The organism is Streptomyces sp. NPDC058691 (genome assembly GCF_042714775.1).
Classification (GTDB): Bacteria; Actinomycetota; Actinomycetes; order Streptomycetales; family Streptomycetaceae; genus Actinacidiphila.
In genome coordinates, this window is the sequence record NZ_JBHXSO010000057.1 from 1 (window position 1) to 48,639 (window position 48,639).

Below are 48,639 nucleotides of genomic sequence, written 5' to 3' on the forward strand. Positions count from 1 at the left end.
CCCTGCCCCGGTTGGGGGCCCGGGGGCGCGCGCGCCCCGGGCTATGGTGGCGGGGGGGCGCGGGCCTCGGCCGGTACGGTTCAGCCCAGGTAGAAGTCCCTGCGGGCGGCCACGAACGCCTCGATCGACTGGGCGGGGGCGCCCGTGACGCGCTCGACGCCGTCGGCCGTGCGGTTGTAACGGTTGTCCCGGTGCAGCCGGGCCATGGTGGCGACGTGCTGTTCGAGGTGCGGCGGCATTCCCGTCTTGGGGAGCTGGGCCTCCCACCTCTCAGGGGGCACGTCCACGTAGGACACCGGACGGCCCAGGGCCTGGGAGAAGGCCTTGGCCAGTTCGTGCATGTCGACCGCGCGCGGCCCGGTCAGCTCGTAGACCTGCCCGATGTGCGGAGCCGGGTCACGGAGCACGGTGGCGATGACCCGGGCGACGTCGTCCACGGCGACCGGTGAGGTGCGCCCGGTGCCGAAGGGCAGCACGATCGTGCCGCTCTCCTGGATCGACCGCGCCGCCATCATGGTGAACATCGGGGTGTCCAGGAACGCCGTCGGCCGGATGTGCACCACGGGCAGCCCGGACCAGTCGAAGACCTGCTCCGCCAGCCAGTGCAGCCGCTGCTGGTGCGACTCCTCGGTGCTGGTGGCGGTCATCTGCGACACCGTCATCTGCGACAGGTCGACCAGGGCCTCCAACTTCCCGTACTGCTTGGCGACGGAGGCCACCACGGTCGCCGCCAGCAGGTGGTCGGGCGACACACGCATCCCGAAGTACATCCGTGTCACGCCCTCCAGCGCGGCCGCCACCGTCTCGGGCCGGGTCAGGTCGCCGAGGACGACCTCCGCGCCGAGCGCACGCAGTTCAGCCGCACGCTCGTCCTCGCGGCGGACCATGAAGCGCACCGGCACGTCCTGAGCGCGCAGTTGCTCGAAGACCGTACGGCCCACGCCGCCGGCACCGGGGATGAGAACAAGGTTGTCGGTAACCATCAGTCGGGCTCCTTGGGAGTGATGAAATTCCGGGTCGAGGTGTGATCAGAGCGTCTGCGCGGCTGCCGGCTTGCCCGGCAGGTAGGCCAGTACGACGACGGCGCCGAGGAGGGCGACGGCCGCGGACCCCATCGCGGTGATGTGCATGGCGTGGAGGAAGGCGTCGTGTGCGGGCTGTACCAGTGCCCTGCCGGCGGGTCCGAGTTTCCCGGCGACGGTCAGGGTCGCCTGGACGGATTCGGCCGCGGCGTGCCGCTGGGAGGCGGGCAGTGCGTTCAGGTGGCTGTCGATGCCGTTGCGGTAGGTGGTGGACAGGATCGACCCCAGTACGGCGACTCCCATGGCGCCGCCGACCTGCCGGAAGGTGTTGTTGACCGCGGATCCGGAGCCGGCCTTCTCCCGCGGCAGCGACGACATGATCATGACGGTGGCGGGCGGCATCACATGGGCCATCCCGGTGCCCATCAGGAAGAACAGCACCTCGAGTACCCAGATGGGGGTGTCCTGGCCGAGCAGCAGGAAGCCGGCGAAGGCCACGGCGGTCAGGATCAGGCCGCCGGCGCACACGGCCCGGGCGCCGAAGCGGTTGACGACCAGCCGGGCCCGCGGGGCGAAGAACATCTGGGAGGCGGCCAGCGGCAGCACGAGCAGACCGGACTGGAGCACGCTGTAGCCGCGCACGCTCTGGTTGTAGAAGACGCTGAAGAACGTGACGCCCATGAGGGCGAAGAAGACCAGGCCGATGGCGGCGACGGAGGCGGAGAACCGGCGGTTGCGGAAGTAGGTGACATCGAGGGCCGGATGGTCGCTGCGGGACTCGTAGACCACGAAACCGGCGAGCACCGCCAGGCCGCCCAGAATCGTCGCCCAGGCCTCGGGACGGGTGAAGTCGCCCAGCTGGCCGCCCTTGATGATGCCGTAGATCAGCACTGCCAGACCGACGATCGACAGCAGCACGCCGACCGGGTCGAGCCTGCCGGGCCGGGGGTCCTTGGAGTCGGGGACGATCGCCACCATCGCGATCATCGCGGCGACCACGATCGGCACGTTGACCAGGAAGACCGAACCCCACCAGAAGTGCTGCAGCAGGACGCCGCCGGCTATGGGGCCGGCGGCGATGGCGAAGCCGACGACACCGGTCCAGATGCCGATGGCCTTGGGCTGCTCCGCGGGCTCGAAGACGTTCATGATGATCGCGAGGGTGGCGGGCAGGATGAAGGCGCCGCCGAAGCCCATCACGGCGCGGAAGGCGATGAGCTGCCCGGAGGAGTCCGACACCGCGGACAGCACGGATCCCACGCCGAAGATCAGCATGCCGAAGAGCAGCACCCTCTTGCGGCCGAGCCGGTCACCGAGCAGGCCCGCGGTGAAGAGCAGTCCGGCGAAGACCAGCGTGTAGGAGTTGACCGCCCACTCCAACTGGCTCTGGGTGGAGCCGAGTCCGGTGGGGGCGGGCTGGGCGATGGTCTTCATCGCCACGTTGAGGATCGAGTTGTCGAGCATCACCACCAGGAGGCTGCACGCGAGCACGGTGAGGATGGCCCAGCGCCGCCGGTGGACCGCATCGGAAACGCGTCGGTGCGCGTGCGGCGCGGTCGGTGTCGAGGACTCGGTGGGGGTGGGTGGCGATGCCACAGGGGGTCTCCAGTGCTGTCGGTGGTTCTGCGATTGCGGGGCGGAGGCCGTCGGCCTCGGACGGAGGACGCGGCAGTGCCGGGCCCGGTCTGACCTGCCGGGTGATCCCGTCGACCCAAAATAGATGTCGCAATCAGACTAAACACGGGATAGGATAGATGACAAGCGACAGTTATTTGGGGAGAGTGATTCCGTGGGCCGCGTGTCCAAGGCGCAAGCGCAGGAGAACCGGCAGCACGTCGTGGCCACCGCCTCGCGGATGTTCCGTGAGAAGGGCACCGCGGTGAGCATCGCCGACCTGATGAAGGCTGTCGGGCTCACCCATGGCGCGTTCTACAAGCAGTTCGCCTCCAAGGAGGACCTGGTCGACAAGGCCATCGCCCACGCCTTCGAGGATCCGTCGGCACACTCGCCGGTGGGTCTCGAGGAGCCCGGCGGGGACCACGAGGCCGCCCGCCGGACGCTGATCGAGCAATATCTCTCGGTCTGGCACCGCGATCACGCCGGGGACGGCTGTCCCGTCTCCGGATTCGCCGCCGACCTGGGGCGCGAGCCCGACCAGGCCGCCCGCTCCCAGCCCGTCTACATCAACGGGGTGCGGAACCGCGCCGCCCGGCTGGCAACCGGCGACGACGACGGCATGGCCCAGCTCTGCACCATGGTCGGGGCCCTGGTCCTCGCCCGTGCCACCCGCGGCAACCCGATCTCCGATGAACTGCTGCAGGCCGCGCGCACGGCTCTCACCGGGATCGACTCCGGGCGGGGTGAATCGCAGCGGCACGCGGACTGACCCGGACCGGGCAGTGCGGCAGGTCGGCTCCGTGCCGTGCCTGTGGATCCTCGACCCACCCTCGAAATAAATCGGTTGCGCGTTGTGCGGTGCTCGCTAGGATCTTGCCGATCCTGAGGTGCCGGGCGCTGACAGCGGCCCGGTCGTGACGAGAGGGGAGGTGCGTTTTCGTGGTTGCCGCCGTGATGCGGTGCGCCCGCGTGTGCGCGCCAGACGCCCTTTCTCGTTACCTTCCCACCGGCTGACGACGCGCGTTCGCCGACGCGCCTTCCGGTGGGTCCTTCCACAGGAGATCACCACAGTGCGTGAGCGCTTTGCCGACGGCGAGTCATTCGCCCGTATCCGCCCCAAGGGCAAGAACCGACGCAATGACCGCGACGAGGAAGAGGCCTTCGAGGGGGCCTTCTACGACTACGCGGCCGGCCAGGACACCTTCGCCGAAGGCGATGAGGACACCTACGAGAACGGCTTCACCACGGCGCCCGGCCACTTGCCCGACGGGCCTCCCCAGGGCGACCGCTGGTCCACCTGGGATCGATCGACCCCGACCGAGAAGGGCCCCGAGCCGCGCCCCGCGTGGGTGGTGACGGACCTGGCCGCCGTCGACACCGAGCTCGGCATCGTCAAGACGGGCAAGGAGGCCGACGTCTTCCTGATCGAACGGGCCGTGCCCGGAACGGACCGCCGCACCCTGATGGCCGCCAAACGGTACCGCGACGGGCAGCACCGCATGTTCCACCGCGACTCCGGATACCTGGAGGGGCGCTCCCACAAGGAGTCCCGCGTCAGCCGGGCCATGGCCAAGCGCACGGCTTTCGGCAAGGAGGCCATCGCCGGCCAGTGGGCCGGCGCCGAGTTCGCGGCGCTGTCCCGGCTGTGGTCGGCAGGGGTGGCCGTGCCCTATCCCGTGCAGATCCTGGGGACCGAGATCCTGATGGAGTTCATCGGGGACCCGTCGGGGACGGCCGCACCACGCCTGGCCCAGCTCCGCTCGCAGGAGGCCGATCTGGACGACCTGTGGGAGCAGCTCGGCCGCAGCCTGTCGCTGCTCGCGCGCGACGGCTACGCGCACGGCGACCTGTCCGCCTACAACATCCTCGTCCACGAGGGCCGTCTGGTCGTCATCGACGTGCCCCAGATCGTCGACGTCATCGCCAACCCGCGGGGCCGCTCCTTCCTCGAACGCGACGTCCGCAACGTAGGTGCCTGGTTCGTCTCCAGAGGCCTGGCGGAACGACGTGTCGAGGAATTGGCGCAGTCGTTGGCCTTTGACGCACGGCTCGGCTGAACGCCATTGCCACGTCGGCGTGTTCGCGGCTGCCGAGCACGCCGGCGCGGGCCCGGACCCGGGAGCGACTCCCGGGTCCGCGCGGGCCGCGGCCCGCTTCAGGCCTGGTACTGGGTGAGATCGATGGCGTGGACGCGCAAGGGGAAGCCGTACTCGGGGTGTGTGGTGTCGCGCTCCGGCGCCATGCCGAGCTTGCGCAGCACGTTCTCCGAGGCGTCGTCCCCGATCCGGGCGATGCCGACCAGGCGCTCCAGGCCGCGGTCCTGGAGCGCGAACTCCATCGCGGCGTGGGCGGCCTCCGAGGCGTAGCCCTGGCCCCAGAACTGCTGGCCCAGCCGCCAGCAGACCGACACGTCGGGCATCAGCTCCGGCAGGAACTCCGGCAGGGACAGGCCGGTGAATCCGGCCAGTTCGCCCGAGGCCAGCAACTCGACGGCGAAGAGGCCGAAGCCCTCCTCGTCCCACTCCTCCTCCCACCGCTCGATGGCCTCCGCGGTGTGTTCCAGGTCGCGCACGGAGCCGTCGCCGACCCAGCGCATCACCCGGGGGTCGCCGTTGATCTCGGCCATGGGGACCAGGTCGTCGTCCTGCCAGCGGCGCAGGAGCAGGCGGGGGGTCTGGATCTCGGTCATGGGCTCATCCTGTCGAAGGCGAAGCCGCAACGGTAATCGGCGCGGCGGCCGACGCCGCCCGCCCGCGCGGCCGACCGGGCCTCGGGACGCCCAACTGCCGGGCGACGGGCAGATGTCGAGGACCGTGGGGTGGCGGCGGCCGACCGTCGCATCGACCCCGCAGCGGCGCCGAAGCGGCGTCGGTACGGCACCCCATGACGCCCCTCCCACGTGGCGGTGTGGGAGGGGCAGGTGGGGGTAGCCGCTCAGAGTGCGGCGCTGCCGTGGGTCCGCCGCGGTGGTGATTCCCCATGCGCCGCACGGGCGCAGCCCCGTCCGCTGTGGAAGTGGGCGGAGCTGCGGTCGCCTTCCCCTCCTCCGGTCGCCGGTGCAGCCACTCTTGAGCCCTTGTGTGCCGGGCGGCGCGCCTACTCGACGCGGTGCGGCCCGCGGCGGGCGACATGCAGGCGTGTGCGGGTGGGGAGGTGTTCCCAGCCGGCGGACCGGCGGGCTCGTTCCACAGGTCCGTCGTGCAGGTCGTCCAGCACCTGGGCGGGGGCGCTGTCGGGGGCGAGGGTGAGATCGATGCGGCCCTCGGGGTGCGGGGCGCTGCCTGCCATCCGCGCCCTGGCCTTGCGGACGCCTGGCAGGCGCCCGGCGTCGGTGGCGAGTGCGTCGCTCAGTGCCCGGTGCCGCATTCGGACGCCTTCGGCGGGGGACGCTCCACCGACGGCGATGGGGCCGGGGCGGTGGCGGCGCACTTGTGCGATCAGCCACCACAGGGCGAGCAGAGCTGCGACGGCCAGCGCGGCGATGACGGCGGGCCACCACCACCATCCCTGCCCCGACCAGGCGATCCGGTCGGCGCGGGCGAGCAGGACCTGATGCGGGGAGGTCAGGGGCCAGCCGCCGGGGGGTGCCAGATCCCATCTGCGGTACGCGTCGAATCCGGCGGCGAGGACCAGCAGGCCCCCGCCCAGCAGAACGATTCCGGCCGTCCCGAGCAGGGTCCGGTTGACCTTGGCTTGTGCGTCCATCGTCCGTCCTCCATGTCACGTGGTGCCGCGCTGTACGGCCGGTCACGTCGTGCGGCGTGCGCGGACCGACAGTTTCGGGGGGTGGGCCAGAGCGAGCCCGTTGCGCTGCTCGTCCCTGACGGCGGCGACGATCTCGCTTCTGACCTCGCGCGGGTCGCGGAAGCGCACGTCCGCCCGCACCCTGGTGCGGTGCCGGCGCACCCGGACCCTTGCCCCGCTGACTCCGGGGACCCGCAGGGCGGTGTCACGCAGCAACTGGGCCGCGCTGTCGCGGTCCAGCGTGGCGCGTGTCCGGCCGCGGCCGGCGGGCACCTGGAGCGGCAGCCGGCGGCGTAGGCCGGGAGTGAGCGCGAGCACGATCAGCCACACGCCGAGGGCGGCCGCGGCGGCCGCTCCGGCGAGCATCCACACGTCGTCGAGGGGACGGCTCGCCAGCTCGTCGAAGAGCCCATTGCGCCAGGCGGCAGCCGGTTGTCCGGCGCGTACCCGCACGACATCGAACAACAGCATCACGGCGCAGAAAAGCACCACCAGGGCGGCGAACGCGGCAGGTATCCGGCGTGCGGACCACAGCCGCCGCGAGGGCTTCCGGCTCGGAACGGTCGCCGGGGGGCCGTGGCCGGGCGGGAGCCCGTCACGCCCGAGCCTGGAGGCTGTTGCGCGCCGCTTCGCCGAGGTGGCCGCGCGGGACTGCGGCGGACGCGGTTCGGGAACGGGGACGGCGGATTCCTGTCGGGGGCTCATGGCGCTCCTTGCATCGTTCCTTGCATGACGAGGGTGGCCCGCCGGATCATCGGACGCTTCCGTTCTCCGGGCTCTCGACGGGGACGAGCCGGCGCACGGTCAAGGTGACCTCGCGGACGTTCATCCCGGTCAAGTGGGCGACCCGTTCGGCGATGTCATCCCGCATCTGCGAGGTGGCGAGGGCGATGTCGAGGGGGTAGGGCAGGTCCAGGGAGATGGCCAGCCGTGCCGATCCGTGGTGCACCGCGGCCGAGGCGCTGGGGGAACCGAGTGCGGGGCGGTCAGAGGGCGGACCGGTCCGCCGGGTCGTGGCCTCGCGGGCGGCTCCCTCGGCGATCCTTTCCACCACCTTGGCGGGGATCTCGGTCGCGCCGCGCTCGGCGGGCGGTGGCAGGGAGCATGTCTCCGTGCCCCGGCGCCGGGCGGCGCCTTGGGCGGCGAGAGTCGGCTGCGCGGTCATAGGACCCGGCTCCGGGGCGGCGCCGAGTCATTCCTGGGACGCCTGAATGTCTGGTGGGCGGGGTTGCCGTGCGGGCGGGGGAGGTCGCCGTCGTGCCTGCGGCTTCCCTCGTCATGCCCTCCGTCGCGGCGGTGGACGAAGTCGCCGAGGACGAGGTCGCCTTGCGCGAAGCAGCCGATGACCAGACCCAGTGCTCCCAGGACGGCCACGACCAGAAACGCCCCGAACCCGCCGAAGTAGCCGGCGAAGCCGAGTGCCATGCCTGTTACCAGGCCCAGTGTCGCTGTGCTCATCTCTCACTCACCCATTTCATGGAGGTTGCTTCCTCGCTCGGCCCGCGCTCCGCCGCGACGCATGTCCCGGCCGGGCCCGAGGCGACGGGCAGTTCACGACACGCGGCCTTCGCTCTGCGGCTCGTCGTCGTCTTCGTCGGGGAGGTGGACGTCGTCGACGGTGATGTTCACCTCGACGACCTCGAGTCCGGTCATGCGCTCCACGGACGTGATCACATCGGTACGGACCTCCGCGGCCACGTCCACGATGGATATGCCGTATTCGACGACGACGTCGAGGTCGATGGCGGCCTCGCGTTCGCCGACCTCGACGGTCACGCCGCGCCCGACACCGGGGCGTCCGCCGGGGACCCGGTCCCGTACGGCTCCGATGGCCCGGGCCATCCCGGTGCCGAGGTTGTGGACGCCCGGTACCTCCCTGGTGGCCATCGCCGCGATCTTCTCCACCACGCTGTCCGTGATGGTGGTCTGTCCGCGGCTGTCGGCCGGGACATCGGCGCCGCGGCCGCCACCCTGCAGGATCGATCCGGTATTGCCCGCCTGGTCCTTGTTGAGTGCCGGGCGGCTGGTCATGTCCGTCATCATGAGGACTCCTCGATTGCTGCGGGCGCTCGCACAGTGCCCGTCAAAGGATTGGACCCGGTCCAGCCGCAATCGTCACGAAATCAGGGCAATTCAAGTCATATAGACTGAATGTTGCGGTGCTGTCGAAGGTTCGCAGCTCGCGTTACGGCGCTGACCGTGCCGACCGCAGTACGCGCCCCTCGGGGACAGCCGCAGGACGACCCCAAGCACCCAGGGGAGCGGCCGTGCAGCAACAGGAGAAATCCCCGCCACCCCGGCGGGCAGCCGACGGTGCGCAGGGCGGACCTGACTGGCTGCTGACCGTACGGGCCGGTGAAGGCGACGACGACGCCTTCGCCATCCTGGTCCGCCGGCACAGCGGCCCGATGCTCGCGCTGGCCCACCACCTGCTCGGTAATTCCGCGGACGCCGAGGACGCCGTGCAGGAGGCCTTTCTCAGCGCCTGGCGCAGACTGCCGGAGTTCCGGGGCGACGCCGCGTTCCGTACCTGGATGTATCGCATTGTCACCAACCGCTGCCTGAACACTCTGCGCCGTCGCACCACCGCCGTGCCCCTGGACACCGTCCCGGAGCCCACCACCGGCACCGCGGGCTCCGGCCCGGCCGGCGTCGCCGAGAGCGGCGCCGCCACCGCTGCCCTGGCCCGTGCGCTCGCCCGGCTGAACCCCGAGCAGCGCGCCTGCTGGGTGCTGAGGGAACTGCACGGCCTGCACTACGAGGAAATCGCACAGATCGTGGGCGTCAGCGAACAGACCGTACGAGGCAGGCTCTTTCGAGCCAGGCGCTCCCTGATGAAGGAGATGGCCCCATGGCGCTAGGCGACCCGTATACGCGGCCCTCCGCGGCCGAGCCGCCGCGGGCAGGCACCGAGACGTTCGGCCCGTCTCCCGGCGACGACGCCTCCCTGCTCACCGGAGACCAGCTGCTGCCCTGCGGGCGTCCCCTCAGCCGCGCCTGGGAGCTCGCACGCGATGCCACCTCCACCACCGACCCGCACACCGCCGTCTGCCCCCACTGCAGGCAGGCCATCGAGGGCCTCGCGGCCTTGGACGACGCCATCGGCGCGCTTCGCGCCCAGCAGAGGCCCAGCGCCCAGACCATCGCCGACCGGGTGATACGCGCAGTCCGCGCGGAAATCCGCCTCGGCCGGATGCTGCCCCTTGACGACCCCGCCGGAGACCTGCGGATCGCCGAGACCGTGGCGGCGAAAGTCCTGCGCCGGGCCGCCGACACCGTCACCGGCGCGCAGGTCGCCAGTCTGCGCATGACCCCCACCGGGGACGGCCAGGCCGTGCACATCGCCTGCACGCTGGCCGCGGCGCCCTATGGACCGCTGCCCGAATACGCCGACCAGGTACGCCAGGCCGTCCTGCACGCCGCGCACCTGACGCTCGGGCTGGCCGTCAGCGGCATCGACATCACGATCATGGACCTGCTGGACCCGGACGCGCCGACGGCCCGCGGCGAAGCCGGTCTCCCGGAAGGCGAATTCCGATGACCCTCGTCGAAGCGATGAACCTCAACCAGACGGCAGCCCACGCCGCCCTCGCCGTCCCCGGCGTGGCCGGACTGCAGCCCGGCCTCGGTCACCGGCTCGCCAATGCCGCCGCCCTCGCCCAGCAGCACATCGGCATCGCAGCCCAGCCCCCGGAAGCGGGCATCCGAGCCGAACGCACCTTCCAGCCCTTGGGCTGGCACGTGGAAGTGCGCTGCATCCTGAACCAAGAGCGCCGCGCACTGGACACCGCGCGTGACGTCCGCCGGCAGGTACGTTCCGCGGTCACCGCCCACCTGGCACGCAACGGCACACCGGAACCGGTCACCATCCTGGTGACCGTCACCGGTTCGACGCCGTGACCGGTGTCGGCGTTCGTGTCCGGGAGGGCGACCCTTCGGCCTCCGCTGACAACCGATGTTGTCCGGCGGTGCTGATGTCGCCTACTGTGTGCTGATGCCTGGCATTCACTTCTCGCTGCGGATGAGTGAGGAGGAGATCGCCGCTCTCGCCACGGGTGCGGTCGACGACCTCGTCCGTGAACTGGTCCGTCGTGCTTTTCAGCCGCTTCCCGGCCGGGGCGAGGAGCCACCGGCCCAGGCCGAAGCCCTTGCACACCTGCACATGCTCATTCACCTGCGGCAAGCCGTCGAACGTCTGGAAGAGACCGCCGCCCATGAAGCGGCCGACGCGGGTGCCGGCTATCCGCAGATCGGCAGGGCGTCCAACATGACCCGGCAGGGCGCCCGCCGCCGGTGGCCGGGCCTGAACACTTCCTCCCACCCGGCTCCACCCAAGTCCCGGAGTTCCCGATGATGATCGCCCCCGCTCGCCCCTATGACGTGCTGCTGGTCGAGGACGACCTCGCCGACGCGATGCTCATCGAGGACGCCCTCACCGCGCGCGGCACGCGCAATCTGGGCAAGGCCCAGGACGGCGCTGCGGCTCTGGAGTACCTGCGCGACCCGGCCAACCCGCGACCGGACCTGATCGTGCTGGACCTGAACATGCCCCGTATGAACGGCCGCGAGCTCCTGGCCATCATCAAGAGCGACGAACTGCTGCAGACCATCCCGGTGGTGGTCCTCACCACCTCTTCGGCGCCTGACGACGTCGCCGGTGCCTACCGGCAGCACGCGAACGCCTACGTCACCAAGCCCGTCAACCTTGACGACTTCGAACGGGCCGTGCAGAGCATCGACGCCTTCTACCTCGACACCGTCACCAAACTGCCGCGGCCGTAGGGCGAAAGAGCGCCGACCGGCTCTGTCCACGCCCGGAGTCGTGATCACGTGACGGGGAAAACAGCTGGAGCGATGATGATCGGGCTGGTAGCTTTCAGCCGTCCGTGACAACGCCCGAGGAGGTGAGACCCATGACCGCTGTATCGACGTGGGTGCTCCCCCTTTCCGTCACGGCCGGCGATTGACGTAGGGACGTCGCCGGGAGCGCCTCGACAACAAGGCACTCCCGAAAGGCAACACCTGTGCATTTTCTGCGGTTCACCGCTGAGTCGTCGTCAAACGGCGTGGTCGAACGCGACTTCATCCTGGACGGGATCCCCGGCGTCCTCTGGTCGCCGGCCTCAGGCGCCGATCGCGCGCCCCTGGTGCTGATGGGGCACGGCGGCGGTACGCACAAGAAGGCACCGGCCATGGCGGGCCGTGCGCACCTGCTCGTGACCGGCTGCGGTTTCCATGTGGCCGTCATCGACGCGCCCGGTCACGGCGACCGGCCGCGAACGGCGCACGACGAGCAGGAGATCGCGGCGCTGTACCGGGCGAGGGCGGCGGGCGAGCCGGAAGGCCCGATCGTCGTCCGCTACAACGATCATCTGGCGGAGCTCGCCGTGCCCGAATACCGGGCGACCCTGGACGCCCTCCAGGAACTCCCGGAGATCGGCGCCGACGGGCCGGTCGGCTACTGGGGCATCAACATGGGAACCGCGATCGGAGTGCCGTTCGTGGCGACCGAACCCAGGATCACGGCCGCGGTCTTCGGTCAGCACTGGCCCGACGCCCTGGCCGAGAAGGCGAAGCGGATCACCATCCCGATCGAGTTCGACATGCAGTGGGACGACGAACACATCCCGCGTGAGGGCGCTCTCGCGCTGTTCGACGCCTTCGCTTCGAAGGAGAAGACATTGCACGCCAACGCGGGCAAGCACAAGGAACTGCCCAGGTTCGAGGCGGACAGCGCGGTCCGCTTCTTCGCCCGGCAGTTCGGCCGAGCGGTCACCGTTCCGGCCTGACGTGGGGTGCGGTCGCGGCGTCCGGCTCACCGGCCGGGCGGCGCGACCGCGGTCCCGCCGCGTTCGCGCCGGTCAGGTCGGACCCGGTGCCCGGCCGGTGAGCCCGGCAGGTGTGCCGAGCGGCCTGTCAGGGCCGGGGCGCGAGCAGATCCTGACTGCCTGTCAGTTCCAGGACGCGGGCGACCCTGGCGCTCATCGTCCGTATGGTCAGGCGGTGGCCCGCCGGGTTGTCGGCCGTCCGGGCTTTGAGCAGGACATTGAGGCCCGCGCAGTCGAAGAAGGAGACCTCGGACAGGTCCAGTTCCAGGCCCCCGGGATAGGTGTGCAGTGCCGCGGTGATGCAGCGTTCGAGGTCCGCCGAGCACTCGGCGTCCACTTCTCCGATGATCACGGCAATCGCCCTGCCGGGCTCGCAGGGCATGAGACGGAGCATCGCCCGGGCGCCGAAGCGGCCCTTCCCTCCCAGGGGCGTATACGCGGGCAACCGCGTCATCGTGTACTCCCGATGCTGCGACAGAGGGGTCTCCTGCCAACTGTGATGATGCCCCCGCGGTACGACACACGTCAAATAAATCAGGAAATCTTTTTCATGGGTTGATGGTCCGGAAACCCGGAGCGCATGATGGAGGCATGGACGGAGGCGCACAGAACCGGGATCAGTCGAAGTGGACGTTCCTCACCAGCCACGCACGGGTCCTCATCATCATCGCCAAAGACCCCGGCGTCAGGCTGCGTGACGTCGCCGAGGCCAGCGGCCTCACCGAACGGGCGGTGCAGGGGATCGTCTCCGACCTGGAGGACGGCGGTTACCTGACCCGCTCCCGTGAGGGGCGGCGCAACCGCTACGAGATCGTCCCCGGCGCCATGTTCCGCCACCCCGCCGAGGCAGATCACGAGATCGCCGGCCTCCTGGCCCTGATCAGTACGCGATGACGCGGACTCCTTCGCGTTGGCGCGCCCGCCGCGCCGCCTAATCGGAACCGCTGTCCTGATCCTGGCCGCCGTCGATCCATGGGGCGGGCGGTTGTGACGGGATGGGGGCGTCCAGTCTCAACAGACCACGCGCGCACAGTTCGTCGAGGACCTGCAGCAGCAGGGGCCGGGCGTCCCTGCCGGGCTCACGCGCGGGCGCCGGTGCGACGCCGGGAAACGGGCCGCGGGGCCTCGGCAGACCCTGCGGCTCGGGCTCCTCGGGGCCGTGAATGCACAGTCGGACCATCGGCACCGGGGCGGCCCGCGTGGATAGGCCGTATGGGCGAATCCGCCGCTGGAGTGCCTGGCGCACTCGGCGCAGGTGCCATGGGGCCGGTGTCACCCGGAGAGTGCATCGGTCCTTGCGAAGGTGCATCCTGGAGATGCGGCCCCGCTGGCGCTTGCCGGGTCTCCATGCCCTATGCGGCGGGGTCGCCCGGCGGGTTGAAGCGTCCGTTCGGTTCAGCCGGCCGGCAGGTCGGCCACGGCGGCGACGCCCACCGCGATCGCGCCCTCGCTCACGTTGCCGAACCCGAGCACCAGCCGGGCCCCGCCGGTGCCGCCCGGCGCCGAGCGGTTGGCCGCCATCCCGTACAGGCCGACCTGCCGAGCGCGGGCCGCCGCCACGACCCGCTCCTCGTCGCAGCCCGCACCGAGCTGGGCCACGGCGTGGAAGCCCGCGGCGAGGCCGGTTACGCGTACGCCGGGCGCGGTGTTGAGTGTCGCCGGCGACGAGAATCCCGTCGAGGAATACATCTCGGCCGATCCGTCCTGGAGGGACGGAAAAAGGGAGACCGGCCTGTTCGGCGGCATCGACCGCTGCGGTGCTCAGGCGGAGTGGTCGTCGTAGAGGGCGCGGTTCTGGGCGACGAAGGTTTCGACGTCGAGCGGGTCGTCGCCGCCGATCCTCTTGACCACGTCGTTCATGCCGGCGAAGACGCCGTTGCGGTAGTCGATGGCAACGGCGCGCAGATGCTGGATCAAGTGCTGCGAGGCACCGCGCTTCTCCAGGATGGCGGTGAATTCGTCGAGCTCGATGGGCACATAGGTGACCTTGCGGCCCAAGGCTCGCGTCATCGCTTCGGCGATCCCGTAGTGGTCCAGCTCGACGGCACCATAGAGCGGGTAGATCTTGCCGGCGTGCGGTGCGGGGTCTTCGAGGATGGACGCGATCACCTTCGCCTGGTCACGGGCGGCGATCGGGGCATGCCGCCCGTCGGCGAAGGGGAAGCGCAGTTCGCCCGTGCCGTTCCACATGGTGGTCAGCCATTCGGCGAAGAACGTGGGTCGCAGGTGGGTGACCGCGACGGGGGAGCGGTCCAGCAGGCGTTCGGCGACCCAGTGCTGCCGTGCGGCGTTGCTGGCGGCCTCGCGGCGGGCGGAGATCTGAGACATGTTCACGATCGCCCGCACACCGTTCTCCTCCGCGGCCTGGGCCAGGTTCGCCGTGGCGTCCATGAGGCCGGGAGCGATCGGGTAGGTGAAGTAGGCGGCGTCGATCCCCTCGGCGGCTTGCGCCAGGGAGTCGAGGTCGTGGACGTCGCCGACCACGACCTCCGCGCCGCGCTCGGCGAGCCCCTCGGAGCGCTCGTCGACTCGGCGGACGAGTGCGCGTACGCGGTGGCCGCGCTGGAGCAGCAGTTCGGTGGTGTACCTGCCGGTCTTGCCGGTCGCTCCGATCACCAGAAGGTTGCGGGTCATGATGACGTCTTCCTTGCCTTGACGTGCTCCGCTCCCCGGGTGCAGGGGCGGAAGACGGTGTGTGACGCGATGCGCCGTGCCGTGCGGATACTCATGGAGAAGTCGCGTGCCGGCCGCCGGACAGGCTGAACAACTCGAAGAACCGCCGCGCGGTGTCAGGGGCGCCCTCCACGACGAGCTCTCCTGAAGCCATCGCGTCATCGACGGCGACCTCGCCTTTGGCGAGGGCGTAGAAGGTGGCCTTCCCGCAGGTCAACCGCAGGCCCGGTTTCACAGGTGCGGGCCCGACCTCCGTCCTCACCCGCTCACCGTCGCCCTGCAGCCACAGTGTTTCCTCACCCACGACCAACTCCGTGAGGGTGTCGAAGCCCGCCGCCTCCCCAGGAGCCGTGAGGCGCATGGCCACCAAGCTCCACGCGGCACGGTCGGCGTAGCCGGGCGGCGGGGCCTGAAGCCCTCCACCCCAGTCGGCCAGGGACGCCAGGAGCGGGAGCAGTGCCTCACCTCGCGCACCGAGTTCGTAGGCCGCGGCGCGCCCCGGGCCGGGCAGTGTCGTACGACGCACCACGTCGTACTCGCCCAGATGCTTGAGTCGCGTGGCGAGGAGGCTGGTGCCCATCGCCGGCAGGACGTCCAGCAGATCGCTGTAGCGGCGGGGGCCCAAGGTGAGCTCGCGGACGATGAGCAGTGTCCACCTCTCCCCGAGTACGTCGAGCGCACGGGCAATGCGGCAGACCTGTTCGTAAGAGCGACTCATCACGCCTCCTCCGCGAGGGGAACCGCCGGGCCGGCGGCGACCGCCGCCCTCTTGTGTGACCAAGGGGCGGCTCACGGGCCTGCCTCGTTACTTCTAAAACATATAGTCGATGCTACGTGTTTTAGAACCACAGGGCAGCCGCAAACCTTCCCGGTCGGGCTGCCCGTCGCGGGGTCGCGGACGATCCGCCGGATCCGCCGGCTACAGGCGGACGGTCATCCCGCCGTCGATGGCGAGCGCGGCGCCGGTGATGAAGGAGGCTTCATCACTGAGCAGGAAGGCCGCGAAAGCGGCGATCTCGTCCGGCCGGGCCATCCGCCCGAGTGGGTGCATCGCCTCGGCCGCGTGCCAGGCTTCCTCCGTTGTCAGGCCGGGCGCAGCCTGCGCCAGCGATCGTGACAAGGGGGTGTCGACGCCGCCGATGACCAGGGCGTTGACCCTGATGCCGGTCGCGGCCATGTCCAGCGCCGCCGACCGGGTGAGCCCGATCACGCCGTGCTTGGCGGCGTTGTAGCCGGCCATGTTCGGGTACGCGGCGACGCCGCAGACCGAGGCGCTGTTCAGGATCGCGCCGCCGCCACTTGCCTGGAGCGCGGGAATCTCGTGCTTGAGGCCGTAGAAGACACTGCTGAGGTTCAACTCCAGCTCCGCGTGCCACGCCTCGCCGTCGAGTTCGGTGACCGGGCCGGTGGCGATGGGGGCGCCCACGTTGTTGAACGCGCCGTCGAGCCTGCCGTACCGGCTCAGCGCCTGCCGGACCAGCTCCGCCACCTCGGCCTCCACGGTCACGTCGGTGGACACGAAGGCCGCCTCGCCGCCTCTGGTGCGGATTGCGGCCACCAACGCGTCGCCGGCCTCCCGGCCGCGGGCCGCCAGGACGGCCGTCGCGCCCTCGCCCGCGATCCGCTCCGCGGTCGCACGGCCCACGCCGGTGGTGGCACCGGTGATCAGGATGACCTTCTCTGCGAAGCGTGCGGACATGATCACTCCCACGATCGGTCAGGCCGGAAGGCGAGCACCGGTCCGGCGGTTGACGCGTTCACGACCTGCCGGGAGCCGATGCGTCAGCGGTGTCACCGGGTGTGCTCACCGTCCGCTGCCGCCAGTCGCTGCTCCAGCCACACCCGGGCTGTTCTCCAAGCATGTCCGTCCGGGTCCATGACGTCGAAGTGGCCGGCACCGGGCGACACGACGAAGGTGACGTCCACGCCCTCCGCGGCCGCGGCCTCGGCATACGTCCGGCCGTACTCGGGCGGGATGATGTCATCGGCCGTGCCATGGATCACGAGCACCGGGACGCCCCCGTTCCTCAGCAGCACGGGGGATGCCGCCGCGTACCGCTCGCCGTACTCGGCGACTCTTCCACCGAGCAGAAGCGGTGTGATGCCCTCGCTCATCTTCGACGCGACACCGGCCCACAGCTCCGGGTGGGACGGCAGCGGTTCATCGGCCGTCGGTTCGGCGTCGAGGTCCGCGGGAAGCGGCCCGAGGCCGGCGTCGTCGGCCGCCACCAGGTCGAGCACGCCGGCGAGGGTCACGGCGCCCAGCGGCTTCACCCGCGGACGGGCACCGGGGACACCGTCGGGCAGGGCGGACCGATGCGCGGTCCACGCGGCGAGCTGGCCCCCGGCCGAGTGCCCCACGACCAGCACCCTGCTGCCGTCGACGCAGGGATCCAGGTGCGGTACGACGTCCACGGCGGCCGCCATGTCGTCGAAGGTGCCCGGCCAGCCACCGCCGGGTTCGCCGATGCGCCGGTACTCGATGTTCCACACCGCGAAACCCCGTGACACCAGGTCCGCCACGACGGGAAGCGACTGCCTGCGGTCGTACAGCGCGGTCCACCAACCACCGTGGACCATGACGACCACGGGGAACGGGCCGTCCCCCTCCGGCAGGTACAGCTCTCCGACCTGCGACGGCTCGGGACCGTAAGCGATGGTTCGCACGTCACGGCGGCCGTCCTCCGCATCGTCGTAGCGCACGCCGCTGTCGGCGCTCACCAGCCGGTCGATCGTGGCGAAGAAGGCGGCGATCCCGGGGAGATTGCCGCCCTTGGCGCGCGATTCGTCGTACGCCTGGGCGTCCGCCCACTCGACGATGTCCAGCCACGTGGTGTCCGCCACGCGCACCAGCTTCGCCCCCATGAACCCTCGCCGGTCCTTGCGGAAGGCGGCGAGCATCTCGCCCCGGGCCTCCAGCATCTCCGACGTTCGCTCCGGCGCGACGGTGAACCTGGTCAACTCGACCACAGACATGTGGGAACTCCCGGTGATGCGGCATCGCAGCGACGGCGGGCGCAGTAGTAAAGATCGCTGACTGTCAAGGTTTCTTACCAATCAGCCTAAGGAGTCGCCCGTACGGCCGCAACCCATCCCCGAGTCGCGCGCGGAGGCGAGGTTTGCGCCTCCCGGAAAGCCGCTGCTCAAGCGGACGGCATGTGGGGCCCGCTCGTCCCCGAGGGCTACGCCACCTATGTCGCCCTCGGCGCTTCCGGCATGGCCGGAGAAGTGTACGGAGTCGGCCAGATCTCGACCGCATACGCCAAACAGCCGTGAACCGCCCGGTCCCCTGACCGGGCGGTTCACACCTCGTCCATGCGTCAAGACACGATCACGCGGGCTGCCACAGCTCGATCCGATTGCCCTCGGGATCGGTGACCCAGCCGAATCGGCCCACACCGTCCATGTCCTGTGTCTCGGCGGCCACGTCCGCACCCTTGGCGCGCAGTTGCGCGAGCATCGCGTCCAGGTCGCGGACCCGGAAGTTGAGCATGGTCTGCTGGGTGGGGGACCCGAAGTAGTCGGTCCCGGACTCGAAGGTGGCGAACACCGTCGGCCCGGCTTCCTGGTGCCACAGGCCGTTCTCCTCGGCGTTCAGGCCCAGGCACTCGCGGTACCAGGCACTGAGAGCCGCGGGGTCGGCGGCCCGCATGAAGTGTCCACCGATTCCAAGCACATGTTCCATGGCGCCATCCTGCCAGCTCGGCGAGGGGGCGGGCCGACACCACACCGTCGCCGGCTTCCCGTGTCAATCGTCGGCGAGGCTCGTCGCGTTGAGGCGCTGCTGCTCCACCACGTCCATGAAGAGCCGCTTGAACTCGGCGTAGGCGTTCACCCCGAGGCGCTGTGCATGGCGGGTCTGCATCTCCGCCATGATCTTGTCCGCGGCAGCCATCTGGGCGCGGCCGCGCTTGGTGGGGCAGACGAGTTTGGCCCGCCGGTCCGCGGGGTCACTTTGCCGCTCGACGTAGTCCAGCGCGGTGAGTTCGTCGATCAGCGTCCCGATGACCTGCTTGTGCTGGCCGGACACCCGGGCCAGCTCGGTCGCCCGGATGCCCTGTGGCTGAAGGTAGGCGAGGACGGCGCCGTGGCGAGGCTTGAGGTCGTCGAAACCGAGGTGATGGAGACGGGAGAACAGCTCGGCTTGGACGGCGAACAGCAGGCGCCCGGCCAGCACGCCGAGATCGGGGTCGTCAACGTTGCGCACCGCGCGGCTCACACCCCTTCTCCACTGCCTCACTCCTGACGGGACGTCTCACGTCCCGATCCGGTGATTCTAACGGCGCGTCAACCGGCCGCCGCGGCGGCATGGCGAAGCGTCGTCCCTCGTCATGCCGTTCCGGCGACCCGCCGATACCCGGTCAGTCGGTGCTCCAGCGGCGGAGTTGCAGGGCGATCTCTCTGGGGGGCACGGTCCCGGCGACGACCCCGCGGACGAGGGTGGCGGCGTCCTTCGGCTGGTAGGTCAGGGGACGGCCGTTGACCTGGAGGAAGGCGACCGCGGCGAGCCAGCCGAACTGGGCGTTGGAGTGCTCGAGGGACGGGAGCCTGACCAAGGTGTGGAGCAGGGCGGCCGCCTTGAGCCAGATCGAACCGTAGACCTCCCGGCCCATGGCCTGCGCGCGGTGACGGGCGACCGCGGCGTCCAGCGGCCCGAGGTCATCGGGCTGCGGGTCGCCGGTGATGTGTTCGGCGACCTGCAGGAGCCATGGCACTTCGGCGTGGATCAGCTCTTCGGGTCCGGGGCCGGGTCCGGTCACGCGGCGCTCCCGCGCGTCCGGCCGTCGCTGTCGAGGTCGGCCAGGCGGCGGCCGGCCTCGGCGTCCGCGGCGCGGTACGCCGGGTCCGGGCGGCCGTCCTCCGGCAGGATCTCGGCGAACGCGTCCTTCACGTACTCGTGGGCCTCCATCGCGGCCTCCAGGAACGCGGTGGGGACGGCGTTGGCCTGGCTGAGCGCGGCGCGGCGGATGTACTCGCGGGTGCTGAGGTTGGCGGCCGCCGCCGCGCGCCGGACCTGGTCCAGCTCGTCGTCGTCCTTGAAGGGGACGTTCATGCCCTTTGTCGCTGCCATGTACTGACGGTACCGTCAGTACAACCCGAGGGCCAGCGGTTCGGCGGATGCGACGGCTGCGACGAGCCGGGGGTGCCGGGTGCAGGTCTCCTCCCGCCGCCCGGGTCTACTCGGGGAGCGGGCGCAGGACCTGTTCCGCCCACACCGACTTGCCCTCGGGGGAGTACCGGATTCCCCAGCGCTGGGTGAGCCGGGAGACGATCAGCAGCCCGCGGCCGCCTTCATCGCTCGTGCGGGCGTGGCGAAGCCGGGGTGCGGCGCCGCCGCCGTCCGTCACTTCGCATATCAGGCAGTGGTCCCGTACCAGACGCAGCTGGATGGGGTTCGCGCCGTAGCGGACGGCGTTGGTGACCAGTTCGCTGACCACGAGTTCGGTGGTGGGAACGAGGTCGGACAGTCCCCAGGCCTCCAGTTGCGCGGTGGCCCCGGCGCGGGCGGCCGCGACGGCTGCCGGGTCCGACGGCAGATGCAGGGTGGCGACGTCCTGCCCGGACAGGGTGCGGGTGCGGGCCAGGAGGAGGACGACGTCCTCTTTGGGACGGCCGGGAAGCAGAGCGTAGAGGGCCGCGTCGCAGATGTCCTGGAGCGGCCGCTCGGGGTCGGCCAGGATCTGCCGCAGCCGGTGCATCGCCGCCTCCGCACCCTCCGGGAGGGACGTCAGGAGACCATCGGTGTACAGGGCCAGCACGCTCCCCTCGGCGAGGACGGCTTCCGCCGCGTCGAACGGCAGGTTTCCCCGGCCGAGCGGGGGCCCGGCGGCGGCGTCCCACGTGCGTGCGGTTCCGTCCGCGTCGACGATCACCGGCGCCGCGTGCCCGGCGCGTGCCATCGTGCACCGGCGGGAGACGGGGTCGTAGACGACGTAGGCACACGTCGCGGCCACCGGCTGGGCGTCCGCGCACTCCTCGGAGGCGCCGGGCTCGTCGACGGCCAGACGCGAGACCAGGTCGTCCAGGCGTGCCAGCACCTCGTCGGGCGGCAGGTCCAATGCGGAGAGTGCCTGGACCGCCATCCGCAGGCGGCCCATCGTCGCCGCCGCCTGTACCCCGTGCCCCAGCACGTCCCCCGCCACCAGGGCGACTTGGGTGCCGGAGAGGGCGATCACATCGAACCAGGCGGTGTCGCTCCTTCCGGGCGCGTAGCAATGCGACGTCTCCACGGCCGTGACGACCGGCAGGTGCGCGGGCAGAAGCCGGCGCTGCAGGATCTGGGCGGCGGTGCGCTCGCGGGTGTACAGGCGTGCGTTGTCCATCGCGACGGCGGTCCGGTCGGCGAGTGCGGAGGCGAATCGCAGATCGTCCTCGTCGAAGGGATCGGGGTCCGAGGTGCGGTAGAAGCACGCGAATCCCAGCACCGCACCATGGTGGCTCAGGGGAAGGACCATGAGGGAGTGCGCGCCGTCCGCCAGGATCTCGCTGTCTCCGGTGGCGGGGACGGTCACCCAGACCGCGTCTTCCCGCAGATGACGGATCAGCCGCGGCCGATGGTCGGACAGGCTCTGTGTGTACGGGCTGGGGAAGGGGAAGCTGCGCGCCTCGGTCGAGGTGCGAAGGGGCCCTGGGGACGGCGACGCGCCGGCGTCGGCGTCGGCGGGCACCGCGAGTGCGGCGACGCGCCGGAGGAGGACGTCGTCCTGCACCGGTCCGGGCGGCGGCGCCTCGCCCCGCAGCACGCAGTCCAGCACGTCGACCGTGACGACGTCGGCGCTGCGCGGAAGGGCGATCGACGCGAACTCGTGCGCGGTCCGGGAGACGTCCAGGGTCGTGCCGATGCGCAGGTCGGCCTGATGGAGGAGTTCACAGCGGGCCTGCGCCCGGGCGCGCGAGGTGACGTCATGGACGGTGGCGATGACTCCTATGCAGGCCGACGCTTCGTCGCGCACGGGCAGGGCGGAGATGGAGACGACCCGATCGCGACGCGGATTGGAGACGTCACGTCCGCGCTCCTCCCGGTCGATGACCGGCGTTCCTGTGCTCACGACCTCCCGCAGCATGCGTTCGAGCACCGCGGCGTCGAAGCCCGGCATGATCTCGCCGATTCGCCGGCCTGCCGTCGTCCCGAGGGCACCGGGGTGCGTGCCGGTATTGGAACGCAGAAGCCGCAGGTCGGAGTCGAAGATGTAGACACCACCAAGGGAGTCGCGCAGCAACGTGTCGAGCGCCGCCGTGCGGACATCGTGGTAGCGACGATCGCGGCCCTTCATCGTGTCTGTCACGGCGCCAGCTCCGTTCTTCCGCTGCCGGCATTCCGTCAACCGGCGGCTCGGGCGGCCAACGAGTGTGGTCACGGGAGGAGTTGAGGCCGGCGGAGTACCGGGAATCTCCGGGGACCGATGTGAGGATACGGATGTCCCTATGCCGGATGACCCGTCCAGCGTTGCTCCCCGCCCATGGGATGTCGATGTGGCCGTCGACAGCGATGGACGGGCGCCGCGGTGGCCGCGGACACGGCGGCCACGTCGCGGGGGGCTCCGTCCGGCCGGTGAGAGCCGGCCTTCCGGGCGGAATTGGTTCAAGGCCACCAAAATCTGCCGAAAGGTGGTGTTCCGGGTCCAATGGTTCCCCTGTGATCTACCTCTAGTGTCGGAATTGTGGCGGAATCACCGACACGATCCGGTCTTCCGGAACGGAAGGAGCGGTAGATGAACGCGATAGGGCAGGGCACGCTGTCGCCCATCGACCTCACCACCGTGGGCCCCGGGAACGGGCACCCGGTCGTCCAGCCCCCTGTGCTGGGCGGATCCGAGCACACGGACTACTACCTGCTGGGCGACCTCCTCACCGATGAGCAGAACGCGCTCCGCCAGCGGGTCCGGGACTTCATGGACCAAGAGGTCACCCCGGTCATCAACCCCTACTGGGAACGGGCGGAGTTCCCCTTCCCGCTGGTCCCCAAGCTCGCCGAACTCGGCGTCGCCGGTTTCCAGATCTCCGGCTACGGCTGTCCGGGAATGAGCAATGTGACGGCAGGCATGGTGATCCTCGAACTTGCCCGGGGTGATCTGAGCATCTCCACGTTCGCCGGGGTGCACTCGGCGCTGGCGATGATGTCGATCTCGCTGCTCGGCTCGGAGGAGCAGAAGCAGCGTTTCCTGCCGCCGATGGCGCGACTGGAGAAGATCGGCGCGTTCGGGCTGACCGAGCCCGCCCACGGCACGGACGTGGTCAAGCTGGAGACGACCGCCCGGCGGGACGGCGACGGTTACGTTCTCAACGGTCACAAGCGGTGGATCGGCAATGCGAGTTTCGCCGACTACGTGATCATCTGGGCGCGTGGTGACGACGGGCACGTGGGCGGTTACGTGGTGGAGAAGGGGACCCCGGGTTTCGACGCCCAGGTCATCACGGGCAAGACGGCGCTTCGGTGTGTGCAGAACGCGCAGATCTCCCTCACCGACGTCCGGGTTCCGGCCGAGAACCGGCTGGCGAACGTCGACACCTTCCGTGACACCGAGAAGGTGCTGCTGGCCTCGCGCTTCTGCGTGGCCTGGGAGGCGATCGGCGCCGCCGTCGCCGGCTACGAGACCGCTCTGGCGTACGCCAAGCAGCGCAAGCAGTTCGGTGTCCCCCTGGCGGCTTTCCAGCTCGTCCAGTACCGGCTGGCGCGCATGCTGGCGGACATCACCGACATGATGTGCATGCAGTTCCGGCTCAGCCAGCTGATGGACGAGGGCAAGTTCTCGATGCCGCGCGTGGCGCTCGCCAAGATGCACTACACCGAGCGCGCCCGGGCCATCCTCGCCGACGCCCGCGACATGCTCGGCGGCAACGGCATCCTCCTCGACTACCACGTGGCCCGGCACCTGTGCGACATCGAGGCCATCGACACCTACGAGGGCACCGACACCGTGCAGGCCCTCATCGTCGGCCGGGACATCACGGGATACAACGCCTTCGTGCCCGGGCTCCCGCCCCACTGACCGACCCGGACACGGCACGCCTGCCGCACAGCTCCTGCCTCGCCGCACGATCGGTGGTCGACGATGACCGAGAAATCCACTGTCCGAAGCGTCACCTACGATCTGCTGCGGACCCTCCGGCTCACGACGGTTTTCGGCAATCCCGGCTCCACCGAGGAGACGTTCCTCCAGGACTTCCCCCCGGACTTCACCTACGTCCTGGCGTTGCAGGAGGGGTCCGTCGTCGCGATGGCGGATGCCTTCGCCCAGGTGACGCAGCGCCCAGCGCTGGTCAACGTGCATTCCTCGGCCGGACTCGGCAATGCCATGGGGAACCTGGTGGCGGCATATCACGGGAACACCCCCCTGATCGTCACCTCGGGCCAGCAGCACCGGGAACTGGTGATCGGCGACCCCTATCTGGGCAACCGTGAGGCCGTCACGATGCCGAAGCCGTGGGTGAAATGGTCGTACGAGCCCGCGCGCGCCGAGGACGTACCCGAGGCGTTCATGCGGGCCTACGCGACGGCGCTGCAGCCGCCGGCGGGGCCGGTGTACGTCTCGGTCCCCATGGACGACTGGGGGCAGCCGCTGTCCGGCTTCGCCCGCGTGCGGACGGTGAGCGACCGGGTCGCTCCCGACGGGGCCCGTCTGCGGAGCTTCGCCGACCGGATCTCCGCCTGCCGCCGTCCCGCGCTGGTCTTCGGACCGGAGGTGGACCGCGGCGGCGGATGGGACGCGGCGGTCGCCCTGGCGGAGCGGCTGCGTGCGGCCGTGTACGGGGCGCCACTGCAGGACCGGGCCTCCTTCCCGGAGGACCATCCCCTCTTCCGCGGCCCGCTCGGGATGTCGGTGAAGAACGTCAGCGACCGGCTGGCCGGGCACGACCTGGTCGTCGTGTTCGGCGCGGAGGTCTTCCGCTACTACCCCTACGTCCCGGGTGACTACCTTCCGGCGGGCACGGAACTGCTGCAGATCACCGCCAACCCCGCGGTCGCGGCGGCGGCACGGGTGGGCGACAGCCTGCTGGGCGACCCCGCGACGGCGATCGCGCAGCTGCGGGACCTGGTCGCGGAGGGGTCCGCGCGAACCGCACCGGAACCCATGGCGCGGCCCTACAGCCTTCCGCAGTCGCCGAACAGCCCCCTCACCCCGCCGGAGGTCTATGCGGCTCTCGGCCGTGTCAGGCCGGACGACGCGGTTATCGTCAACGAATCCACATCGACCATGGCCCAGCAGATCGAGTGGCTCCCCACCGTCAGGACCGGATCGTTCTTCGCCACGGCCAGCGGGGGCATCGGCTGGGGCACCCCCGCAGCGGTGGGGGTCGCGCTGGGCGACCGGGACAGGGGGGTGCGGCGGCCGGTCGTCGGCCTGATCGGGGACGGCTCGTTCCAGTACTGCGTGCAGGCCGTCTGGACGGCGGCGCAGCACGAGCTGCCGATCGTCTATGTGGTCATGCGCAACGAGGAGTACTCCATCCTGAAGTCGTTCGCGGTGCTGGAGGACACACCCGGCGTTCCCGGCCTCGACCTGCCCGGACTCGACATCGCCTCCCTGGCCCGCGGATTCGGTTGCCGCGCGGTCGACGTGGAGACCACCGACGAGCTGGAGGGGGAGTTCAAGGCGGCTCTGTCCGCCGGCACGACCACGGTCATCGTGGTTCCCACACAGCCTCAGAAAGCCATGTTGTAGGCACCCCGGCGTTGTAGGCACCCCGGCCCGGGCGGCGGCCCGCGGGTCACGGGGATGTCAGGGAATGTCGGGGTGGAGGAGCGCGGAGCCGAGGTACTGGACGGCAAGCAGGGCGACTTCGAGATCGGTGTGGCCCTTTTGGACGGGGTGTCCGAGTGCTTCCTCGATTTTCCGGATGCGGTACTGGACGGTGTTCTTGTGGAGGATCTGGGCGCCGGCGGTCGCGGTGTAACTGCCGCCGGTGTCGAGGAAGATCTGAACGGTCTCGCGCAGCCGTGCGGAGTTCTCGTCGTCGGTGGCGAGTGGGCCCAGAACGGCTTGCACCCAGGCGCGCAGGTCCTGGATGTTCGTGGACATGAGGGCGATCGGCGCGACGCGGGAGTAGTCGGTGAAACGGGGTGGCGGGACCGCCACAGCCGCGAGTTCCTGGGCGCGCAGCGCCTGTCGGAGAGTGAAGCGGAAGCCCTCGACACCACGTCCCACGGCGCCCAGGCACACGCGTATGGAAGGGTCGCAGCGCTCGATCGCCTGGGGCAGCCGGTCGAGCGGAACGTCGGCGCACGGGCCCAACGGCAGCCAGGCCCAGGCCAGGCTCTCGTCGCGAGGGACGAACAACGGCCTGGCGGAGCAGTGGAGTTCTCTGGCGATCAGGTGGGTCATCCGGTCGAGGCGGGCCAGTCCGGCACCGTCACCTGTCGACGGCGGCAACCAGGCCACCATGCCCAGGTGGTGCTGGCGGAGCCGGTAACCGAGGGTTGATTCGACCCGGTCGGGGTCGACCTGGCGCTCGGCGAGAATGTCCCGAACACGGTTGGCGCGTACGGCGGTCCGGCTGAGCAGCCAATGATCCCGCTCGAACTGGTAGACCTCGATGACATGCTCGGTGATCCGGTCGATGTAGCCGAAGCTCACCCGGAGCATGCGCCGATGAGTGGCTGCGTGCAGATCCTTGTCGGCGTCCTGCCGGTCGAGTTCGTCGAGGCACCACTGGAGAAAGCGCCAGTGGCCGATGCGGTAGGCCCGGACCAGCGCGCTGACGGACACATCTCTTTGGGCGAGCCGTCTGGCGTACTCCGTGGCGGCCACGGGGCCCTCGACGTTGTCCAGAGGAATGTCGTTCTCGAATATGTGCAGCAGGGTGGAGACATTGTCCGCGACACTCGCCTGCAGGATTTTCACGACGGTGTCGTCGCCCCTGAGTTCGGGGATCTCCGCGATCAGGTTCTCACCTATGTCGCAGCTCACTTCGGACAGGTGTGACCCTACGTTTTCCGCGACGACGGAGAGTCTTTTTACGGCGCCGGGATATTCCGCAGCCATGCACGTAATTGTACAGCGGGTGATCGCACGACGTCCCCCTGTTCGCGGGGCAGCGTATCAGGGCTCTTCCGCACCGCCGTCCCTCACATGCGCCGGATGACCAGCACGGCCAGGTCGTCGGCGTGGTCCACCGCGGCCGCGGCGTCGAGGACGCGGTCGGCGGTCTCCTCGGCGGTCAGCCCGTCGTGGAGGGCCGCGCCGGCCAGTGTTCCGGCACGTTCCAGCCCTGCTTCCAGCGTCAGGCCCGGTCCTTCGACCACGCCGTCGGTGACCATGACCAGCGCGCTGTCCCGGTCCAGGGTGAAGGTCTCCTCGCGGTACTCGGTGTCGAGTACGACTCCGAGGACCGGCCCGCCCGGCAGTTCGTGGATGCGGTGGCTGCCGTCCTTGCGCGCGCACAGCACCGGCACGTGGCCGGCGCTGGCACCGGTGACCTGTCCGTCGCGCGGGTCGACGTGCAACATCGTGCAACTGGCGAACCGCGCCGGATCCATCGTGACGAGCAATTCGTTGGTGCACCTCAGCACGGTTGCCGGATCCGGTTCCTGACCCGCGATCGCCCGGAGGGACATGCGCACCTGGCCCATGAAGGCGGCCGCGTCCACGTCGTGGCCCTGGACGTCGCCGATCTCCAGGGCGACCGCGCCGTCGGGCAGCACGAAGGCGTCGTACCAGTCCCCGCCGATGTCCAGCCCGTCGCGGCTCGGCCGGTAGCGGGCGGCGACCTCCAGGCCCGGTAGGTGCTCGGGCAGCGTGGGGAGCATCGTCTGCTGCAGCGCCGCGGCCAAGTCGACGCGTGCCTGCTGCAACCGGATGCGCCTCAGTGCCTGGCCTGCCAGGTCGGCCAGCGTACCCATGAGGGTCTGCTCGTCAGGGGCCGGCCGGTACCCGGTGCCCGAGAACACCATCCACGCCCCGAGCGGCTGAGTGCCGGCCTCGCCGAGCGGGGTGATCGAGACGGCGTAGTCGGAGCCGAGATGGGCAAGCCGTGGAAAAGCGGCCGAACTCGGCCAACGGCGGATGTAGTCGTCCCGGTCGGGGATGAACTGCGGTTTGCCGCAGCGGATCGCCTCGGACACCGGGCCCGGACCGTCCAGCGGCATGTCGTGCAGCGCCGTGACCTCCCCCATGTCTATGCCGGCATCGGTGGAGACGTGCAGGCGGTCTTCGTCGACGAGTCCGAGCAGGGCTCCGGTTCCGTAGAAGGTCGCGGCGAGCCGGGTCAGGACGACCTGTTGCAGCTCCTGCTCCGTGGCCGCGGTGATCAAGGCGGAGGAGAAGTCGGCGATGTCTTTGGCACGCTGCCGCTCGGCGATCAGTGCGGCCTGTGCCTTCGCCTTGCTCTTCTCCTGCTTGGTGTCGTCGCGGACCACCCCGAAGATCTGCTCCGGTCCGTCACAGCCCAGTTGGATCTGACGGGTCTGAATGGCCAGTCGATGCCAGCCGTCGTGCTCGGTGAGGAGGCGCAGCCTGTGCCAGGAGGACTGGCCGGAAGCCGAGCGCAGGAGCTGCCGGAAGGTCTCACGGTCGTCAGGGTGCACTGCCGACATGACTCTGGAGAGGGACGCGGTGGGATCCAGGAAGTTCGCGGCCAGGGCGGGAGCGCCACCGAGCCACTCCAATTGGCGCTCCTGCGGTGAATACATCCACAGGCCGAGGTTGGTGGCCTTGGCGGCCATCCGGAAAGGGATCAGCAGGCTGGTCAGGTCGTTCCGCGAATCCAGAGCGTGCACCCAGACCATCTGCTTGCCGCCGGCGGAATCCGTGACCGGCCGTGCTTCGATCAGACACGCGACGGATGCTCCGCATGGCCCGGGAAACTCCAGCACTCGCATCGCGACTGCCTTTGTCCTGGCGGCCTGGATCGCGAGACTCTCGGCAGACATCTGCTGGTTCGGGGGCCACAGTTCACTGAAGTCGCGTCCGAGGCACTGCTCCGCCGGCCTGTCCAGCGCGGTCGCCATCGCCGGGTTGAGGCCGCTGATGACACCGTCCAGCGTCAGAAGCGCCGCAGGGTCGTCCCTTCGGAGGAGTTCGTCCGAGGCGTCCATCTGCGGCTCCCTGGCTGATGCGAAAACAGCCCCTTCACCCTTTTGGGTTGATATTACCGCAATCGCAGGTGGCCGATGGCTCGTCCGGGCTCTTGTGCCGCAGCCGAGGGTGGCGGCTTCTTGGATGGCGCTCCGCCGGGCGGCCCGGGGCATCGCGCCCGAGGTCACGCGGCGCTCAGCGCTCGGCGTCGGCGATCCTGTTCATGATCGCGGCCGCTTGTCGCAGCACCTGCTGCTCGCCTGGCCGCAGCAGGTGCCGCAGGGTGCCGGTCAGCCATGCTTCCCGCGCCGCCGGGATCGTCGCTGTCAGCGCGCGCCCCTCGGGGGTGGCGCTGATCAGCATCTTGCGTCCGTCGCCCGGGTCTTGTTCGGACGTGATCAAGCCGTGGGCGCGCAGGGCGGAGAGCGTCTCGGCCATCGACTGCCGGCGCACGTGCTCGGCCTGCGCGAGGGCGCTGGTCGTGGTCGGCCCCAGTTCGACGACGCGGCTGAGGGTGGTCAGCTGCGACCACGTCCACGGCATCTCGTCGGGCGCGCTCTCGCTGCGCAGGCGTGCCCGCAGTCGGGTCATCGCCTTCGTCAGCTCGGCCGCGGTCTCGTTCACCCGGTTTTCTTCGGCGCCCATGGACCGACGTTAGCAGGTAGGCAGGCAGCCTGCTATGTTGATTGTCAGGCAACCTGCCTATCCGGGCGCCGCCCCCGCATGGGAGTCCGGGTCCGGCGCGCGGGCTCGCCGCACCGACTCACTGGAGCATGAGAGGAGTTTCGCCATGCCTTCGACCAGCCGCGCCGGTCGTCGTACCGGCGGGCAGACGCCGGACACACCGGACACGCCGGACACGGAGCCGTGGCGTCGGCGACCCTTCGGTCCGCGATTCGTCGCACCGCTGCTCTTGGGCTCGACGCTCAACCCCGTCAACAGCTCGGTCATCGCCACCGCCTTGGTCGCCATCGCCGCCTCCGTGGGCGTGAGCGTCGGCCAGACCGCGATCCTGATCTCCTGCCTGTACCTGACCAGCGCGATCGCACAGCCCACCGCGGGACGCCTGTCCGAGGAGTTCGGCCCGCGCCGCGTGTTCCTCGTCGGGATCGTCGTGGTCTTCCTCGGCGGCCTGCTCGGCGGAATCGCGACCGCAATGCCCATGCTGGTCGTCGCGCGCGTCCTGATCGGACTGGGCACCTCGGCGGGCTACCCGGCCGCGATGCTGCTGATCCGCCGGCGCGCCACCGCGACCGGGCTCGACACGCCTCCCGGCAAGGTGCTCGGCAGCCTGGCCATCGCGGGTGCCGTCACCGTGGCGGTCGGCCCCGCGGTCGGCGGCCTGCTCGTCGGCTGGTTCGGATGGCGCGCCGCATTCCTGGTCAACGTGCCCTTCACGATCGTCACGTTCGCGACGGCGACGGCCTGGATCGCCAAGGACCCCGACGTCATCAGGGGCCGCGCGCCGCGTGAGATCCTCGCGCGCATCGACGCCCTCGGCATCGTGGGCTTCGGCGCCGCGATGACGTCGCTGCTCGTCTTCCTGCTGTCGCTGCCCGAGCCGCGGTGGGTGGCGCTCGGCCTGACCGTCGCGTTCGCCGCCGCACTCGTCGGCTGGGAGTTGCGCGCGTCCAATCCGTTCCTCGACGTGCGGCTGCTCGCCTCGAACGGCGCGCTCACCCGTACCTACCTGCGCAACGGGCTGAGCCTGCTGGGCGTCTACACGATGCTCTACGGGCTCACCCAGTGGCTCGAGGCCGCACACGGCCTGTCCGCCTACGCCGCCGGGCTGGCACTGCTCCCGATGGGCCTGCTCTCGGCGATCGCTGCCCGGTTCGTCGCGAACCGGGTCGACGTCCGCGGGCCGCTGATCGTCGCGGCGGTGCTGCTCGTGCTCGGCTCGGTGGCGGCGCTCTTCCTGACCAGCACCACGCCGGTGGTCGCCGTCATCGGCGTCACCGCGCTGTTCGGCATCATGTCGGGTGTCTCCAACCTGGCCAACCAGACCGCCCTGTACCGCGAATCGCCACCCGAGAAGCTCGGCACCGCCTCCGGTCTGCTGCGCACCTTCGGCTACGTCGGCTCGATCGCCTCGGCGACGATCACCGGCATCGCGTTCCGCCCCCACGTGAGCGACTCGGGTCTGCACCACGTCTCGCTCATCCTCATCGCCATCGGCGCCGTCGTGCTGCTGATGACCGTGTTCGACCGGCGTCTGAAGCCGTCGTCGGACGAGATCACCCCGCCCCGCAAGGAGAACAGCCCCATGTCCGTGTCCAGTACCGCCACGACCGTCGTTCCGTCCCGGACCGCCCTTTTGCTGATGGACTATCAGGCAGCCGTCCTGGCCGCCATCCCCGACGCCGAGCCGGTACTCGGCCACGCACGGCAGGCGCTGGACTGGGCGCGGGACAACGGGGTCCGGGTCGTGTACGTCCGGGTCGCCTTCACCCCGGAGGACTTCGCCCGGATCCCCGCGCACAACAAGGCCTTCGCGGCGGTCGCCGAGAACGGGTTCCTGCTCGACGGCAGCCCGGAGACCCAGCTGCACGACTCGCTCGAAGTGCGCGACGGCGACATCGTCGTGCGCAAGACCCGGTTCGGCGCCTTCAGCAGCACCGACCTCTACGGGGACCTGCGCGCCCAGGGCGTCGACACGCTCGTCGTCGCCGGCATATCGACCTCGGGCGTCGTCCTGTCCACTCTGCGCGACGCGGCCGACCAGGACTACCGCCTGTTCGTCCTCGCCGACGCCACCGCCGACCCGGACCCCGAGGTCCACCGCGTGCTCATCGACAAGGTCTTCCCGCACCAGGCCGACATCCTCGAAACCGGCGACCTCAAGGCGCTCAGCGCCGCCTGAGGCCGCGCGGGCGCGTCTGCGTCCCTTCCCCGCGGTCTGCCCCAGTGGCAGCCCCCGGGGAGGGGACAGAGGATGGAAAACGGGGCTGGAATCGACCGAATGACAATGTTCTGGGTGGTTCTCATGCCGATGCACACACCTTCGGTTCTGCTCGATCCGCTGGTCAACCGTGGTACGGCCTTCACGGCGGAGGAGCGGGACCGCCTCGGCCTGGTCGGCCGGCTGCCCGACGCCGAGCTCTCGCTCGACCAGCAGGCGATGCGTGCCTGGGAACAGGTGCAGCAGGAGCCGACGGCGCTGGCGAAGTTCCTCAACCTGGAGCAGCTGCACGACCGCAACGAGGTGGTGTACTACCGTCTCCTGCTGGATCACCTGGCCGAGTTGCTGCCGGTGGTCTACGACCCGACCGTGGGCGACGCGATCAAGCACTACAGCCACGACTACCGGAATGCGCGCGGTGTCTTCCTGTCCATCGACCGGCCGGACGATGTGCAGCGCTCCTTCGAGGCGCTGCAACTCCACCGCGACGAGATCGACTTGATCGTGGTCACCGACGCCGAGGAGATCCTGGGCATCGGTGACTGGGGCGTGCAGGGCGTGCAGATCTCGGTCGGCAAGCTCGCCGTCTACACCGCCGCGGCCGGCCTGCATCCCGACCGCTGCCTGCCCGTGGTCCTGGATGTCGGAACCGACAACGAGAATCTCCTCAACGACCCCCTCTACCTGGGCGCACGCCACAGCAGGGTGCGCGGTGAGCGCTACGACGCGTTCGTCGAGAGCTATCTGAAGACCGTCTCCGAGCTGTTCCCGAAGGCACTGCTGCACTTCGAGGACTTCGGGCCGGGCAACGCCCGCCGCATCCTGGAGACTTACGGCCGGCGGTACCGGATGTTCAACGACGACATGCAGGGCACCGGTGCCATCACCCTGGCCGCCGCGGTGTCGGCCCTGAAGGTCACCGGCGTGCCGTTCCGTGAGCAGCGCATGATCGTCTTCGGCGCGGGCACCGCGGGGGTGGGCATCGCCGACCAGTTGCGCGATGCCATGGTCCGCGACGGCCTGGACCCCAAGGAGGCCACCCGGCGGGTGTGGCTGGTCGACAAGCAGGGACTGCTCGTGGCGGGAATGCCGGACCTGCGCGACTACCAGGCGCCCTACGCCCGGCCCGCCGAGGAGGTCAAGGACTGGGCGGACGGGGAGATCGACCTGCTCACCGCCGTCCGGCAGGTCCACCCCACCATTCTCGTCGGCACCTCCACCTCCCCGGGCACCTTCGACGAGGCCGTGGTCACCGCGATGGCGGCGCACGTCGAGCGGCCGATCATCTTCCCGCTGTCCAACCCGACCGAGAAGATCGAGGCCATGCCCGCCGACCTGCTCGCCTGGACCGACGGCAAGGTCCTCACGGCGACCGGCATCCCGGTCGACCCCGTCGACCACGGAGGCGTACGGCACATCATCGGCCAGGCCAACAACGCGCTCCTCTACCCCGGCCTCGGCCTGGGCATCGTCGTCGCCGGCGCGGAACGCGTCACCGCCGGGATGCTGCTCGCCGCGGCGGAGGCGGTCGCCGGGCAGGTCGACGCCCGAGCCCCCGGCGCGCCCCTGCTGCCGCCGGTGGCGAACCTGCGCGCCTCCTCGGCCACCGTGGCCGTGGCGGTGGTGCGCGCGGCCGTGGAGGACGAGGTCGCCACCCGTAAGCCGGACAACCTCGTCCAGGCCGTACAGGACGCCATGTGGCAGCCGGTCTACGGACCGCTCTCGGAGAAGGCGCCGGCATGACCACCCGGCACCGGCAGACCGACGAGCAGCAGCCGAAGCCACGGGACGTGCCGATCGGCATCGACGCCACCGGCCACCGCCGGGAAACCGACTCGATGGGCGCCATCGAGGTGCCCGCCGACCGCTATTGGGGCGCCCAGACCCAGCGGTCCCTGATCCACTTCTCCATCGGGGACGACCGCATGCCCAAGGCCGTCTACCACGCCTACGGCTACGTCAAGAAGGCCGCCGCACTCGTCAACGGACGTCATGACCGTCTGCCCGGCTGGAAGGCCGACCTGATCGCGCGCGTGGCCGACGAGGTGATCCACGGCGCCCTCGACGACCACTTCCCGCTGTACGTGTGGCAGACCGGTTCGGGCACCCAGAGCAACATGAACGTCAACGAGGTCATCAGCAACCGGGCGATCCAGCTCGTCGGCGGCGCCCTGGGCTCCAAGACACCGGTCCACCCCAATGATCACGTCAACATGGGCCAGTCCTCCAACGACACGTTCCCCACCGCCATGCACATCGCCGCGGTCCGGCAGATCGACCGGCATCTGCTCCCGAAAGTCAAGGAACTGCGGCAGGCGGTGGAGGACAAGTCGCACGACTGGTGGGACGTGGTCAAGATCGGCCGCACGCATCTGGAGGACGCCGTCCCGCTGTCCGTCGGCCAGGAATGGTCGGGCTACGCCGCCCAACTGTCCGACGCCATCGACCGGATCGAGGCCACCCTGCCGGGTCTGCGCCAACTGGCCATCGGCGGAACCGCCGTCGGCACCGGCCTCAACGCGCCCGACGGCTTCGGTGAGCAGGTGACCCAGGAGATCGCCCGGCTGACCGGCTACCCGTTCCGAACCGCCGCCAACTCCTTCGCCGCGCAAGGCAGTCTGGACGCCATGGTGGCGGCCTCGTCCGGGCTGCGGGCGCTGGCCGTGCCGCTGATGAAGATCGCCAACGACCTGCGCTGGCTCGCCTCCGGCCCCCGCTGCGGCATCAGTGAACTCACGCTGCCCGCCAACGAACCCGGCAGCTCCATCATGCCCGGCAAGGTCAATCCGACCCAGTGCGAAGCGATGGTCATGGTCTGCATCCAGGCACTCGCGGAGGACAGTGCCATCGCCTTCGCGGGCAGCCAGGGCAACTTCGAACTCAACGCCATGCGGCCCGTCATCATCAACAACTTCCTGCACTCCGCCCGCATCCTCGCGGATGCCGGCGAGAAGCTGCGCCTCTACTGCATAGAAGGGGCCGAACTGCACCGGGAGCAGATCGACGACTACCTCACGCGCTCTCTGATGCTCGTCACCGCGCTGTCCCCGGAGATCGGCTACGACAAGGCCAGCCGGATAGCCCACAAGGCCGATGACGAGGGGACCACGCTGCGCGAAGCCGCCCTCGCCACCGGCTACATCTCCGCCCGGGACTTCGACCGCATCGTCGACCCGAGGAAGATGGTGAACCTCACCCACTGACCCTCGGCTAGAGCACCTTGAGCAGGCGTTCGGCCAAGGCGGCCGCCGAGGCGGGGTTCTGGCCGGTGTACAGATTCCGGTCGACCACCGTGTAGGGCTTCCACATCTCACCCTTGGTGAAGTCGACGCCCATGCCGATGAGTTCGTCCTCGACCAGCCACCGCGCCCGCTTGGCGAGTCCGACCCCTTCCTCCTCTTCGTTCGTGAACGCGGTGACCCGGTATCCGGCGAAGGGCGATCGGCCGTGGATCCTGGTCGACAGCATCGCCGCCGGGGCGTGGCAGACGATGGCCAGGGGCTTGCCGGAGGCGAGGGCCGCGGTCAGCAGGCGGCCGGCATCGGCGTCCGTGCTCAGGTCCTCCATGGGCCCGTGGCCGCCCGGGAGGTAGACGGCGTCGTAGTCCTCCAAGCGGGCGTCCGCCAGGTGGAGCGGCCGCCGCATCACTTCCGCGGAGCGGATGGTCTCCTCCAGGTCGAGGGCGATCTGCGGGCTGCCGGCCATCTCGGGACGCAGGCTCATCATGTCCACCGTCGGGATCACCCCGTTGGGGGTGGCAACCGTGATCTGGTGGCCGGCGTCGGTGAGCGCCTTGTACGGGGCCGCGAACTCCTCGGCCCAGTAGCCCGTCGCGTGCCTGGTTCCGTCCTTGAGCGTCCAGTACGCGGCCCCGGTCATCACGAACAGCAGCTTCGCCATCGGACCATCGCCTCCCTGTCGGCATCCGCCGGAATGAGGGAACATCCGTCACTTAAAGCATCGTATGGTCCGATGCGATCCGCGAGGCATGGACCGCATGCGGCACACGGCTGCCTCGGCGGCGCGCCACCGAGGGCAGCGGCTTCTCACGGAATCACGACGTCCAGCCCCACGAGTTCGGCGGAACGGTCCCACAGCCGGCGGCCGAGGCCGGAATCGTCCGCCTGCGGGTTGTTGCGCCGGGCGGGCTTGTGGTTCTCGTAGTAGGTACCGGACTGCCACTCCGTGCCGGGAGTGGTCTCGGCGAGCCAGACCAACTGCCGGGCACCCTTCTCGGGGCTGACCATCGCCAGCCGGCTGAGGGGGTTGCTGTAGATGGGGCGCATGAAGCTCTTGCTGCCGGATGCGAAGTTGGTCGCGACGGCACCGGGGTGGAATGCGGCGGCGGACAGGCCACGAGGCGCGTATCGGGCGTGCAGTTCCTTGGTGAAGAGAATGTTCTCGAGCTTGGCCGTGCCGTATGCCCGGTGCGCGGTGTAGCCGGAGTCGTTGTCGAGGTCGTCGATGTCGAGCTTCCCGAACAGGCGGGCACCCGCGCTGGACGTCTGGATCACCGATGCCCTGCCGGCCAGGAGCTTGCCCATGAGCAGATTCGTGAGCAGGAAGGGGGCCAGATGATTGACCTGGAGGGTCTTCTCGAAGCCGTCGGCGGTCTTGTCGCGGTCGCCGAAGATTCCCCCCGCGTTGTTGACCAGGACGTCGATACGCGGGTACGCGGCGTCGAGGTCCGCGGCGAGTTTCCGGACGTCGGCCAAGGAGGTGAAGTCGGCGAGGAACCGGTCCGCTCCGAGTTCGTCGGCGACCTTCGCGGTCTTCTCGGGGGAGCGGCCGACGATCACGACCCGGTGGCCGTTCTGGTGCAGCCGGCGGGCGCCGGCGGCTCCGATGCCGTCGCTGGCTCCGGTGATCACGATGGTCTTGGGCATGGGGCGGTATCCGTTCGTCTTGCCGGCGCGGCCGGGATGGGGTGCGGAGGTGTAGCTTTTGGGTGCCGCGATGCGTGTGTCCACACATCGCGTGGTCATGGCCGCACGATGTGACGTGCTTGCTGTTGTCGCAGAGGCGGAGGGGAAAACGCGTGTACCGATCGACCGTAGCCGCGCCCGCACCCTCGGTGAGTGAATGGGAAGACGCGTTCTCCAGCCTGCACGGAGCGAGCCGCATCACGGTGACGGATCGCGACGCGCCGTGGACGGGGCGTCTGGAATGCCGGCAGTCCCGGACGTACGGCATCGCCTACTGCAGTGGCGGGCGGGAAACGTTCATCCGGGACGCCCGGCACATCGCCGCTGATCCCCGCGGCACCTACGAACTGCTCGTCCCACTGGCCGGGACGGCCTGGGTCGAGCAAGGAGCGTCCTCGGGGGAGCTCCAGCCCGGTCATATGGCGCTGTGCGACATGGACCGGCCGGTGACCTTCGCGCACGACGACGACTTCCGGTCGATCGCGCTGATCGTGCCGGGCCGTGAGGTCGCCCATCGCAACCCGGCCGCCGCCCGCGAACCGCGGTTGCTCAGCGGGGTCAGCGGCCTGGGCCGGGTGATCCGCACGATGGTGGCCACCCTGCAGGAGGAGCGGGAGCAGTTCTCGGAGGCGGCCTTCGACGTCGCCTGCGAGCGGCTGCTCGACCTGGTGTGCGTGGCCGCGGAGGGTGCGACCGATTCGGCGCCGACGGGGCAGCGGGCGACGGTCGAGGCCGAGATCCGCCGGTACATCCGCCGTCACGCTGGCGATGCGGACCTTGACGCCGCCGGCATCGCGCGGGCTCTCGGCTGGTCGACCCGCTACATCCAGCAGGTGCTGCGGGCGGCCGGCACGACCCCGCGCGACCTCGTGCGCCATGAGCGGCTGCACCTTGCCCGGGCCCGGCTGGCAGGGGCGAGCTGGGCCGGGCACTCCATCGCGCAGATCGCTCATTCCTGTGGTTTCGGCAGTCATGCGTCGTTCAGTACCGCATTCCGGAAGGAGTTCGGCATGTCGCCCCGTGACGCCAGGAAGGGCGTCCTCCCGCCTCCGGCGGGCCCGAGGTGAGCGCGCTTCGCCATGGGCCGGTCAGTCGCCCGGGGCGGTGAAGTAGCGGCGCGGATTGTCGACCAGCATGGTGGTGAGCTGCTCCTCGGTGACGCCGGCCTGGCGCAGTGCGGGCAGGACGTTGTCGTGCAGGTGGGTGTGGTGCCAGTCCGGCGCGATCCGCTCGCGCACGCCGGGCGGGAACCAGTCGACGTGGCACGACGCGTCGTGCGACAGGACCATCCGGCCCGCCAGCCCTTCCCGGGCGAGTGCCGCGACGGTCGCCACCCGCTGGTCGGCCGGCAGCAGGATGTCGAGGCCGAAGCGGTCCATGCCGACGTACGAGCCGTTGTCGATCAGCTGGTGCAGGTAGTCCAGGTCGTCGGTGTCGCCGCTGTGACCGATGACCACGGCGCCGAGGTCCACGCCTTCGTCGCGCAGGATCTCCTGGGCGACCAGGCCGGTGCGGGCGGCCGCGCTGGTGTGCACGGTGATCGGCGCTCCGGTGCGCAGGTGGGCCTGTGCCACCGCCCGCATCACCCGCTCCACCCCGGGGGTGAGCTCTTCCTCGATCGCGCACTTCAGGAAAGCGGCCCTGATGCCCGTGTCGGCGATGCCCTCGGTGAGCTCCCGGACGAACAGCTCGGTCATCCCCTCGGGACCGCCGAGCAGCGTCCCCGGGCCGTGGTAGCGGAAGAAGTGCGGGATGTCGCCCAGCGTGTAGATGCCGGTGGCCGCGATGATGTTCAGGCCGACCTGCTCGTTCACCGCCGCGACCCGGGTGACGTCGCGCCCCAGCCCGATCACGGTGGGGTCCACGATCGTGGTGACGCCCGTGGCGGCCAGGGCCTTCAGTCGGCTGACCGCGTCGCTGACGCGCTCCTGCTCGTCCCAGGTCTCCGGGAGGCTCTGCCGGAACTCCTCGCTCAGGACGAAGACGTGCTCGTGCATCAGGACCGTTCCGAGGTCACCGACCGCCACGGGGCCACGGACAGTCTGTACTTGGGAAGGCGGAGTCATGGAAGTCCTTCGGGCTCATGCCGTCGCCCGTGCGGCATCGGCTTGATCGGTGCGAGGCGGGGTCGCGCCTCCGGCGGGCCTGTTCGCCGAGGTGCTGGTGTGCACCGGTGCACAGCCCGCCCGCCGGCACGACCTCTACTCTCGGGCACCCCGCCGCAGCCGTCTTTCGTGTCGACGCACACTTCTTCTCCCCGCACGTACTGACCGCTGTACGAGCCCGGCGGAGACTTCCGCCGGGCGTCAGCCGGATGGCCCCGGTAAAGTCATGGGTACAGGTCCCCTCGGCCACGACTCGCCACGGTGTGCGGTCGCGTCGCCTGCGACAGGGCTCGTGGCCCTTGCGTGACGGCTTGGACGAAACGCCGCCCGCGCGCGGAGAGGCTGGCAACGTGAAGAAGCTGCTCAGTCCCAGCGTTCCCGCCATCGGCCGGCCGGCGGGCCTCCCACAGGCGGATGCGATCGACACCGCCCATGCGGGCGGCACGCCTCACGGACTCAAGGGCGACCTCGTCGCGCTGCTCGGCGAGGACCAGGTGCTGCACCGCCTCTCGGATCTCGTCCGGTACGCCTCCGACGCCAGCCCCTACCGCTACCTGCCCCAGGTCGTCGTCCTGCCCCGTGACGTGGAGGACGTCCGGAAACTGCTCGGCTACTGCCGCCGAAGCGGGCGGCACGCCACGTTCCGTGCCGGCGGGACGAGCCTCAACGGCCAGGCCCAGTCCGATGACATCCTCATCGACGTGCGCCGGCACTGGAGCGGGATGGCCGTCGAGGGCGACGGCGCGCGCTTGCGGGCGCGGCCGGGCACGATCCTCGGCCACGCCGCGGCGTTGCTCCGCCGGCACGGCCGGCGGCTCGGGCCGGACCCGGCCTCCTCGGACGTCGCCACGATCGGCGGAGTCCTCGCCAACAACGCGGCCGGTATGCGCTGCACCTTGGAGCGCAACGCCTACCACACGGTGGCGTCGATGACCCTCGTGCTGCCGTCCGGCACGGTCATCGACACCGCCGCGCCGGACGCCGAGGCGCGCTTCGCCGCGGCGGAGCCCGAACTGGCGGCCGGACTCGCCGGGTTGCGGGAGCAACTGCTCGCGGACAGCGAACTCACCGCGCGTGTGCGCCACAAGTTCTCCATCCGCAACACCACCGGATACACCCTTGCGGCGCTGCTCGACGCCGACACCCCGCTCGAGATCTTCCGGCGCCTCGTCATCGGTTCCGAGGGCACTCTCGCGTTCATCGCCGAGGCCGTGATCGACACGCTGCCGGCCCCTACGGCGACCACGGTCACCTGGATCGCGCTTCCCTCGGTGGAGGAAGCGGCAGCCCTCGTGCCGGGCCTGGTCGGCCTCGGTGCCGAAGCCGTCGAACTCATGGTCGCACCAGCCCTCACCGCCGCCGCCCAGGCATACCCGAACACCCCCGCGTACTGGAAGACCCTCGATCCGGGTGCGGCGGCGCTTCTGGTCGAGTTCGCCACCCGGGAGCCGGCCGCCCTCGACGAAGTCGAGGCCCGCGTCGCGGAGCTGGTCGCGGACGCGAACCTGCTGCACGCGCTGGACTTCACCCGGGACCAGGAGCTCATCGAACTGGACTGGCGCATCCGCGAGGGCCTGCTCGGCATCGTCGGCCAACTTCGCCCGCCGGGCACCGCCGTGGTCACCGAGGACGTCTGCTTCCCGCCCGCCCGGATCGCCGAAGGCGCGAGCGATCTGCACACCATCTTGACCAGGCACGGCTTCCTGCCGGGCGTCGCGGGCCACGCCGCGTACGGCAATCTCCACTTCACCCTGACGCCCAAACTCGCCGACCCCGCCGACCGCGACAGGTACGCCGCGTTCATGTCCGACCTCGTGGCGCTCGTCATCGACAAGTACGACGGATCACTCAAGGCGGAGCACGGCACCGGGATCAACATGGCGCCGTTCGTCCGTCACGAATGGGGCGACAAGGCCACCGGGATCATGTGGCGGATCAAGGAACTCGCCGACCCGCACGGCGTCCTCGCCCCCGACGTCATCCTCACCCGTGACGCCCAGGTCCACCTGAAGTCCTTCAAGTCGACACCGGACATCGAGGACGCGGCGACCCACTGCATCGAGTGCGGCTACTGCGAGGCCGTCTGCCCCAGCCGCAACGTCACCACCACCCCACGGCAGCGCATCGTGCTGCGCCGGGAGATGGCGCGACAGCCCGAAGGATCGCCGCTGCTGGCCGAGTTGCTGGCGGAATACGAGTACGACGCCATCGAGACCTGCGCAGTCGACGGCACCTGTGCCCTCCCATGTCCCGTGCACATCAACACCGGTGCGCTGATCAAGGAATTCCGGCGGGACGAATCGACGGAAGCGCGCGAGAAGGTCGCGCTCCGGATCGCCAAGCGATGGGCGACCGTCGAGGAACTCGCCCGCACCGCCATGGGCGCCGCCGACATCGTCCAGCGAACGGTCGGCGCGAAAGCGCTCACCGAACTGACCGCCGGCGCGCGGCTCGCGATCAGCAACGACCTCATGCCGGCGGTCCCGGGACCGATGCCGCGCAGCGCGCCGGGCAAGCCGCCCGAGACCTCCCGCGGCGGCGCGGCGGCCGTCTACTTCCCCGCTTGCGTCAACCGCATCTTCGGCCGCGACCCGGGGATGCCACGGCATCCGTCCCTCCAGCAGGCACTTGTCGAGGTCTCGGCACGAGCCGGCAAGCCGCTGTGGATCCCGGACGACGTGGCCGGCAAGTGCTGCTCCACCCCATGGAGCAGCAAGGGCTACACCCAGGGACACGAATGGATGGCCGCGACCACCTGCGACGCCCTGTGGACCTGGAGCGGGCACGGCTCCCTGCCCGTGGTCATCGACGCCGCCTCATGCACCAACGGCCTGCTCGACGACGTCAGGAACTACCTCGACGACGAGCACCGCGCCCGGCTGGAACAGATCACCCTCCTCGACTCGATCACCTGGTGCGCCGACCTGCTCCCGCACTTGGACGTCACCAGGCGGGTGGACCGCGTGGCGGTGCACCCCACCTGTTCAACGGCCCACCTGGGGCTGAGCAAGACCCTGGAGGCCATCGCGGGACAACTCGCCGCCGAGGTCCTGGTACCGGTCGGCACCACCTGCTGCGGCACGGCCGGCGACCGAGGGCTCCTCCACCCGGAACTCGTCGTCTCCGCGACGCGGGACGAGAAGGCCGTCCTGGACGAGACGCCCGCGGACGCATACCTGTCGGCCAACCGCACCTGCGAGATGGGAATGCGGCACGCCACCGGCCGCGCGTACGAGTCCTTCGTCTTCGTCCTGGAAGAACTGACCCGCCCGGCGGCGTAGGACCGGTCAGGCGCCGCTTGCCGGTCCCAGCAGCCCGCGGGCGGTGGCCAGGCTCCAGGCCGCCAGGGTGAATCCGTCGTGGATGTGTCCCTCGGCGAGCTCTGCGCGCATCTCGTCGGGGGACAGGGCACGGAAGGCGTCGATCCCCTCCTCGCGGGCCTCGGGGCCCGGGGTCCCGGCGAACGAGGACGAGGCGAGCCGTGCCAGGTACAGCTGGTCGCGGCCGCCGTGCATCCCCGTGTCGGTGGTGATCTCGCCGAGGCGGATCATCTCCGTGACCTCGCCCCCGACTTCCTCCAGCAGTTCGCGGCGCGCGGTCGTGGCACCCTCTTCGCCCGGCGCGCCGAAACCGCGGGGGATCTCCCAGTGCCAGTCCCGGTCGGCGTGCCGGAAGTGGTGGAGCAGGACGATCCTGCCGTCGTCCAGGACCGGCAGTACCGCGGCACCTCCTCCCGGGGCCCCGGTCACGAAGCGGATGTAGGTGTTGACGCGCCCGGAGCGGAAGCGCACGGCGTCGCGGACCAGGGTGACGTAGGGGTCCCGGTAGACGACGCCGATGTCAGCGCACTCCTCGGGGAAGCCGAACGCGACCGCCAGTTCCCCCACTTCCCGTGCCACACGGTCCTGGTCGGCGCGGTCGAGCAGGATCTCGTACGCGGTTCCCGGGGGGTTCACGAACAGCTCCGGCCGTTGTTCCCGCAGGGTGGCGTAGGCGCTCAGCCGTGCCTCCTTGCGCTCCCGGACCAGCTTGTCCTCGCCATCGGCCTCGGTCATGTGTCCGCCTCGTCTCGTGTGGTGTCGCGCCGTCCCGGGCCCGCGTTCCCCTTCGGGTTGCCGCGGGTCGTCACAGGTAGAGGGCCAGGGGCATGTGCTGGATGCGGCCGGCCAGGTCCGGATAGTCGCGCAGGACGGAGAGATAGTGCTCGTGGAGGGCCTGGACCACGTCGAAGGGCGCGGCATCCGCGTCGCCCAGTGCCTGTCTGCTCTTGCGGAGCAGTGCGCGGACGGTCTCGACCATCGCGATGTCCAGGACGTACCACAGGGGCAGGCAGACGGCTCCGGCGCCGCTGATGATCAGCGAGCGCATGAATCCCAGCACGTCGCCCCCGTCGGAGCGCATGCCCTGCCCGGCCACGCAGGCGCCGAGCACGGTCAGCTTGTTGCGGGGCAGGCTCAGGTGCAGGGCGAGGTCGAACTGGGTGAGCACGTCCTGGTCGCCGAGGTGGAGCAGAGGGCCGGCGGCCTCCGGACCGTCCAGGTAGGTCCCGTGGCCGGCGTACACGAAGAACTCCGGCTCCTTGGCGACGAGGGCGCCCAGACCGTCCCAGTCGGCGGCGTGGGCGGGCCCCGCGAATGCCAGGCCCTGCGGAGGGGGTCCGGCCACCACGACGTGCTCGCTGCGCCAGCCGGTGCCGACGAGTTCGCGGCCCGAGGCGTCGGAGTCGGTGGACAGCAGGGCCGCCAAGTCGTCGTCGTGCTCCATGAGCTGACGCTTGAGCAGATGGCGTCCCTGCGTGACGAAGGCGGCCACGCTGACGGAGTGGGAGAGCGGTACGCGTGCCGCCAGCGGCCGTGTGTCGCCGGGGCCGACCGCGACGTGGAGCGGCACGGCGAAGACGTGGTCGGTGGGGATCAGGGTGAGGTGGGTCGCGGCGCCGCCCGCCTCGACGCGGTCCCACACGGGGGCGATGAGGAGATCCCACATCCGGCGGCAGGTCTCCTCGGAGGGCCATGGAGCGTCGGCGGCGGAGATGTCGGCCCACACCTGCCCGGCCAGGCGGGCCACCTTCTCGTAGGGGATGCCCGGCACGGTCGTCAGGCGTCCGTCCCGGCAGACGACGATGCCGAGCGAGTCGGGCACGGGTGCGGCGCCGGGCCCGATGCCGTCGGACGCGGCGTAGCGGAAGTAGCGCACCACGCAGGAGCCCGGATGATTCAGGCTGTACTGGACGAGCCGGTGCGCGATGTCCTCGTCGTGGGCGACGGACGTCAACGGGGCGTCCAGGAAGCGCTCTTCATACTCCCGCTCACGTTCGGCCAGTACCTCGCGCAGGGCTCCCACCAGCTCGGGCGAAGCGGCCTGGAGCGCGGCACGCACCCTCGGAGCGCCGCCGGAGGCAGGAGCGGGTGAGGGGGCTCCGGCGATGCGCCGGGCGGGCGGCTCCAGGGACGAGGGGCGCGAGGAGCCGAGCAGGTCCAGCAGTTCACGGCCGGAGGACTCCTCGACCAGCGAGAGGATCCTCTCCTGGCCCGCCTGGGAGCCGTCCCCGCTGACGACGGCGTCGGCGATCGCATGGAGGAACGCCGGCCGCATGTGACGGGCGTACGCCCGCTTGTATGCGGGCAGGGCGATGGCCGACCGGACCGAACGCGCGAGGCCCAGCCGCCGCTCGAGGACGTCTCCCGGACGGCTGGCGGGCGGAAGCGCCGCGGCGGTCCGCTGGTAACCGCGCACGGTGTATGCGTAGAAGTCGACGTCCAGCCCGGCGTGATGGCCGTCCGCCGAGTCGTCCCGCTCCAACTCGTCGAGCAGCCGCCCCAGCTCCGCAAGGCCCGCGGCGCCGCCGCCGCGGAGGGCGAGGTTCTGCCGGGCGATTGCCCTCCCGCGTTCCCACGGCAGGGTCAGCAGCTCCTCGAAGTGCCGCTGGGCGTTGTCCGGTTCGCACAGCGCCTGGTTGGTGCGCGACTGGGCGATCCGGTAGGCGTCCCCGAGCCCTTGGGAGATCGCCAGGGACCGCGACGTGACGTCCAGCGACCGCGCGGGCTGCCCGGCCTCCCGCAGCGCCGTGGCGAGATTGTGGAGCGCGTTGGAGTAGCCCCGGAGGAACTCCCGGTGGCGGGCGGGAGTGCCGGGCTCGGGAGGAACGGCGACGTCGACCCCCTGCTGCGCGGCCAGATCCTCGATCTCCTCGATGGCCGACTCGAGTTCGGCGACGAACCCGGCAGCGGGCGATCCCTTCCCGCTGTCCCGTGCCGGCTGTCCCCACTCCTCGAACCGGGCGCGTTCACGATTGCTGCGCAGATCCGGCACGGCCCACCACAGACCGGCCTGCTGCGCGATGTCGACCGCGGTCCCGAAGGAGATCCGGGCGGAGGTGAAGCTGCCCAGCCGGTAGCGGATCCGGCCCTCCCCGTCGAACCACCGGGCGGCCGCGTAGGAGGCGAAGGGGTCGTCGGCCGGCAGTTCGCCGCGGCGGTGGAGATCGTGGAGCAGCCGGGCGTCGGCACGTGAGGCCTTGATCAACTGGAGGCCGGTGAACAGCCGGTACGCCATGTCCGCGCGCACGATCTCGCACCAGTGGGCGCCCACCCGGCGTGCCGTGTCCCTGACGTCGCCCTGCCGTCCCTGGTCGGAGACCCCGGTCAGCCGCAGGAGGCGCAGGGCGTCCTCCTGCCGCATGGGGACGTCGAAGTCCACGTCGAAACGGAGGATGAGGTCCTCGACATCCAGTTCGCCGATGAGGGCGAAGATCGCGGAAACGGAGTCCTCCGGCCGTGGGCTCGTCGACTGGTTCATGGCCTGATCGGCTCCCGTTTCTGTGCGGACGAGCAGGGGTCGGCGGTCGGCGTTCGGCGGTCGAGAACGGGCAGGGGGTCAACTGCGCCGGTCCGCCCGGTGGTACACGAGGGCGGCGGCCAGCCCCACAGCCAGGCAGGAGGGCGCCGTCACGACGGCCGGCAGCAGGCCGTCGCCGCGGTGGAGGCTCCAGGCCGTCATGGCCAGCCAGCACAGGGAGGATCCGAGCAGGCCCGAGGCCGCCGTGTCGATCCAGCGGTAGGGGAGGGCGACCGTGGATATCGCGGCCTGCCGGAGGACGGCCAGCGGCAGGAAGAGTGCCACAGCCGTGAGGACGAGGATCGTCGGTGACTGGGCGGCGCGGGGGAGCGGAAGGTGGTAGTCAAGGGTCTGCACCACGGTCAGCGCGGCGAGAACCGATCCCAGCACCGAGGTCTGCACGAGACTCAGCCGGTTCCGGTACTCGCTCAGCGCCCGGTCGGTGACCGCGGTGGCCGCGGCGCGCGCCGCCTCGGCCCGTTCACGGGCGGCCGACAGGTACTCCAGATCGTCCTCGATCTGGGCGATGAGGGTTTCGGCCGCGGCCAGGTCGCGCTCCGGCCAGGAACTCCCGGCGCCTACGCGGCGCAGCCGGGGCGCGTGAAGGCGCATGTTCCCGATCGCGATGGCCACCGTGCGGATCAGCTCACGATGCTGGGTGATCGTCCACAGCGCACCGTGCGGGCCGAGTTGGGTCCTTTCGAGCACGGCCGCCGCGGCGAGGACGGCCCGCAGACTGACGGGTTCGCCGGACGTGCCGGGTTGCAGCGCACGCAGCAGGGCCAGGGTCTCCCGGTCGCTGTGGGCACGGCGCGCGTGGAGGGGCTCCCTGGCGACGAACTCGTCGTAACGGCGGGACTCGTAACCCACTTTGGCGGCGTGCATCAGATAGTGCGTCAGCGGTCGCAGGCCGCTCTCGCCCTCCGCCGCCCAGGCCCATTCGTCCAGTGCGCGTTCGGCACGCACCGGGGCGAGGAGGCAGAAGTGCGTCACCAGGTCCCCCGGACCTCCCCGGCCGGTGCGCCACACCGAGAACCCGTGGTCCGTCACGTCGTGCCCGCGCCACCATGTCTCGTCGTACCCGTCGTTCCCGTCGTTCCCGTCGTCCTCGCCGGACAACGGCGCGTGGCGCCGGACCAGTTCGGAGATCGACTGCCGCGACCGTGGCGACTCGCTCCGGTGCAGGGCGGTGAAGACGCGGAACTCGCCCAGGATTCCGGCCGGCGGGGGACCGGTGACGCCCGCCGCGGTCGAGGCCGCCGTCCACTCGTCCAGCAGGGTGTCCCACTGCCCGGGGCCGGCGTCGAGGTCGTTGGGCGCGAGCAGGGCCACCAGCCCCAGCACGTCGTGCTCGGCGAAGACGAACGCGGCGTGGATGCCAGGGCCCGCCTCCCGCGCCCCCGCGGCCAGGACGGTGAAGTCCGTGGCCGGGAGTACGGGACCGGCGAAGGGCTCGGCGGGTAACGGCAGTCCGCCGAACTCCGCCGTCATGCCGAGCCGGCCACACGCGTCCCACAGACGTGAGAGGTATGCGTGGGACGAGGTCTCTCCCGGCTCCGGAACGGCCGGCACGAAGCATGTGACGATCAGCGACGGTTTGACGATCCCGTGCACCAGGCGCTACCGCCTTCCAGGCGTGGGCGAAGGACGCTCAATCGGCCGAGGGCGTCGTGCCCCTCCCGTCGCCGCGTTCGGCGGGGCCGTCCAGATCGAGGGTGAGTCTGCCGACCAGGACGTTGCGTTGCTCGCGCCGCTCCGGCGGGATGAGGGTCTTCCGCGCACCGGGCAGGGTCTGGGCACGATAGGCGGACTCCAGTGCCTGCAACCGTGCGAGGGCCTCGTCGACCGCGCCGGCGGAGTCCGCGGCGACCGCCGCGTCCAGTTCCCCGAGCACTCTTTCCACGTCGAGCCATCCTTCGGCCGACAGGAACCAGTCGTCGAGCGCCCGCAACCGGTTGACGACGCGCCGCTTCAGGTCAGCATTCACCGATGGCCCCCGTTGCCGCCCCGTAACCCGTCACTGAACGAGAGCCCCAGGGTAGCGTTCCGTGCTCGTCCGCGGACGGGATTTCCCGGAGACCCCGGCCCCCTGACTCCGGACATGGCCGGCCCGAAGGTCAGTTGCGGATCCTCGGGGTCTGGTGCAGGTGGGCGGGGGTGGCGGCGGTGGCTTCTCGGAGCAGGAAATCGGCCAGGTCGGCGCGTGAGATCGCGGAGGTGAGCCCGATCCTCAGGTCCGTTCCCGCGCGGTAGGTGCCGGTGTGCGGCTTGTTCTTCAGCGCGGGCGGCCGCACGATCGTCCAGTCCGCGGTGGAGGCCCGGATGAGCTTCTCCATCTCGTCCTTGTCGCGCATCTTGTCGCCGAGCATCGCCCACAACATGCGGGAGTAGAGCGAGCCGTCATGTGACTCGGCGGCTCCGTGCGCGCTCACCACGACCAGCCGGCGCACCCCGGTCCGCGTCATCGCACCGAGAATCGAGCGGACTCCGTCGGTGCAGACGCTCACGGGCCCCTTGGCGTTGGTGCCCAGCGCACTGATCACGGCATCGCAGCCGACCAGCGCGTCGTCGACGAGTTCGGCGTCGTTCAAGTCCGGCACGAGGGCGATCCGCAAGCCGGGGTGCGGCTGCAGGGCGTCGGGGCGGCGCACCACCGCTGTGACGTCGTGACCTGCGGCGAGAGCCTGTGCGACGGTTTCCCGGCCGGTGCCGCCGGTGGCCCCGAAGACGACTATTTTCACGATGATCCTTACGCTTGCGCACTGTGAAACACTTTGTTTCGCAGTGAAAGGGTGGCATCGGAGCCGCCTGCGAGTCAAGTTGTCTCATAGCGGAGGCGTGCTCCGCTCCCAGGCGCCGCCAACAGGCCGGCGGAAGGACCGCCGGATAGCCTCGGCCTGTGAACGATTCCCACGGCAGGCGGGTCAAGGGACAGCATGAACCGCCGACGACGCCCCGTTCCGGCGGGGCG

The 48,639-nt window shown here is 70.3% G+C and carries 46 protein-coding genes; 16 read left to right on the forward strand and 30 right to left on the reverse strand.

Going from position 1 to position 48,639, the window contains the following annotated elements; all coding sequences use genetic code 11:
• Window positions 1-80 precede the first annotated feature (80 nt).
• Both ACFWVC_RS30990 and ACFWVC_RS30995 read right to left on the reverse strand, forming a co-directional pair.
• The gene (locus tag ACFWVC_RS30990; RefSeq protein WP_384294864.1) at window positions 81-983 is read right to left on the reverse strand and encodes an NmrA family NAD(P)-binding protein; all 903 of its coding nucleotides are present in this window, start codon (window positions 981-983) and stop codon (window positions 81-83) included.
• 45 nt (window positions 984-1,028) lie between these two features.
• The gene (locus ACFWVC_RS30995; RefSeq protein ID WP_384294868.1) at window positions 1,029-2,618 is read right to left on the reverse strand and encodes an MFS transporter; all 1,590 of its coding nucleotides are present in this window, start codon (window positions 2,616-2,618) and stop codon (window positions 1,029-1,031) included.
• Window positions 2,619-2,811: 193 nt separating this feature from the next.
• Between ACFWVC_RS30995 and ACFWVC_RS31000 the strand changes: the two genes are divergently transcribed.
• Both ACFWVC_RS31000 and ACFWVC_RS31005 read left to right on the forward strand, forming a co-directional pair.
• Complete coding sequence (locus ACFWVC_RS31000; RefSeq protein WP_384294870.1) at window positions 2,812-3,408, forward strand: TetR/AcrR family transcriptional regulator; 597 nt, start codon at window positions 2,812-2,814, stop codon at window positions 3,406-3,408.
• A 301-nt stretch (window positions 3,409-3,709) separates the two neighbouring features.
• The gene (locus ACFWVC_RS31005; protein WP_384294873.1) at window positions 3,710-4,696 is read left to right on the forward strand and encodes a serine protein kinase RIO; all 987 of its coding nucleotides are present in this window, start codon (window positions 3,710-3,712) and stop codon (window positions 4,694-4,696) included.
• A 98-nt stretch (window positions 4,697-4,794) separates the two neighbouring features.
• On the opposite strand, the gene ACFWVC_RS31010 is transcribed toward ACFWVC_RS31005, so the two are convergent.
• The 6 genes from ACFWVC_RS31010 to ACFWVC_RS31035 form a co-directional block, all read right to left on the reverse strand.
• Window positions 4,795-5,328: a GNAT family N-acetyltransferase gene (locus ACFWVC_RS31010; protein ID WP_384294878.1), complete on the reverse strand. Its 534-nt coding sequence runs from the start codon at window positions 5,326-5,328 to the stop codon at window positions 4,795-4,797.
• Between the two features lie 407 nt (window positions 5,329-5,735).
• Entirely contained in the window at window positions 5,736-6,344 is a 609-nt protein-coding gene (locus ACFWVC_RS31015) for an alkaline shock response membrane anchor protein AmaP (protein WP_384294880.1), read from the reverse strand.
• A 42-nt stretch (window positions 6,345-6,386) separates the two neighbouring features.
• Complete coding sequence (locus ACFWVC_RS31020) at window positions 6,387-7,088, reverse strand: DUF6286 domain-containing protein (RefSeq protein ID WP_384294884.1); 702 nt, start codon at window positions 7,086-7,088, stop codon at window positions 6,387-6,389.
• A 46-nt stretch (window positions 7,089-7,134) separates the two neighbouring features.
• The gene (locus tag ACFWVC_RS31025) at window positions 7,135-7,548 is read right to left on the reverse strand and encodes an Asp23/Gls24 family envelope stress response protein (RefSeq protein WP_384294887.1); all 414 of its coding nucleotides are present in this window, start codon (window positions 7,546-7,548) and stop codon (window positions 7,135-7,137) included.
• Window positions 7,545-7,841, reverse strand: a complete 297-nt coding sequence (locus ACFWVC_RS31030; protein ID WP_384295041.1) for a hypothetical protein — start codon at window positions 7,839-7,841, stop codon at window positions 7,545-7,547. Before ACFWVC_RS31030 ends, ACFWVC_RS31025 begins: the two co-directional genes overlap by 4 nt.
• Window positions 7,842-7,934: 93 nt before the next feature.
• Complete coding sequence (locus tag ACFWVC_RS31035) at window positions 7,935-8,423, reverse strand: Asp23/Gls24 family envelope stress response protein (RefSeq protein ID WP_384295038.1); 489 nt, start codon at window positions 8,421-8,423, stop codon at window positions 7,935-7,937.
• 227 nt (window positions 8,424-8,650) lie between these two features.
• On the opposite strand from ACFWVC_RS31035, the gene ACFWVC_RS31040 reads away from it, so the two are divergent.
• From ACFWVC_RS31040 to ACFWVC_RS31065, 6 genes are all read left to right on the forward strand, one after another.
• Complete coding sequence (locus ACFWVC_RS31040) at window positions 8,651-9,244, forward strand: RNA polymerase sigma factor (RefSeq protein ID WP_384294892.1); 594 nt, start codon at window positions 8,651-8,653, stop codon at window positions 9,242-9,244.
• On the forward strand, window positions 9,235-9,924 hold the full coding sequence (locus ACFWVC_RS31045) for a hypothetical protein (protein ID WP_384294896.1): 690 nt from the start codon (window positions 9,235-9,237) through the stop codon (window positions 9,922-9,924). Before ACFWVC_RS31040 ends, ACFWVC_RS31045 begins: the two co-directional genes overlap by 10 nt.
• Window positions 9,921-10,283, forward strand: coding sequence for a hypothetical protein (locus tag ACFWVC_RS31050; RefSeq protein WP_384294899.1), 363 nt, complete (start codon window positions 9,921-9,923; stop codon window positions 10,281-10,283). Before ACFWVC_RS31045 ends, ACFWVC_RS31050 begins: the two co-directional genes overlap by 4 nt.
• Window positions 10,284-10,338: 55 nt before the next feature.
• Complete coding sequence (locus ACFWVC_RS31055; protein ID WP_384294901.1) at window positions 10,339-10,737, forward strand: hypothetical protein; 399 nt, start codon at window positions 10,339-10,341, stop codon at window positions 10,735-10,737.
• Window positions 10,734-11,165, forward strand: coding sequence for a response regulator (locus ACFWVC_RS31060; protein ID WP_384294904.1), 432 nt, complete (start codon window positions 10,734-10,736; stop codon window positions 11,163-11,165). The genes ACFWVC_RS31055 and ACFWVC_RS31060 overlap by 4 nt, the downstream gene beginning before the upstream one ends.
• A 242-nt stretch (window positions 11,166-11,407) precedes the next feature.
• Window positions 11,408-12,172 (forward strand): alpha/beta hydrolase, encoded by a 765-nt coding sequence (locus ACFWVC_RS31065; RefSeq protein WP_384294909.1) that lies wholly within the window; start codon window positions 11,408-11,410, stop codon window positions 12,170-12,172.
• A 127-nt stretch (window positions 12,173-12,299) separates the two neighbouring features.
• On the opposite strand, the gene ACFWVC_RS31070 is transcribed toward ACFWVC_RS31065, so the two are convergent.
• Window positions 12,300-12,563, reverse strand: a complete 264-nt coding sequence (locus tag ACFWVC_RS31070; protein WP_384294911.1) for an STAS domain-containing protein — start codon at window positions 12,561-12,563, stop codon at window positions 12,300-12,302.
• 239 nt (window positions 12,564-12,802) lie between these two features.
• Between ACFWVC_RS31070 and ACFWVC_RS31075 the strand changes: the two genes are divergently transcribed.
• Entirely contained in the window at window positions 12,803-13,105 is a 303-nt protein-coding gene (locus ACFWVC_RS31075; protein WP_384294915.1) for a helix-turn-helix transcriptional regulator, read from the forward strand.
• A 501-nt stretch (window positions 13,106-13,606) separates the two neighbouring features.
• Here the strand turns inward: ACFWVC_RS31075 and ACFWVC_RS31080 are convergent.
• From ACFWVC_RS31080 to ACFWVC_RS31125, 10 genes are all read right to left on the reverse strand, one after another.
• Complete coding sequence (locus tag ACFWVC_RS31080) at window positions 13,607-13,900, reverse strand: hypothetical protein (protein ID WP_384294919.1); 294 nt, start codon at window positions 13,898-13,900, stop codon at window positions 13,607-13,609.
• 72 nt (window positions 13,901-13,972) lie between these two features.
• A complete protein-coding gene (locus tag ACFWVC_RS31085) occupies window positions 13,973-14,845 on the reverse strand; it encodes an NAD(P)H-binding protein (protein WP_384294922.1) in 873 nt (290 codons plus the stop codon).
• 91 nt (window positions 14,846-14,936) lie between these two features.
• Window positions 14,937-15,602: a winged helix-turn-helix transcriptional regulator gene (locus tag ACFWVC_RS31090; protein ID WP_384294925.1), complete on the reverse strand. Its 666-nt coding sequence runs from the start codon at window positions 15,600-15,602 to the stop codon at window positions 14,937-14,939.
• Window positions 15,603-15,803: 201 nt separating this feature from the next.
• Window positions 15,804-16,583 carry an SDR family NAD(P)-dependent oxidoreductase gene (locus ACFWVC_RS31095; RefSeq protein ID WP_384294928.1) on the reverse strand — a complete coding sequence of 260 codons (780 nt, stop codon included), beginning with the start codon at window positions 16,581-16,583 and terminating at the stop codon, window positions 15,804-15,806.
• Window positions 16,584-16,675: 92 nt separating this feature from the next.
• Window positions 16,676-17,860, reverse strand: coding sequence for an alpha/beta hydrolase family protein (locus tag ACFWVC_RS31100; protein WP_384294930.1), 1,185 nt, complete (start codon window positions 17,858-17,860; stop codon window positions 16,676-16,678).
• Window positions 17,861-18,215: 355 nt separating this feature from the next.
• Complete coding sequence (locus ACFWVC_RS31105; RefSeq protein ID WP_384294934.1) at window positions 18,216-18,569, reverse strand: VOC family protein; 354 nt, start codon at window positions 18,567-18,569, stop codon at window positions 18,216-18,218.
• A gap of 63 nt (window positions 18,570-18,632) precedes the next feature.
• Window positions 18,633-19,103, reverse strand: a complete 471-nt coding sequence (locus ACFWVC_RS31110; protein ID WP_384294939.1) for a MarR family winged helix-turn-helix transcriptional regulator — start codon at window positions 19,101-19,103, stop codon at window positions 18,633-18,635.
• 142 nt (window positions 19,104-19,245) lie between these two features.
• A complete protein-coding gene (locus ACFWVC_RS31115; protein ID WP_384294945.1) occupies window positions 19,246-19,644 on the reverse strand; it encodes a fic family toxin-antitoxin system, toxin component in 399 nt (132 codons plus the stop codon).
• Window positions 19,641-19,955, reverse strand: coding sequence for a hypothetical protein (locus ACFWVC_RS31120; protein ID WP_384294948.1), 315 nt, complete (start codon window positions 19,953-19,955; stop codon window positions 19,641-19,643). The genes ACFWVC_RS31115 and ACFWVC_RS31120 overlap by 4 nt, the downstream gene beginning before the upstream one ends.
• Before the next feature lie 106 nt (window positions 19,956-20,061).
• Window positions 20,062-22,170, reverse strand: a complete 2,109-nt coding sequence (locus tag ACFWVC_RS31125) for a SpoIIE family protein phosphatase (protein ID WP_384294953.1) — start codon at window positions 22,168-22,170, stop codon at window positions 20,062-20,064.
• A gap of 426 nt (window positions 22,171-22,596) precedes the next feature.
• On the opposite strand from ACFWVC_RS31125, the gene ACFWVC_RS31130 reads away from it, so the two are divergent.
• Entirely contained in the window at window positions 22,597-23,874 is a 1,278-nt protein-coding gene (locus ACFWVC_RS31130; protein ID WP_384294956.1) for an acyl-CoA dehydrogenase family protein, read from the forward strand.
• 63 nt (window positions 23,875-23,937) lie between these two features.
• On the forward strand, window positions 23,938-25,548 hold the full coding sequence (gene mdlC / locus ACFWVC_RS31135) for a benzoylformate decarboxylase (protein ID WP_384294962.1): 1,611 nt from the start codon (window positions 23,938-23,940) through the stop codon (window positions 25,546-25,548).
• A 57-nt stretch (window positions 25,549-25,605) separates the two neighbouring features.
• On the opposite strand, the gene ACFWVC_RS31140 is transcribed toward mdlC, so the two are convergent.
• The 3 genes from ACFWVC_RS31140 to ACFWVC_RS31150 all read right to left on the reverse strand — a co-directional run bounded on the left by ACFWVC_RS31140 (window position 25,606) and on the right by ACFWVC_RS31150 (window position 29,544).
• On the reverse strand, window positions 25,606-26,868 hold the full coding sequence (locus ACFWVC_RS31140; RefSeq protein WP_384294965.1) for a PucR family transcriptional regulator: 1,263 nt from the start codon (window positions 26,866-26,868) through the stop codon (window positions 25,606-25,608).
• 83 nt (window positions 26,869-26,951) lie between these two features.
• A complete protein-coding gene (locus tag ACFWVC_RS31145) occupies window positions 26,952-28,919 on the reverse strand; it encodes a SpoIIE family protein phosphatase (protein ID WP_384294969.1) in 1,968 nt (655 codons plus the stop codon).
• Window positions 28,920-29,094: 175 nt separating this feature from the next.
• Window positions 29,095-29,544, reverse strand: a complete 450-nt coding sequence (locus ACFWVC_RS31150) for a MarR family winged helix-turn-helix transcriptional regulator (RefSeq protein ID WP_384294973.1) — start codon at window positions 29,542-29,544, stop codon at window positions 29,095-29,097.
• 145 nt (window positions 29,545-29,689) lie between these two features.
• Here ACFWVC_RS31150 and ACFWVC_RS31155 point away from each other — a divergent pair, with 145 nt between their 5' ends.
• The 3 genes from ACFWVC_RS31155 (at window position 29,690) to fumC (ending at window position 35,004) form a co-directional block, all read left to right on the forward strand.
• Window positions 29,690-31,762, forward strand: coding sequence for an MFS transporter (locus tag ACFWVC_RS31155; RefSeq protein WP_384294977.1), 2,073 nt, complete (start codon window positions 29,690-29,692; stop codon window positions 31,760-31,762).
• Between the two features lie 123 nt (window positions 31,763-31,885).
• The gene (locus tag ACFWVC_RS31160; protein WP_384294986.1) at window positions 31,886-33,544 is read left to right on the forward strand and encodes an NAD-dependent malic enzyme; all 1,659 of its coding nucleotides are present in this window, start codon (window positions 31,886-31,888) and stop codon (window positions 33,542-33,544) included.
• A complete protein-coding gene (gene fumC / locus ACFWVC_RS31165; RefSeq protein WP_384294992.1) occupies window positions 33,541-35,004 on the forward strand; it encodes a class II fumarate hydratase in 1,464 nt (487 codons plus the stop codon). The genes ACFWVC_RS31160 and fumC overlap by 4 nt, the downstream gene beginning before the upstream one ends.
• Before the next feature lie 7 nt (window positions 35,005-35,011).
• On the opposite strand, the gene ACFWVC_RS31170 is transcribed toward fumC, so the two are convergent.
• Together ACFWVC_RS31170 and ACFWVC_RS31175 are read right to left on the reverse strand one after the other, a co-directional pair.
• The gene (locus ACFWVC_RS31170) at window positions 35,012-35,701 is read right to left on the reverse strand and encodes a type 1 glutamine amidotransferase domain-containing protein (protein ID WP_384294999.1); all 690 of its coding nucleotides are present in this window, start codon (window positions 35,699-35,701) and stop codon (window positions 35,012-35,014) included.
• A gap of 146 nt (window positions 35,702-35,847) precedes the next feature.
• Window positions 35,848-36,687, reverse strand: a complete 840-nt coding sequence (locus ACFWVC_RS31175; RefSeq protein ID WP_384295005.1) for an SDR family NAD(P)-dependent oxidoreductase — start codon at window positions 36,685-36,687, stop codon at window positions 35,848-35,850.
• A gap of 188 nt (window positions 36,688-36,875) precedes the next feature.
• On the opposite strand from ACFWVC_RS31175, the gene ACFWVC_RS31180 reads away from it, so the two are divergent.
• Window positions 36,876-37,793, forward strand: a complete 918-nt coding sequence (locus ACFWVC_RS31180; RefSeq protein ID WP_384295010.1) for an AraC family transcriptional regulator — start codon at window positions 36,876-36,878, stop codon at window positions 37,791-37,793.
• Between the two features lie 21 nt (window positions 37,794-37,814).
• Here the strand turns inward: ACFWVC_RS31180 and ACFWVC_RS31185 are convergent, their stop codons facing one another.
• Window positions 37,815-38,753: a phosphotriesterase gene (locus ACFWVC_RS31185; RefSeq protein ID WP_384295014.1), complete on the reverse strand. Its 939-nt coding sequence runs from the start codon at window positions 38,751-38,753 to the stop codon at window positions 37,815-37,817.
• A 428-nt stretch (window positions 38,754-39,181) separates the two neighbouring features.
• Here ACFWVC_RS31185 and ACFWVC_RS31190 point away from each other — a divergent pair, with 428 nt between their 5' ends.
• Window positions 39,182-42,112 (forward strand): FAD-binding and (Fe-S)-binding domain-containing protein, encoded by a 2,931-nt coding sequence (locus ACFWVC_RS31190; RefSeq protein ID WP_384295017.1) that lies wholly within the window; start codon window positions 39,182-39,184, stop codon window positions 42,110-42,112.
• Window positions 42,113-42,118: 6 nt separating this feature from the next.
• Here the strand turns inward: ACFWVC_RS31190 and ACFWVC_RS31195 are convergent, their stop codons facing one another.
• The 5 genes from ACFWVC_RS31195 to ACFWVC_RS31215 form a co-directional block, all read right to left on the reverse strand.
• On the reverse strand, window positions 42,119-42,886 hold the full coding sequence (locus tag ACFWVC_RS31195; protein ID WP_384295020.1) for an NUDIX hydrolase: 768 nt from the start codon (window positions 42,884-42,886) through the stop codon (window positions 42,119-42,121).
• Window positions 42,887-42,956: 70 nt separating this feature from the next.
• Complete coding sequence (locus ACFWVC_RS31200; protein WP_384295023.1) at window positions 42,957-45,629, reverse strand: CHAT domain-containing protein; 2,673 nt, start codon at window positions 45,627-45,629, stop codon at window positions 42,957-42,959.
• A gap of 78 nt (window positions 45,630-45,707) precedes the next feature.
• Complete coding sequence (locus tag ACFWVC_RS31205; RefSeq protein ID WP_384295026.1) at window positions 45,708-47,282, reverse strand: CATRA conflict system CASPASE/TPR repeat-associated protein; 1,575 nt, start codon at window positions 47,280-47,282, stop codon at window positions 45,708-45,710.
• A gap of 37 nt (window positions 47,283-47,319) precedes the next feature.
• On the reverse strand, window positions 47,320-47,655 hold the full coding sequence (locus tag ACFWVC_RS31210) for a CATRA system-associated protein (protein WP_384295029.1): 336 nt from the start codon (window positions 47,653-47,655) through the stop codon (window positions 47,320-47,322).
• Between the two features lie 130 nt (window positions 47,656-47,785).
• Entirely contained in the window at window positions 47,786-48,409 is a 624-nt protein-coding gene (locus ACFWVC_RS31215; protein WP_384295035.1) for an NAD(P)-dependent oxidoreductase, read from the reverse strand.
• Window positions 48,410-48,639: the final 230 nt, after the last annotated feature.

What these genes read in the sequence shown, in the direction of transcription:
- ACFWVC_RS31200 (WP_384295023.1), bottom strand. Translation starts at nt 45,629, where the DNA reads ATGAACCAGTCGACGAGCCCACGGCCGGAGGACTCCGTTTCCGCGATC.
- ACFWVC_RS30990 (WP_384294864.1), bottom strand. Translation starts at nt 983, where the DNA reads ATGGTTACCGACAACCTTGTTCTCATCCCCGGTGCCGGCGGCGTGGGC.
- ACFWVC_RS31045 (WP_384294896.1), top strand. Translation starts at nt 9,235, where the DNA reads ATGGCGCTAGGCGACCCGTATACGCGGCCCTCCGCGGCCGAGCCGCCG.
- ACFWVC_RS31105 (WP_384294934.1), bottom strand. Translation starts at nt 18,569, where the DNA reads ATGGAACATGTGCTTGGAATCGGTGGACACTTCATGCGGGCCGCCGAC.
- ACFWVC_RS31020 (WP_384294884.1), bottom strand. Translation starts at nt 7,088, where the DNA reads ATGAGCCCCCGACAGGAATCCGCCGTCCCCGTTCCCGAACCGCGTCCG.
- ACFWVC_RS31175 (WP_384295005.1), bottom strand. Translation starts at nt 36,687, where the DNA reads ATGCCCAAGACCATCGTGATCACCGGAGCCAGCGACGGCATCGGAGCC.
- mdlC (WP_384294962.1), top strand. Translation starts at nt 23,938, where the DNA reads ATGACCGAGAAATCCACTGTCCGAAGCGTCACCTACGATCTGCTGCGG.
- ACFWVC_RS31170 (WP_384294999.1), bottom strand. Translation starts at nt 35,701, where the DNA reads ATGGCGAAGCTGCTGTTCGTGATGACCGGGGCCGCGTACTGGACGCTC.
- ACFWVC_RS31080 (WP_384294919.1), bottom strand. Translation starts at nt 13,900, where the DNA reads ATGTATTCCTCGACGGGATTCTCGTCGCCGGCGACACTCAACACCGCG.
- ACFWVC_RS31085 (WP_384294922.1), bottom strand. Translation starts at nt 14,845, where the DNA reads ATGACCCGCAACCTTCTGGTGATCGGAGCGACCGGCAAGACCGGCAGG.
- ACFWVC_RS31195 (WP_384295020.1), bottom strand. Translation starts at nt 42,886, where the DNA reads ATGACCGAGGCCGATGGCGAGGACAAGCTGGTCCGGGAGCGCAAGGAG.
- ACFWVC_RS31100 (WP_384294930.1), bottom strand. Translation starts at nt 17,860, where the DNA reads ATGTCTGTGGTCGAGTTGACCAGGTTCACCGTCGCGCCGGAGCGAACG.
- ACFWVC_RS31030 (WP_384295041.1), bottom strand. Translation starts at nt 7,841, where the DNA reads ATGAGCACAGCGACACTGGGCCTGGTAACAGGCATGGCACTCGGCTTC.
- ACFWVC_RS31095 (WP_384294928.1), bottom strand. Translation starts at nt 16,583, where the DNA reads ATGTCCGCACGCTTCGCAGAGAAGGTCATCCTGATCACCGGTGCCACC.
- ACFWVC_RS31160 (WP_384294986.1), top strand. Translation starts at nt 31,886, where the DNA reads ATGCCGATGCACACACCTTCGGTTCTGCTCGATCCGCTGGTCAACCGT.
- ACFWVC_RS31155 (WP_384294977.1), top strand. Translation starts at nt 29,690, where the DNA reads ATGCCTTCGACCAGCCGCGCCGGTCGTCGTACCGGCGGGCAGACGCCG.
- ACFWVC_RS31010 (WP_384294878.1), bottom strand. Translation starts at nt 5,328, where the DNA reads ATGACCGAGATCCAGACCCCCCGCCTGCTCCTGCGCCGCTGGCAGGAC.
- ACFWVC_RS31035 (WP_384295038.1), bottom strand. Translation starts at nt 8,423, where the DNA reads ATGACGGACATGACCAGCCGCCCGGCACTCAACAAGGACCAGGCGGGC.
- ACFWVC_RS31025 (WP_384294887.1), bottom strand. Translation starts at nt 7,548, where the DNA reads ATGACCGCGCAGCCGACTCTCGCCGCCCAAGGCGCCGCCCGGCGCCGG.
- ACFWVC_RS31015 (WP_384294880.1), bottom strand. Translation starts at nt 6,344, where the DNA reads ATGGACGCACAAGCCAAGGTCAACCGGACCCTGCTCGGGACGGCCGGA.
- ACFWVC_RS31145 (WP_384294969.1), bottom strand. Translation starts at nt 28,919, where the DNA reads ATGGACGCCTCGGACGAACTCCTCCGAAGGGACGACCCTGCGGCGCTT.
- ACFWVC_RS31090 (WP_384294925.1), bottom strand. Translation starts at nt 15,602, where the DNA reads ATGAGTCGCTCTTACGAACAGGTCTGCCGCATTGCCCGTGCGCTCGAC.
- ACFWVC_RS31075 (WP_384294915.1), top strand. Translation starts at nt 12,803, where the DNA reads ATGGACGGAGGCGCACAGAACCGGGATCAGTCGAAGTGGACGTTCCTC.
- ACFWVC_RS31050 (WP_384294899.1), top strand. Translation starts at nt 9,921, where the DNA reads ATGACCCTCGTCGAAGCGATGAACCTCAACCAGACGGCAGCCCACGCC.
- ACFWVC_RS31055 (WP_384294901.1), top strand. Translation starts at nt 10,339, where the DNA reads ATGTTGTCCGGCGGTGCTGATGTCGCCTACTGTGTGCTGATGCCTGGC.
- ACFWVC_RS31060 (WP_384294904.1), top strand. Translation starts at nt 10,734, where the DNA reads ATGATGATCGCCCCCGCTCGCCCCTATGACGTGCTGCTGGTCGAGGAC.
- ACFWVC_RS31120 (WP_384294948.1), bottom strand. Translation starts at nt 19,955, where the DNA reads ATGGCAGCGACAAAGGGCATGAACGTCCCCTTCAAGGACGACGACGAG.
- ACFWVC_RS31130 (WP_384294956.1), top strand. Translation starts at nt 22,597, where the DNA reads ATGAACGCGATAGGGCAGGGCACGCTGTCGCCCATCGACCTCACCACC.
- ACFWVC_RS31150 (WP_384294973.1), bottom strand. Translation starts at nt 29,544, where the DNA reads ATGGGCGCCGAAGAAAACCGGGTGAACGAGACCGCGGCCGAGCTGACG.
- fumC (WP_384294992.1), top strand. Translation starts at nt 33,541, where the DNA reads ATGACCACCCGGCACCGGCAGACCGACGAGCAGCAGCCGAAGCCACGG.
- ACFWVC_RS31140 (WP_384294965.1), bottom strand. Translation starts at nt 26,868, where the DNA reads ATGGCTGCGGAATATCCCGGCGCCGTAAAAAGACTCTCCGTCGTCGCG.